Here is a 47,123-nt window from a genome sequence, read left to right on the forward strand (position 1 = left end):
GATGGACTGGTACTTCAACGTGGACCTGGACTACGACCCCGTCTATCACCTGATGAGCCCCGAGAAGGGCGAAGTAGTATATGCATTCCCCTTCACGTTCGACTGGGAGGACCAACAGATACCCAACCTGGAATCCTACACCCTCTGGTGGGGGACAGACCCGGACTTCATCACCTATAACGAAATTACGGACATTGACAAGTCGGAGTATACGATATCCGGCGGCATCGAGGACGGGGCGCGCGTCTACTGGCGGGTGAAATCGCTCGACGACGGGGGCGGGGAGTATTGGGCCGAGGAGCTGGACTGGTACTTCGACATTGACCTGGGCGGCGGGGTGGACCTCGCCGACTTCGGCGCGGGCGCGACCGACGAGGGCGTTCTCGTAAACTGGCGCCTCTCGGGCGAGGAACCGGCAGGTCTGCGCGTCCTGCGGGGCGCCGGCGAGCCGGAGATGATTTCCGGCAATCTGCCCGGCGATTCATCCAGATACCTCGACCGGGGCGTGGAACCCGGCGGGAGTTACGCCTACTGGCTGGAGGTCATTGACGCGGAAGGCGTGGTCAGCCGCTTCGGCCCCACGGAGGCGGTCTCGGTTCCCGGGGAGACGTTTACTCTCGTCCTCTACGCCGCCTATCCGAGCCCGTCGCGGGATGCCGTCAACTTCGTCTACTCCCTGCCCGACGACGGCCACGCAGTGCTGTCGGTTTACGATTTATCGGGTCGGAGGATTGCGACGCCGGTTGACTCGGAGCTGACCGCCGGGCGTCACGAAGTTTCCTGGTCCTGCGCGGAAATTCCCTCCGGCGTCTACCTCTACCGCCTGGAAACGAGCGCGGGGTCGCTGACGCAGCGGCTGGTCGTCAGCCGGTAGCGGCCTCCCGTCTCGAATCCCACCCGCGCCCTCCGGTACGAGGAGAGCGTAAAAAGACCTTAAATCGAAGACGGGGTTGTTCCCCGCTTTTTTTCTGGGAAGCACAGACCCTTATTTTCCAACGGTTCACCGAATATCTTCTTTTCGGCGTTTTTAAAGGTGACCAGGCGGGTTGACACGGTTACGATTTGGGGTTACATTGACGGCGGATGACATAAGTGATTTGGGGGTGGCGGGATGAAAGCGCTTCACTTTGGCTCGATTCTACTCTTCCTGGTGTCGGCTGCTCCGGCCGGTCTGTGGCATATCGAAGAGGTGGATTACAGCGGCGCGTTAGGTTTCGGAACGTCCCTCGAGCTGGACGCGGACGACCAGCCGCTTATCGCGTACTACATGGATAATCAATTGATGCTCGCCCGGTGGGAGGCGGGGGGATGGAACATCGAGGCGGTTGTAGCAGGTGATTTTGGTGGTGAATCCATTTCCCTGACCCTGGACAGCCTGGACCTACCCCACATAGCTTATGTCGCGAATTGGCCGGCGGTGGACCTTAAATACGCCCACTGGACCGGAACCGAATGGCTGACTGAGACGGTTGACGGTGACGGATCCAGCGGCCCTTACTGTTCCATTGCAGTGGATTCGTCCGATAATCCACACATAGCCTATATGGATGTACAAGCCAACGGTCTGAAATACGCCCGTTGGGACGGCGACGAGTGGCTGCTCGAGATCATAGACACCGATGGCGCTTGTACGGACGTCTCGCTCGCGCTGGATTCGAACGACCGCCCCAACATATCATATACGAACAGGGACGCCGCTGAACTTAAATATGCGCGTTGGGACGGCTCCCAATGGTTGATCGAGACCGTGGACGGCGACGGTCCTTTCCGTACGTTTACTTCGATAGCCCTGGATTCGTCCGAACATCCCCATATCGCCTACGCTTACAACAGCAAAGGCGTCATCTACCAGAAATACGCCTACTGGGACGGGTCGGAGTGGCAGATAGAGAGAGCTGATGGGGGGATTTCGAGTTTGGTTGGTGGTTATTGTTCAATCGCTCTTGATTCCACCGACCAACCCTACATCTCCTATTACAGACAACTTGATACCGTACTCAAATGCGCCCACAATGACGGCTCAGACTGGATTCCCGAGGTTGTGGACCCGGATTCTGGTTCCGGCAGGTATACCTCCATCGAGATTGATTCCCTCGACCAGCCCCATATCAGCTACGAAGGCTCACCTCCCGATTCCAAAGGTCTCCGGTACGCCTGGTACGAGGTCTCCTTTCATCTTTTAAGCCCCGGGAATGGCGATACAGTATACGCATTTCCCATTACGTTTGACTGGGAAGACCACGATCTTGACGGTCTCGAGAGCTACACCCTCTGGTGGGGGACCGATCCGGACTTCATCACCTATAACGAAGTTACGGATATTGACGAGTCGGAGTATACGTTAGTTGGCGGCATCGAGGACGGGGACCGCATCTACTGGCGTGTGAAATCGCTGGACGACGGGGACGGCGAGTACTGGGCCGAGGAGATGAATTGGTACTTCGACGTGGAATTGATCCAATTTCATCTCCTGGATCCAACGAAGGGCGAGGTCGTTGATACTCTTTCGCCACTCCTGGATTGGGAGGATTCCCCCGACTCCGACCACGAATCCTACACCCTCTGGTGGGGAACCGACCCGGACTTCGTTACCTACAATGAGGTTACCGGTATAAACGAATCTAAGTATACGATTCCGAGCGGAATCGGTGATGGGGACCGCGTCTACTGGCGGGTGAAATCACTGGACGACGAGGGCGGCGACTACTGGGCCGAGGAGCTGGACTGGTACTTCGATGTTGACCTGCCCGGCGGGATTGATCTTGCCGATTTCGGCGCGGGCGCGACCGACGAGGGCGTTCTCGTAAACTGGCGCTTCTCTGGCGAAGAGCCCACCGGGGTGCGCGTCCTGCGGGGCGTGGGCGAGCCGGAAGTTATATCAGGAAATTTAACCGGCGATTCATCCAGATACCTCGACCGGGATGTAGAACCCGGCGAGAGTTACGCCTACTGGCTGGAGGTCGTCGAGGCCGACGGGACTGTCGAGCGCTTCGGGCCGACAGAGGCTGTCTCGGTCCCCGAGATAACGTTTGAGCTCGTCCTCTACGCCGCCTACCCGAGCCCGTCGCGGGACACCGTCAACTTCGCCTACTCCCTGCCCGCCGACGGCCGCGTCGTGCTATCGGTTTACGATTTATCGGGTCGGAGGATTGCGACGCTGGTCAACGACGAGCTGACCGCCGGTCGTCACGAGGCGTCCTGGAACTGCGCGGAAATCACCTCCGGCGTGTACCTCTACCGCCTGGAAACGAACGCGGGGTCGCTGACGAAGCGGCTGGTAGTCAGCCGGTAGCGGCTCTCCTCACCCCCGTTTGCGATGACGTAGGGGCCGACCTTTAGGTCGGCCCTTTTTATTAAGACAGCCCTCACCCCCATCCCCGTGCCTCGCAGGCCTCCCACGGGGAGAGGGGGGCCGCGTATATGCCTCTACCCTCACCCTAACCCGTAGGCGAGCCTCTCCCTTAAAGGGAGAGGGGACCGCTACACCCCTCACCCTAGCCCGTCGGCGAGCCGCTCCCTAAAAGGGGGAGGGGACATGCGGCAGCCCTCACCCCTGCCCGTGAGGCTGAGCCTCCTCCCACAGGAAGAGGGTGGGACACCTGCCCCGCGCCTCGCTAGTGGCGATACGTGGGGTGGGGATTCCTAACCCACCACTGTAATTCTCCAATCGCCGACCGGCGGGACCTCGCCGACGCCGGCGATTTTTGCTATAATCTTTTCGTCACGTGTAAGCGAGGTTCCCCATGCCCACCCCGGACCAGATACGCGACGTCATGCTCTTCGCCGGTCTAGACGATTCCGAGCTCGAGGAGGTCGCCTCCCGCATGAAGGAGGAGACCTTCGCCAAGGACGACTTCATCTTCTACGAGGGCGACACCGGGGACAAGTTCTACATCGTGGATTCCGGCATGGTCTCCATCACCCTCGCCATCGAGGGGGTGGGGACCGAGGAGCTTCTGTACCTGGAGCGCCCGGCTTTCTTCGGCGAGATGGCGCTCATAGATGCCGCGCCCCGCTCGGCCTCCGCCGTCTGCCGCAAGGACACCAAGCTCCTCTCCCTGGGCAAGGCGGATTTCGAGAAGCTCATCGTCGAGGACATCGAAATCGGCAATAAAATCATGATCGCCTTCATCCGCACCTTCTGCACCCGCATCCGCAAGTCCAACGAGAAGCTGCGTAACTACTACAAGATTCACAAGGCCTTCGAGGGCTCGTCGTAACCCCGGTCCGGTCCGATTCCCCACGTCCATCCACAGGCGGGTATCTGCACCCGAAGGGAAATCTCGGGCCCGGCCCAGACCGACGTAGAAAACGCGCCCACATCCCCCCAGAGGCGGGAATCCCCGCCTTTTAAAAAAATTTCCATGACCGACCCCGCCCCATTCCCAGGCTCGATTACCGGTGACGAGCTCGCCCGTCTCCTCTCGGGCAGCCCGCCCCTGGTGGAGGGGATGCCCGACCCCCGGACCCAGGTGACCCCGAACGGAGTGGACCTCACCGCGGCCGAGGTGGCCTGGTTTTGCGACGACACTCCCGGCCGCCTGGATTTCGATAACTCCGACCGCCGGCTGCCGGAGACGGAGGTCATCCCCTGGCGGGATGGGCGGCTCATCCTGCCGCCCGGGGTCTACCTCGTCCGTTACTCCGAGAAGGTCAACCTGCCGCGGGACGTTCTGGCGCTGGGGAAGCCGCGCTCGAGCCTGTTGCGCTGCGGGGCGCACCTGGGCAGCGCGGTGTGGGACGCGGGTTACTCGGGGCGCGGACAGGGGCTCCTCGCCGTTTTCAACCCCGCCGGTCTGGAACTCGCCGAGCGGGCCCGGGTTTTACAACTTCTGTTTTTCCGCCTGAATGGGGAGACCGCAGGCTATCGGGGCGGCTACCAGGGCGAGGGCGGGTAGAAGATGGGCGACGAACCGAAGAACGCTGGACGCCTGGGGCCGGTGGCCCGGGGGTTTCTCATCGCCGCCGGCTCGCTCTGTCTGGGTCTTGGCGTTCTGGGCATCTTCCTCCCGGTCCTCCCCACCACGCCGTTCCTTTTACTGACCGCCGTCTGCTACGCCCACGGCTCCAAGAGGCTCCACGACTGGCTCATGGGCACCCGCCTCGGGGCCTACATCAGCGCCTGGCGCGAGAAGAAAGCCATCCCCCTCCGCTTGAAAATTTGGACCCTAACCCTGATGGCGACGTTCATAACCGTCTCCGCCGTCTTCTTCGTCGAGGCGCTCTGGCTGCGCATTCTTTTGGGCGTCGTCCTGGTCGCCGTCGGCATCCACATCCTTTCCATCCCCACGGCCCGTTAACCCCCGCCTCCCGTTGTCAGACCCTGCCGTGGCGTGATATGCTAGGGTCCGCAAATTCCCCCCGCGCATTCAAGGAGTGACCATGGCCATCGAAGTCCTGCAATCCCTCGACAACACGGGCGACGTCCTCGTCGAGCGCGTCCCGCGCGACGGCTCCGGCGACATCGCCTACGGCGCCCAGGTCGTCGTCCACGAGAGCCAGGAGGCCATCTTCTTCCGCGACGGCCAGGCGCTGGACCGCTTCGCCCCCGGACGCCACACCGTCACCTCGGCCAACATCCCGCTCCTGCGGGCGTTGATCAAGCTCCCCTTCGGCGGCCAGACCCCCTTCAAGGTCGAGGTCTACTTCGTCAACCGGAAGGTGTTCACCGACCTCAAGTGGGGGACGCCGCAGCCGGTGGCCTTCCGCGACGCCGAGTTCGGCATCGTCCGCCTCCGCGCTCACGGCATCTACTCCCTGCGCATCACCGACTCCGGCCTATTCGTCAACAAGTACGTGGGCACCGGCAATTTAAAAATGGTCGGCGAGCTCGAGGACTTCCTCCGCGGGATAATCGTCAGCCAGACCTTCGACTTCCTGGGCGAGCAGGTCAAGAGCCTCCTCGATCTCCCCCCGCTCTACGACGAGTTCGCCATTGCGCTCAAGGCCAAGCTCACCGAGGAGGTCGCCACCTACGGGATCGAGCTGGTGGACTTCACCGTGGGGGCGATAACCGCCCCGCCCGAGGTCGAGAAGGCCATGGACGAGCGCGCCAAGATGGGCGCCATCGGCGACATGGACCGCTACACCCGCTACAAGACCGCCGAGGCCATCGGCGACGCGGCCAAGCAGCCCGGCGGCGGGGGGATGGCCGGCATGGGCGCCGGACTCGGCGCGGGCATGGCAATCGGGGGACAGATGGCCGACGCCATGAAGGACAAGGGTGGGTCCAAGGCCGCCCCGGAGAAGGTAATCGTCTGCGGCAAGTGCGGCTTCGAGAACGCGGCGGGGAACAAGTTCTGCGGCAAGTGCGGCGCGCTGCTGCACCCCGTCTGCCCCCACTGCGGCGCCGAGCTCGTCCCCGGCGACAAGTTCTGCGGCAAATGCGGCAAGGAGATTGAACCTTCCTGACGTCGCGGGGTATCCTCAAACGCCGGGCCGGAGGTGGGACCGAATGGCCGAGGCGAAGATAGAGCTAAAGAGAGGCGTGAACTTCACCGCGGCGCACCTGCGGGGATGGGAGAGCCTGGAGGAGTTCAGCTTTCAGCTTCCGGGGATGAAGGACCGCTATCCGGGGAAGCTGTTCATGAAAGAGCCGCTGGGGCTTACGGGGGTGGAGATGTCGCTCAACCGCCTCCCGCCGGGCGGCGAGATTCCCTTCCTCCACCGTCACCGGAACAACGAGGAGCTGTACATCTTCATCAAGGGGCGGGGGCGATTCCAGGTGGACGGCGAGGTCCTGGAGGTCGGCGAGGGGTCGGTGATACGGGTCGCCCAGGACGGCGTCCGCGCCTGGCGCAACGACTCAGACGAGGACCTGTACTTCATCGTCATTCAGGCCAGGGCCGGCAGCATGCCCGACGCGTGCATCTCCGATGGCGTCGGCGTCAAGGGAAAGGCTGAGTGGGATTAGCCCCTTGCTCGGCCACCATCTCCAACCCGCCTGCCCGACCGCGGCGCCTTTCTCACCCCCGGCGACAAATTCCGCGGCAAGTGCGGCAAGGAGCTGAAAGAGTAAAAAGAAGCTCACAAAGAACAGCGAGATAGACGGTTCATGTTTCCGCGAAACATTTTCGAGGTATGGTGTTGGCATGTGCAAGAAGGCAGATGATATAGTCGTTTATGCCTGTGATGTAGGCTCAACAAGAGGAGAAAACTTCGGATGGGCCAAATGCGAGAATGGAGAGATAAAATTAGGTACAAACAAAATAGATGAATTGGTAAATGAACTTTCCAAGTCACTTTATAAGAAACCCGTGGCACTAGGTTTCGAATGTCCCTGTTTCCTGCCTATCCCTGGAAAATCCGCCCAATTGAGTAAGGGGCGAGTTAATGAACACGACAGGTCATGCTTCGCTCCCGCAGGCGGCTATGTAGCTACACTCGGTATACACCAAATGGCATTTATATTCGATAATATAAAACAAAATGTTTTAAAAGTATCAGTTAATTATAGTGAATGGGATAAAGAACCTAAGTCACTTTTTATTTGGGAGGCATTTGTATCTGGAGCTGCTCACAGCGATGACAACAACCATATGCAAGACGCAGCCACAGCGGTTGATGAGTTTATAAAGAGGTATAACAATGGTTCACTGGGAAATAGCGATGTAACAATCCCAGTTGGCTCAGAGTGCATTTCACTAGCTGGTCTGGCTTGTAGATGGTCCAATCTGCCATACACTAATGACGTGTTACGCGAAGAACTGATGGTTATTAAACCTACCGAGCAATATAAGAACGAAATTGAAAATAGCTAACTAACCTGCTAAGTTTCCCAGCGAAGGAATACGCACCACCGGAGCCACCATGTGCCTCTCCGTGCCGATGAGAATCATAGAGGTCGAGGGGGATAAGGCCGTCGTCGAGCTGGGCGGCGCCACCCAGGAAATCTCCGTCGTCCTCGTGGACCCACCGCCCGTCCCCGGCCAGTACGCCATCGTCCACGCCGGTTTCGCCCTCAACGTGATAGACGAGGACGAGGCGCGGGAGAACCTGGCCCTTTTGGAAGAGCTGGCCGAGCACCACCAGCGCGAGCTCGACGCCCGGGGGGAGGGGTAGTTGCGCCACCTGGATGAGTACCGGCGGAAGGGGCTGGTGCGGGGTTTGGCGGCGGCGATTACGGTCGAGGCCGACCCCGAAAAAATCTACACCCTGATGGAGGTCTGCGGGACGCACACCATGAGCGTGGCCCGCACCGGCCTGCGGAAGCTCCTGCCGAAGAATATCAAGCTCCTCTCCGGACCGGGCTGCCCGGTGTGCGTGACCGGCGTGGGCTTCGTGGACGCCGCGGTCGCCTACGCCCGGCGGCCGGAAACCATCGTCTGCACCTTCGGCGATATGGTGAAGGTGCCGGGGTCTTCGGGCTCCCTGGCGACGGAGCGTGCCCGGGGCGCCGACGTCCGCGTCCTCTACTCCCCCGCCGAGGCACTTGCAATCGCGGGGGAAAACCCGGATAAGCTCGTCCTCTTCCTCGGTGTGGGCTTCGAGACGACCACGCCCACCGTGGCCGCCCTGGTGGACGCGGCGGTCAAGGGGAGCGTTAAAAATTTCGCCCTCCTCTCGGCGCACAAGACCATGCCGCAGGCGCTGCGGGCGCTCTGCACCGGCGGGGTGAAGCTGGACGGATTTCTGCTGCCCGGCCACGTGAGCGTCGTCACCGGCCTGGGCATCTACCGCTTCGTCCCGGAGGAGTTCGGCCTGGCGTGCGCGGTGACCGGCTTCGAGGCGGCGGACATTTTGAGCGGAATCCTGGCCCTGGTGCGACAGGTGAACGCCGGCGAACCGAAGGTGGAGAACGCCTACCCCCGGGCGGTGACCGAGGGGGGCAACCCCAAGGCCCGGGCGCTGGTGGCGAAATATTTCCAGGCGTGCGACGCCGACTGGCGCGGCCTGGGCGTCATCCCCGGCTCCGGCCTCGAGCTGCGGGAGGAATATGTGAATTACGACGCGCTCAAGGCGTATCCCGTGGAGGTCGGGGAGCCGATGGAACCGGCGGGCTGCCGCTGCGGCGACGTCCTGCGCGGGCTGATCCACCCCACCGAATGCCCGCTATTCGAGAATCCCTGCAACCCCGGGGAGCCGATGGGCGCCTGCATGGTCTCCAGCGAGGGCGCCTGCGCCGCGGCCTACCGATACGGAGCGCGGACATGAACGTCGCGGAGCTCGCCGAGGCGCTGTGGGTCATCGGCCTCTCCCTGGCGGCCAACGGCCTGTTGTGGTATTTCATCGGCGGCTGGAACGTGAAGAACGAAAAAGGTAAGACCATCGGCCCGCCGGGGTCTAATTTCAAGAAAATCGAGGTCGAGGGGGCCGACGCGGTGAAGCTCGGTCAGCGGCGGCGGAAGTGGAGCCAGGTGATGTTCATGGCCGGTATCGCGGCGCTGGTGTCCTGGGCCATAACGTGGATGGGTGGTTAGCGCCGCCCTTGACGGAAACCCCGAGACGTACTATATTGGTCCATGGAGAAATACATCCAGGGATGTTTTTTATATGACCAGAGCCCGGTGGATTGGTCTGTTCGCGGTCCTGTTGGCCCTCGCGGGCTGCACGGAACCGGCGGAGCTGGATACAAGCGCGCCCGAGCTTCTCTACGAGGGACCGGTCGGCTGGTCGCCCGAATTATCCCCGGACGGCACGTATCTGGCTATCCCTGAAGGCGTCAGTTACGGTGACGATGAAGCCGTGGACATGCTGCTCCTGGACATGGAATCCGGCGAGATAACGAACTTGACGCAGTACAACCCCCTGGATGGAATAACCCAAGACGCTCGTTATCCCTGTTGGTCGCCCGATGGGGAATACGTCTACTTCATCCAGGTCGAGGGATGGGATCCCATCTATAGCGTCTGTCGCATCCCCTCCGCCGGCGGCGATATAGAGACCATCCTCACCCTGCCCGAAGCACGCCTCCTCGGCGTCAACGGCGCCGGCACCGAACTGGCCTTCTACTACCGGGACGATAACTATTCGTACCACATTGGCAGGTACGACCTCACTTCCGGTGGGCTGACCGACGTCCCCGGCGGGGACGACCTGGGGTGAAGAGCCTGAGGTACACGCCCGACGGGGAGTCCCTCATGGCGACAATCGAGCGGAGCCCGGACATCCCCTACCGCTCGGACGTGGTCCTCTTTCCCCTTGTAGACGGCGAACCGGTGGAGCTGGACTTAGATTTCGACTGGTCGCCCAGCCGTCTCTCCTTCTCGCCGGAGGGCGACCGTTGCCTTTTCCAGTGTTTCCAGTACCACTGTATCGTCCCGATTACCGGAGGCGAAGGCGCGTACTATCTCCCCGACGTGTGGGGGGAAATCACACGGGGGGCTTGGTTCTCATACGGTTACATCTACTTCGTCCTCGACGGGTACGAGGTCTGGCGGTACAAGCCTGAATAGCGGCGGTGGTGCGGTGCATAAAAAGAGCGGGCCGCGGCCCGCCTCTTTTTTACGACATCCCGAGGATTAACCCGGTGGCGCCACCACCACGAAGTAAATCCCCTTCTCGATGATTTCGTGCGGGCGCAGGCGCGTCCTTTGCAAAATTTCCCGCACCTCGGGGATGGTGAAGGAAATTTTCAGGATGGGGACGAGGTGCCCCAGCCAGGAGCGTTTGATCGAGCCGAGGTACAGCCGGCCACCGGGCGCCAGTACACGCTCCAGCTCGTTCACCAGCGCCACCGGGTCGGGCACTATCTGCAGCACGTCGGTACAGATGACCACGTCGAAATGCCCGTCGGGGTGGGGCGTGGCCGCGGCGTCGCCCACCTCGAAGCGCAGGTTCGGGAGGGGGCCGGACTTCGCGGCCTTCTCCCGGGCCATTTCTACAAGCTCGGGCGAGAGGTCGAGGCCGACCGCCTCCGCGTCGGGAAAGACCTTGGCCAGCTCGATTGAGCACTCCCCGCTGCCGCAGCCGGCATCCAGGATGGGTCCCCCGGTGTAGCCGACGCGCGCGAGCTCTTTGGCGTAGGTGCGCCCCATCCGGCGGTTGCGTGCCGCCGAGCGACGCCCGTAGGCCCGCGCCTTCTCAGGGTCGGCGAACATTCCCTCGACCAGCTCCGGCTGCCGCTCCACGGCTCACCCTCGCAGAATATTCACATACCTATTTTCCATAAAACCTAGTTTTTATTGAATAGGGAAATGCCTTTGATTGAAATGACATTAGCTAAGTCAAGTACCAAGATAACAATATAAATAAAATATAAAACAATGAAGCACCACGGCAATAATTTCTCAATTTTGGGTAATCTTTTGTAATGAGCACAAAACTTTCCTTTACCAAGTGCCAACCACTCTGCTTTGAACAGCGATAAAGGCAATCTACTCTCAATCTCCTGGATCAGCGAAAACTTCACTTCAGTAAGCTTTGCGAAATTCCTCGACAGCCTAACCCAATAAGCACAGATTAAAACACCAACAGAAGGGAATATCAGGCCCCAATAAATATCAAATTTAAAAGCAATTGCTGCAATCAGAGCTGCGTTTATGGCAACAAGATAGTTGTTATGCGTGTCTCTTCTTCGACCGACCTGATCCATTACATTTACATAGCATTTATATTGTTCAATCAATAACTTATCTTTATCAAGTTTATTATTTTCGTTGAAGAGGACTTTCTTCGCTCTTTCTTGAAGAACGTGCGAACAAAAATCGATAAGTCTTTCTTTGTCTTTCTTACAATTACTCATCTTTTGCTCCTTTAGTGGCAGTTGACACTTATTAATTTTGCTGGCGCGTGAGGGATATGAAATAGTAGCGACGCCTTAAATCACTTCTCCCGCGCGAAGCGGGGCTCGTACGTCTCGAACAGCCGCCCCCAGGGCGATTCGTCCAGCCACCTCTTGTAGATGCGCTGACCCTTCCAGTTCCACCAGAACTTGTCGTGGTAGAGGTCCGAGGCGGCGACGAATACCGAGACCAACGGCGTGTGGAAGAAGAGCTTCTGGATGGGGCGGAAAGGCCCGAACCAGAGGAGGTCCCCCACCAGGGAGGCGAAGTTGTCCCCCACGGTGAAGCCCCAGCTTTCCTTCGAGACGTCCACGTCGCCGGCGATTTCGATTTCCTCGATTCGCCCCGTGCCCAGGCCGCGCTCGTGGGCCAGCCGGATGTACTCGATCTGGAGGGGGTCGAAGCCCATCATCTTGGCCGCCACGGCGTCAATGGCCACCTGGTCCGCCGAGGCCAGCATGAGGTCTTTTTGTACCGGGATGAGGGTCCGCGGCCCGGGGCCGTTGCCCGCCGAGGTGCCGTCCATCACGGCGAAGATTCCCGGGTGTATCTCCCGCTGAATCGCCAGGAGGTCCACCAGGGTCTGGTGAATCCAGGAGTGGGTGTAGTGGCGCCTGGTGGCTAAAAGCCCCCCGAAGGCGTTCTTCATCGCCCCGGTGGTGGTGGTGTAAATGTGGCACTTGACCGTGGGCAGATGGACGATGTTCTTGCCCAAAAAGTAGTCGGGGAGGTGGATACCCTCGGGGAAAATTCGATTCAGGACCAGCATCTCGGCCTTCGGTTCGTAGCGGCGCCACACCATGTGGTCCGAGCGGAAGTTGAAGAGGACCGGGACGCCGTACCTCTCGTAAACGGGTCGGTACTTGTTCAGAAAATCGCCGCGCTCGGCCTCGGTGACCACGGTCTTGTTCTCCACGGCCACCAGGTCGCCCCGGCCCTCGCTCGCACGCAGGGCCTTTATGACCCCCTCGAGCTGCCAGGGGGTGGTGTTGGCCGAGGGCATGGGCAGGTGCCAGGAGATGTTGTCCTTGAGGATGGTGGTCTTCCTGGCGGGCAGGGCGCCCTCGAAGCCGGCGAGCTCCATCGCCCGGGCGGTGTCTTCCAGGACGGACTCGGGTCGCGTTTTTACGACGGCCACCTTGGCGCGGGCCATTGACTCTCCTTGGGGTCTCGATTAGAATATTCCGAATCTTGTACAGGCTCGGAGCCGTCCCACTTCGGGCTTAGGCTAGCATAATTAACCTAATAGTTCCAAGGGGCGGCGGGATGTTACATTTTACCCCATCGAACCGGAGCGGGGGATACAGGTGCCGGCGACAGCGGGAAGCTCAATTTTTATAATTGATTAAGAAAACCGCGTTTAGCTACCTGGGCACCTTTGGACTGTACGTGGCATGGAGTTTGCTTTACAATGGGTCGCAAGTCCGTCCGGGAACGAATCTTGAAGCCCAAGAACCTCATCATCTTAGCCGCTTTCGCCGTCCTGGTGCTCACCGCAGGGGTCCTGCACTTCGGTCAGCAGCAGACCCAAGCCGCGGCGCAACAGCACGTCTCGATAGTCTCGAGCGAAAAAAACGACTCCCTCGAACAGGCGGGTGACGGCATCAACGTCTGGCTGATCAAGGGCACGGTTCCCGCGGACGGCTTCGTCTCCTGCCAGGTCAGCTTCACCGACGGCCGGGTCGAGACCGTCCCCCTCGACGGGAGTTACGTGCTCGACGACCGGTGCTATTTCCTGGTTTCCCTCTTCCCCGCAGTGGGCGATTGGGGCGCCACCGTGCGCATTTCCTACAATCGTCTGGACCAGACCGAGGCCGACTTCAGGGCCGACCGTATAGTGATGTTGGAAAAGGTCGCCCCTCAGCTGCCCGCGGACAGGCCCGAGGAAGGCTTCATCTGGCGTGGGGAGGAGCTACCGGGGTGTAACGTGTGGCGTTGGGAGATTAATTTGTAGCCTGCGTTCCCGGTAGAAAAGGGGCCCCCCCTAGGGGGCCTTTTTACAGGTGGAAATTGGTGCCGTATCCTGACCCTCCCCCCTGGGTGAGTCTGTATGGTGCGGGCCGGGGTGGGTGGTGCGATAGCGGGCGGGTAACCCTCGTCATCGCTACCGGTATGGCGCAGACCGTAGAGAGGGGGGCGGCGCAACGGATCACGGACGGCGCGGTAAAAAAATACCCCGCACGGGTACGGGATTGACTTACGGCATTTCCCCTGGTAAAATGTTACGGACGATTGAAATCCACCGTCCTCCCAGGGCGGACGGATGGTAGCGCGGCAGGCGGATACGCAAAATTAAGGTTACGAATTAATCCATTCCCCGTTTCCCGGCCTCAAAACAAGCTGAAAAAATCACTACTCAACCCACCCCCCCCAAAAAAGGAGACTCCCATGCGTAAGCTCATTGTGCTCTTGTCCTTGGTTCTACTCTGTACGGCGTTCGCCGGTACGCCCTTCCTGAGCGTCGGCGGCTCCAACGACGCCCAAACCGCCCACTGGCAGGCCTACGACGACGGCACCGACGACGTGGCCGCCTGCGTCGTGGACGACACCGACGAGTACGGCCTGGGCGACAAGACCTGGATGTACAACACCGACGGTATAGACTTCTCCGACGCGGAGACCGCTTACCTCACCTTCTCCTACATGCTGGACACGGACAGCTCCGACGACTACCTGGCCGTCTACGCCGTGGACTACGAGCCCGTCGGCGGCGACTTCGACCCCGATTCCGAGACGCCCCTGGAGGTCTACGACACCAACGCGGACGACTGGACCGACGAGACCCTGTTCCTGTCCGACCATCTCGGCGAGGACGACGTCTACATCGTCTTCTACTGGGAGTCCGACGCGACCGACGTCGCCGCCGGCCCGCGCCTCAACGAGGCCTGCGTCTACTCCTGGGACGGCGAGTCCATGGATTGGAACCAGATACTCTACTGGAACGAAAACCACTACGGTGAGGCGGTCAACCTCGACCTATCCGACGGCGCCGGCGGCACCATCGGCGTGGACTTCCACTACAACGACGCCAGCTGGGACTGGTACTGCGAGGTGGACAACGCCGTCATCTCCGACGACTCGCGCGGCGAGCTCCTCAACGAGCAGTTCGAGTCTTGGCCGCCCTCGGGTTGGGACATATACACCGGGGAAACCTACACTTGGGTGAGTAACACCACGTGCTACCGCTCGAACCAAACCGGAGGCAGCGGTAACTGCGCCGACGCCGACTCCGATTACTGGTACATGGGGGTCGACGCCCACATGGTTACCCCGCCCATCGACTGCTCCGGCAGCACCACCGTCGACCTGGACTTCCTCGCCTACTATTGGGACATCGGCGGCGGCGACTACTTCGAGGTCCTGCTGGGCACCGCCGGCATGTCGGCCGACATCGAGGACATGTTCGACGACCTCGGCGGCTGGACCACCGTGGACGAGGGCGAGTACCTCGACGTGGTGACCACTAGCTGGGGCGACATCAAGGCCACCTTCTAGTCCCGTACCCGCAACGCTGAAAAAGGGGTCGGTCGTCCGGCCCCTTCTGTATTGCTTAAACAGACGTAGGGGCCGACCTTCAGGTCGGCCCGCGGTTTCCCTTGTAAACGGCGATGTGGGGCGGCCCCGTGGGACGAGTCCCCTGCGGGCCGCCGCGATATTTTGATGCTCGACGGTGGTTAAACCCGCGGGCGGGTGTGGACACCCGCCCCTACGTCAAAACCGCAATCCCACCGTTGACCGCCCCGCGGGCCGGTTGCTATCATCACCCCGAAGCTCAACCCACCCCCTTTCAGCCCCAAAGCGAGGAACAATGCCCGAGCCGAAGCACTTCAAGAACTACATCGGCGGCGCGTGGGTCGAGGCCGCCTCCGGCGAACGCTACGAAAACCGCAACCCGGCCGATACAGACGACCTGGTCGCCACCCACCCGAGATCCGATGGGCGGGACGTGGACGCCGCCGTGGCCGCGGCCAGGGAGGCCTTCGAATCCTGGCGCCTGGTCCCCGCCCCCGAGCGCGGCCTGGCGATAATGAAGGCCGCGGAAATCCTGAAAGCGCGCAAAGAGGAAATTTCCCGGATGATGACCCGGGAGATGGGCAAGGTCATCGCCGAGACCCGGGGTGACACCCAGGAGGCCATAGACTGCGGGATGTACGCCGCGGGGGAGGGCCGCCGCCTCTTCGGCCGCCACACACCCGTCGAGATGCGCAACAAATTCGGCATGGCCATCCGCCGGCCCGTGGGCGTCTGCGGCATGATAACCCCCTGGAATTTCCCCATCGCCATCCCCTCGTGGAAGATGTTCCCCGCGCTCATCTGCGGCAACACCTGCGTCATCAAGCCCGCGACCCTCACCCCGGCGAGCGTGGGCAACTTCATGGAGGTCTTCGAGGAGGCCGGCTTCCCGCCCGGCGTGGTGAACATGGTCACCGGCGGCGGCTCAACCGTGGGCAAGGCCATCGTCGAGCACCCCGATGTCAACCGCGTCTCGTTCACCGGCTCGGTGGAGATAGGCAACATGCTGGCCGGGCAGTGCGGGGCGCTGGGCAAGCCGTTTTCCGCCGAGCTGGGCGGCAAAAACGCCCAGATCGTCATGGACGACGCCAACCTTCCCCTGGCGCTCGACGGCGTCCTGTGGGGCGCCTTCGGCACCACCGGCCAGCGCTGCACCGCCACCAGCCGCCTCATCCTCCACGAAAAAATCCACGACGGGTTCATGGAAAAGCTCATCGAGCGGGCCAAAAAGCTCAAGGTCGGCAACGGCCTCGACGAGTCCGTGGACATGGGCCCCGCCGTGTCCGAGGACCAACTCAAGACCGACCTCTACTACATCGAGGTGGGCAAGAACGAGGACAAGGCCGCGCTCGTCCTGGGCGGGAAGCGGCTCACCGGCGGCGCCTACGACAAGGGCTTCTTCATCGAGCCGACGATTTTTTCAGGGGTCAAGGCGGGGATGCGCCTGGAGCAGGAGGAGATTTTCGGCCCGATCCTTTCCGTGATAAAGGTCGGGAGCTTCGAGGAGGCCATCCGCGTCCAGAACGACACCGCCTACGGCCTCTCCAGCTCCATCTACACCGAGAACGTGAACCTGGCCTTCAAGGCGATTCAGGACATCGAGGCGGGGATAACGTACATCAACGGGCCGACCATCGGCGCCGAGGTGCACCTGCCCTTCGGCGGGGTGAAGGGCACCGGCAACGGGCACCGCGAGGCGTCCTGGACGGTGCTGGATTTCTACACCGAGTGGAAGAGCGTTTACGTGGAGTACTCCGGCAGGCTCCAGCGCGCGCAGATCGACAACCAGTAGCACCTTTCATGTCCCCTCTCCCCTCTGGGGAGCGGCTCACCGACGGGCTAGGGAGGGGGGTTCATATCTCCTCGCCCCTTTGGGGAAAGGGATAGGGTGAGGGGTGAGATGTAGGGCGGCAGCTCTGTATGCCGCCCTCCTCAACGTTTTTCGGGCGGGGTACAGAGCCCCCGCCCTACAGGTTGGTTTGCGTTTAACCGTTGGTAGGCTTACAACAAACATTGACGTAACGATAGTGGTAACTGTAGTTGTAGCGTGGACACTTAATGTGCCGGTCACAGCCGGGCTTCCTGCTATCTGCTACAATGCCTCCTTCTTATTTGGTGGCAGGATACCATACTTCTACTACAAACATGCCCACATTATAAGAAGTCCAACACCAACAATTATAAGAAGCCATGGCACACTTAATAGCTCTTCCCTTTCTTGTGCCTGCCTTGCAAGTCTTTCCCTCTCTTGTTGTGCAAGCCTTTCCTCTTCTAGTCGTACGTCTCGTACGTCTGAACTACTTGTTGGGCAGTTAATTGTAAATGTTTTTCCAACATCAACATCGGCGTATTTGACATCAATCGTCTTCTGGTATCCATAAGTCCCTGAATATACAAATTTTATCTTGTGTGAACCTGTTGTAACGTCGTATTCAACAGGGCATACGCCTATGTATTGTCCATTAACATAAGCTTCAACACCGTCATCATTTGCCCTAATTCGTAAATGAATAACACTTGCTTTACTTGCCATTTCCTTTGCTAAATCATTACATATGCTGGGTATTTGGTCCTCTCCTTCTGCCGTAAACGTGTCGGCTAATGTAATCTCTGCTGTCTCCACTTTAACAAAGCGGGTGGATACCGTATATGTGTTGCCAAATTTAGTAATACTGCCAACACCAACATAATCAGCCCCAAGTATTTGTCCTATCTGTACCGCTGTTGACGGGTCAACAAGCCCTGAAGTCTGAAATGCTTGTTCTTCTAAAACGCGGATTATCTGACCGCGCTCAATCAACCTAAAAGCGCCGGTATCGGACAGTCTTGAAGACAGAATCTCTGTTACCCCTCGTGCATAATCCTGGGAGCAGTTAATTCCCTCAAAGTCAACGACGGCCACGGTTGGGGTCGTCGCAAGAACGGCATTAACGGCGAAGAGGTAAGCGAGGAAACCAGCGATCTTCCGCATGACTACAACCTTTTGTTGAGTTCTACTCCTCCTCAATCCTTTTTAAGTCTAGTAAAAGTGTGGGGGGTGCTGTCAAGGTTTTTTTCAGCGGGGACTAAAGTCCCCGCCCTACATTTCGACGGATTGAGGATAGAATCCCCGCCCTACATTACGTGAATCGAGGTCTGCTTCCCCCCTTGCGCGGGGGGATTTTTTTCGCTATTTTATGAACGAAGGGGTTTCGCGGGAGGGCGGAAATGGAAGAATACTACCATGTTGACGTGCGGATGAAGGACGGGGAGGTGGTCCGGGCCACGGCGCTCGGGCGCTTCGCCGCCTGGGTCTGCCCCTACTGCCGGCACCAGATGCTGGCGGAACTGGACTTCGACCCCGGCGCCCGGCCCACCCGGGCGAGCCACTGTTGCGAGAAGAGTTACCTCCTCCACGGCGATAGCGGCAGTCCCGAGAAAATCGGGTACATCGAGGAGCAGTAGGGGCGGGAATCTAAGCCCGCCCGACGTTTTCGCTCTTCCACCCCGACTCATGCCTGCGCCGATGTAGGGGCCGACCGACGGCGCGCCGTTTAGGTCGGCCCGCATCTTTTCTAAGGTAGCCCTCACCCCGGCCCTCTCCCTAGAAGGGAGAGGGTGCTGCTACACCCCCCTCCCTAGCCCGTAGGCGCGCCTCCCCCCAAAGGGGGGAGGGGATGTGTTATCCTCTTTTCGGACGATTAACCGAGGAGGCCGGTTGAAGCGGACCGTCGTTTTATTACTCCTCGCGGCGCTGGCCGCCGGGGCGCTCGAGGTGGGCGTGACCCTCTCCGCCCGGGGCTTATTCGCCCTGGACTCGCCCTACTCCTTCGACGCCTTCTGGGACCAGGACATAGACGCGGGCGTACAGTACGGCTTCGGCTTCATGCTCAATCTTTTCCTGGGCGGCGGATTCGCCCTGGGACCCTGCGTCTCCGGCACCTTCTTCACCGATGAAATCGCCCTGGACGACCCCTACTCGGACTACGACACAGCCTACACCTACGACTGGACCGAGCTTTTCTTCGGGCTGGGGGCGCGCTACGACTTCGTCACCCGCGGCAGCTACCGCCCCTGGGTCCGCATCGCCGGCGGCTACCTCTCCACCGACCTCACCGTCACCGAGAAGGGCGTGGGGACGACGGACTCCTCCGGGGGGAACTGGGGGGCGGAGGCCGGGCTGGGACTCGACCTCTACATGGCCGACTACTTCAGCGTGGGCGTTTCCTGCGAGTACCGCCTGACGGGCGTTGGGATGGATTCCGAGGTTTTAGCCGACACCGCGTCGGCGCTCGGCGCCGGGGTGAACCTGGGCTTCGTTTTCTAAGAGATGGAGCATGAGACGCTGGATTTGGTTTATCCTAGTATTCTTATACGCGACCGCCGCGCAGGGGCTCGGTTTCGGCTTCAACGCCGGGATCAACCTGTAATTTACCATTGTATGAGTGACCGGCCGACGCGCCCTTGAACCGGCGCGCCACTCTATGTTAATCTGGCCGCGGGACCGGCTAACGCGTTGAAACGGAAAAGGCAGAATGCCCTCCTTCGATGACGTCCCCATCAAAAAGGGTGGCGAGGTGGTGGCCCAGGCCATGGGAATGGGCCCGCGGGTCGTCTTCCGCTGCGTCAACAGCAACTGTTACGCCCAGCTCCTGTTCAACGCCGCCGAGGAGGAGGCCGGGGTCGGGATATGCCAGGGCTGCGGGGCGCAGTACCGGCTGACCCTGTCCCCCGACGACGGACGGATCGTCGGTCTGGAGATGCTCTGATCCCGCTCGAATCGAAACGTACACTGGTCGGCGATGGCCGGCCCTTTTTTATGTAATCTCGACTTCCCGGATTGAATAATGTCCGGGCCCCGGCGCATAATCCGATGCGGTTCCCCATGGATGGGAGAATTTTGGGCTGATGGAGGAAGAATGAACGCGAAGGCCGAGTTCCCGGCGATCGGCAAGATGTCGGAAAAATTCTTCGACGCGGTGATTTACACCTTTCTGGGTGCGGTCCGTCCCGAGGTGCTCGTCGGCCCGCGGCACGGGGTGGACACCGCCGTCGTCCGCACCGGTCACGTTCGGGTCCGCGACCCTCGTCCCTTTTATTTTACCCGGTCCTTGTCCTAAACTTGGGTGTACCGTCGTCCCGAGGTGAGGCATGCCCGCCGAAGACTTGAGCCCGATCGAGCGCCCGGCGTCCACGGACCACCCGGTCCACGGGCTCATAGCCGCCCGCTGGAGCCCCCGGGCCCTGGACCCCGACCGCCCCGTGGAACGGGAGAAGCTCGAGAGCATTTTTGAAGCCGCCCGCTGGGCGCCCTCCTGCTTCAACGACCAGCCCTGGAATTTTTTAGTATTCACCACCGAGAACCCCGAGACTCTCGAAAAGGCGCGTGAGAGCCTCTCCGAGGGCAACGACTGGGCGCGGAAGGCTCCGGTGCTCATCTTCTCCGTCGCCCGTAAAAATTTCACCCACAACGGCAAGCCCAACCGTTTCGCGGAGCACGACCAGGGCATGGCCTCGGTCCTGGCCGCGCTGGAGGCGGTGAACCGGGGGCTCTGCTTCCACCAGATGGCCGGCTTCTCGCGAGCCAAGCTCGCCGAGAGCTTCGGTGTCCCCGAGGACCACGAGGTAATGGCGGCCATCGCGGTGGGTTATCCGGGAAAAATCGCCGACCTGCCCCCCGAGAAACGTGAGGCCGAGACCGCTCCGCGGGAGCGTAGACCCCAGACCGCCTTCGTCCACTACAACGGCTGGCAGCCCCGATAAAAAGATGACAGCCCCGGGTTGCGTGTGCTAACTTTACGGGCGCCGCAGAGGAGTACCATGGCCGACATCCAACTCCAGGTGCAGCTTTCGCGACCCCCGACCGACGTCTGGAAAGCCCTTTTCAACCCGGCCGCCCGGCGCATCTGGTGGGCGTACGGCATCCAGCTCCAGCCGGAGTCCGGCTCCCCCTTCTTCGAATACTGGCGCGACGGTGACGGACACGAGCGCGTCAGCCGGGGCAAGGTCCTCTCCGCCAAGAAGAACCGGCTCCTGCGCCTGAGCTGGCAGGACGACGACTGGCCCGCCGCCACGCAGGTGGAGTTCAGGCTGGCCTCCAAGCGGGGCGCGACGAACCTGACCCTGGTCCACTCCGGCTTCGAGGCCCTGGGGCCCAAGCTCCAGTACAACGTCGAGGAGTACACCGGCGGCTGGGAGGCGCTCCTCGAGGACCTGCGGGTCTACCTCGAGGGGCCGGCCGAGGAGCTCGCCGAAACGCCGGAAGACGACGAAACGTAACCCCGGGGGACGTGACATGGACGAGAAAAAGTTCCGAGCCGTGCTGGAGGAGATAGCCGCCGAGATGGGCCGGGGCTCCCGCGTGGCCAAGGACAAGCTGGACGAGTGGACGCTCAAGGTGAAGGACGCCTGGCCCGAGGTGGAGGGTAGCTTCGAGCGATTCGGCCGGGCCTTCGCCGCCAGCATCGGCGCCTTCGCCAAGGCCTTCCGCGACTCCTACCACGGGGAGGACGAGGATGGAGAGGATGAAAAGGAATAATAACAACCGCCCGGCACGAAGGGGCGTGATTGCAGCCGCTTTCACCCTGGCGTCCCTTTTACTTCTTGTCGGCTGCGCCTCTCCGACCGGCGTGGAGGGCAGCGACATGTGGTGGCCCCAGGCCGTCGGCTGGAGCTGGCTCTACGTCGCGACCGACCAGGATGACCTCGAGATAAATGTGAATATCGAGGACACCGCCGAGTACGGGGACCACGAGTGTTTCATCAACGAGTTCGGAGACTACGATTCCCACGAGGGGATGCTCGTCGCGGTCCGCCCCACCTCGGACGAGGCCTTCGAGATTTGGGACCAGCGATTCTGGGTGGACCTGGGCGACGGCTGGTGGGTCGAGACGGAGCTGCGCTACACCGACCCGATCACCGTTTACATCTCGGGCACGCTCGACGACCCCGTCTCGGACTCGGGCGAGGGTGTCGTTTACGTGAGCGGAATCCCCGTCGGCGACGGGTTCACGGCCACACTGACCTCGGAGACCCTGGAGACCGGCGTCGAGCTCGAGGTCCAGGACACGACATACACCGACATGCGCCGGTTGGAATTCACCCTCGAGAGCGACGTGCAGGACCCGGTGGTCTCCCACGGCTACTTCAAGCGTGGCGTGGGGCTGGTCCGCAGTGAGGGCCTCTGGGGCTACGGCGTGCTGGAACTCGTGAGCTACGAGACGCCGTAGGATTCGATGGGGCGCGAGGTGTGTTTTTCCCCGTGTCCGTTCCTCACCGTTCAACCACAGGGCGGGGGCTTGAGTGCCCCGCCCGTTTTCACCCCTCACCCCAAGCCACGATGCCGTAGGGCGGGGAATCATTTCCCCGCCGCTTCAACGCATATACCCCGACCCTCGCCCTAGCCCGTCGGCGTGCCGCTCCCTAAAAGGGAAAGGGGATGGAAGGCAGGTTTCCCACGGGGACGGGGATATCTCGGCGCCCCCCTGTGCTATAATCGCCTTCGACTGAAACGACCCAAGGAGAGCGGATGGACCTGTTGAGACTCTTCGCCGCACTGGGCTACGTGGCCCTGGTCGTCCTGTTGGGGTGCGCCGGTGGGGAGGGTGAATCCGCCGACAACGCCGCGCAGAACGCCGTGGTCGCCCTGCCGGACGTCTCGCCCGGCGAGGTGTACATGGCCTACGTGCGCTCGGTCCGCCGCGGGGAGTTCGACCGCCTCACCTCCTACTACTCGAAGGAAGCCCTGGCGGAGCTGGACCAGCTCGCCGGTGAGATGAACCGGGAGGCTCCGGAGCTGAAGCTGTCCGCGGAGAAGATGATCGTGGACGCCGCCCGCCAGGCGGAGCCCGGTTTCGCCGACGAGGTGGATATCCTGAGCGAGGTCGTGGACGCCGAGCGCGGCACGGCCGAGGTCTCCTGGCGCACCGCCGACACGCCCGCCGGCGGGGAGGGGTTCGTCTTCTTCGTCCTCGAGGACGGGGCGTGGAAAATCGGGCTGGAGAGCCCCGCGCCCCCCGAGGATGAAAGAACGGCTCCGGTGCTGCCCTCGGGTTCCGGCGCGACCGGGACGGTGCAGTGACATGGCGACCGGCGAGATACGCTTCGCCTGGATGGTGGCCCCGTGGAGCGCCTACGGCTGGGGGAACATCGCCGTGGAGGTCGCGGGCGACGCCCTGACGCGGATCGGGCTCCTGAACGGCTGGTACAATCCCCCGCCCGGGGTGAAACCGCGCCCCGACGACCCGCTCCTGAGCGCGGCCATCGAGCAGATCTACGCCTACCTGAACGGGACCCGGCGGAGCTTCGATCTACCGTTGAATCCCGGCGGGACCGCGTTCGAGAACAAGGTTTGGCGGGAGCTTTCCGCGATTCCCTACGGCGGGACGCGGACCTACGGCGAGATTGCGGTCGCTGTGGGGAGCCCCCGAGGGGCGCGCGCCGTGGGCGGGGCGGTGGGAGCCAACCCGCTCCCCATAATCATCCCCTGCCACCGGGTGCTGCGCGCCGGGGGGAAGCTCGGTGGATACGGCGGCCACACCGAGCGGGATTTCAAGCTGAAGTGCTTCTTCCTGGCGCTCGAAGGGGCCGAGCGGCCGCCCGACTGCGACCGGTACTCCATCCGCTGAATTGCCTCTTTTTCGGGCGGGTCGGCTCCGGCGGTGACGCGGTTCCGGAGCCCCCGCCTTTTCTATGGGACCGATGATGGGCAACTTGTCGCCAGCTCTGAGTGAGGTCGTGGCGCGAATCCGCGGGGCCGGCGGTCGCGTCTGGCTCGTGGGCGGGGCACTGCGCGACGAGCTCCTCGGGCGTCCGACCGGTGAGCTAGACCTGGCCACCGACCTCCTCCCGGATCGCGTGCTGGCGCTCTTCCCCGGCAGTCTTGACGTGGGGGCCCGCTTCGGCACGGTGATGGTGCGGCTCGGCGGCGAGACCTTCGAGGTGACGACGCTGCGCGGCGAGGGGACGTATTCCGACGGCCGCCGCCCGGACGAGGTGCGCTTCGGGCTGGATATAAAAGAAGACCTGGCCCGCCGGGACTTCACCGTGAACGCCCTGGCTCGCGAGCTGCCCGACGGCGACCTCGTGGACCCCTTCGGCGGACGTGCCGATTTGAAAAGGGGGCTTCTGCGGACGGTGGGCAATCCTGACGAGCGGCTGGCCGAGGACGGCCTGCGGGCCTATCGCGCCTGCCGCTTCGCCGCGACGTTGGAGTTCGAGGTCGAGCCGAGGCTCCTGCGGGCCGTCCGGCGCAACGCCGCCGTCGCCCGGGGGGTGGCCTGGGAGCGTATCGGCGGCGAGCTCGCCAAGACGATGACGGCCCCGAGGCCCGGCGTCACCTTCGAGCTCCTGCGCGGGACCGGCCTCCTGGACCACTGCCTGCCCGAACTGGCCGCCTGTTACGGCGTGACCCAGAACCGCTACCACGACTTCGATGTCTTCGATCACAGCCTGCGCTCCTGCGACCTGGCGCCGTCGGAGAAGCCGGTGGTGCGGTGGGCGGCGCTCCTGCACGACGTCGCCAAGCCGCCGACCAAGCAGCCCAAGGACCGCGACTTCGTCTTCTACGGCCACGACGAGCGGTCGGCGGAGATGGCCGACCGGGCCATGCGGCGGCTGACCCTGTCCCGGGAGCTGCGCGAGCGGGTGTGCCTCTTGATAAAAAACCACATGCTCCTCTACTCGCCGGAGTGGACCGACGCGGCGGTGCGGCGCTTCGTGCGGCGGGTGGGGCCGGAGAACGTCGCCGACCTCTTCGACCTGGTCATCGCCGACCGCCAGGCCCACCGGCGGACCGAGGTGTTCCAGCTTCCCGCGGACATCTCCGAGCTGATGGGACGAATCGAGTCCCTGGGCGCGGCGGGGGCGCCGCTGACCGTGGCCGACCTGGCCGTGTCGGGCGATGACCTCCTCGAAATGTCGGGTCGTGGGCCGGGCCGATGGGTGGGCGAAATTTTGGACCGCCTGGTGGATGAGGTGCTGGAGCGCCCGGACCTGAACGAGCGGGAGGCGCTCTTGGAGCGGGCGCGGGAGATGCTGGCCGATGAGCGGTGACCGCCTCCACCGCCTGCGGGTCGTGGACGTCGCCGGCCGCGACGGCGTGGCCCGGCTCGAAGGTCGGGTCGTTTTCGTTCCCGGCACCGTCCCCGGCGACACGGCCCTCGTGGAAATAACACGCCAGACGCGGGACTACTCCCACGGCCGGGTCGTGGAGCTACTGGAGGGCGGCGAGGGACGCGTCGAGCCTGCTTGTGAAATTTTCGGCCGCTGCGGCGGCTGCGACTGGCTGCACATCGCCCATCCCGTCCAGCTCCGGCTCAAGGGGAAACTGACGGCCGACCTGGCGCGTAAGAACGCCCGGCTGGACATCGAGCCCCCGCCCGTGGAGCCCTCGGAGCCCTTCTGTCACCGCGCCGTCGCCCGACTCCAGGTCGCCCGTCATTCCGGGGAGCCGGAGCTCGGGTACTACGTCCGGGGCAGCCACGAGCTGGTCGCCTGGGACGCCTGCCCCCTGTTGATGGAGCCGCTCAACACCGCGGTGGGGGCGGTCCGCAAGGTTTTACGAACCGGAATCGGTGGGGATTGGTCGGGTCTTTTCGAGGTGACCGTCGAGAGGGCCGCCGGAGGTTGGGCGCTCACCCTGGGATTCGACCGGAGCGCGCCGCCCGGTACCGATTGGTCGGCCCCGGCCGGGGAGCTTCCCGGCCTCGTCGCCCTCCGGGTGAAGGGGAAAAACTTCTCGACGGCGGCGTGGGGCGGGGAGCGATTCGAGACCGGCTCCCTCGCTTCGCCGCTTGTAAAAACGCCGGGTGTCTTCCGCCAGCCCAACGACGCGGGTGCGCGGTGGTTGCACGCGCGGATGACCATGCTCTGCGGGGAGTTGAAACCCGAGGTTGTGTGGGACCTCTACGGCGGGGGAGGCCCGCTGGGCTCGACGGCCCTCGCGGGCGGGGCGCGGCTCTGGCTCGTCGAGGCGGATCCCCTCGGCGCGGCCGACGCGGAGGAGAACCTGTCCCGGTCGGGGTGGGATTTTCGGGTCGCGGCGGGAACGGTGGAGCGGGCCCTGGTCGAGGGACCGGACGCTCCGTTCGAGAGGCCCGACCTGGTCATCCTGGACCCGCCCCGGACGGGGCTTTCCCGGGAAGTCACCGATGCGCTGAACACGCTTAAGCCGCCGCTCATCGCCTACGTGTCCTGCAACCCGGCGCGTTTCTGGCGCGACGCCGCGCTTTTCATCCGGGGGGGATACGAGCTGGAAGGATTAGCGGCGTTCGACATGCTCCCCCAGACGCCGGGCCTGGAGCTCGTCGGCATTTTCCGATAAATAAGGGGGCCGGTCTGGGGGGGCAGACCGACCCCTTCTCTGGGCGGGAGGCTTTGGCTCGCCTCCCCCCGTGGGACCGGTTGGGGGAGGAATGGCCGGTCCCCGTTTTTTCGAAGGTCGGGGAGGGGATTTCCGACCTCCACGGCGGATATTCCCGTCCGCCTCAGGGGATACGCGGGTTAATTCCGATGGGTTCCGAATAAATTTTGGGTTTGACCAGCCGCCGCGAAGTCGTATTTGCGTGCGCATTATTACGCTGTGTCGGGCGGTGATTTGTCGTTCCAACGTTCGCCGCGCGCGGCACCGGGGCGGACGGCTGGAGGAGAATCAGTTGATTGGGGTTATAGCGACCCACCCCCCGAGTAAGACAAAGGGGGATTTTTATCCCCCTCAAACGCAAGACGAGGGGCTTCAGCCCCTTGCTCGCATCATGAGGGGTTACCACCCCCTTTTTCGTACCGCCGGCTTCAAGTCGCGAACGGCGGCGCTCCCGTGATAAATGGAAAGATACCACCGGACCTTCACCGCCCCCGGACCCGTCCCTCGATGAACCGAATGACGGCCCCGGCCACGTCCGCGCCGGTGATCTCCTCCGCTCCCCGGAAGCCCGGCACCGAGTTGACCTCCAGGACCTTCGGTCCGTCGTCCGTGGGCAGGAGGTCCACCCCGGCGAAGTCCAGCCCCAACGCCTCCGCGGCGGCCAGCGCCAGCTCCCGTTCCTCGTCCGTGGGCTCATGCGGGACGCCGCTCCCGCCCCGGTGCAGGTTCGAGCGGAAATCGTCCGCGGGCGCCCGCCGCTCGTAGCACGCGATCACGCTCCCGCCCAGGACCAGGACGCGCAGGTCGCTCCCCCCGGCCTCGGGGTGGTGGCGCTCCAGGAAGACGTTCTGCTCCAGGACCGCTGAGAGTTGCCACTGGCCGCGCAGCGCCTTCATAGACTCCACCAGTGCCGTCCCCACCCCCCGCGTCCCCCGCACCCATTTGAGCACCAGGGGGAAGCCGCCCACCGCCTCGGCCGCGCGCTTCAGTTGAGATTCGTCGGTGACCAGCGCCGCGTCCACCGTCGGAACGCCCGCCGCCCGCAGGAGCTGGTGCGTGTGGAACTTGTCCGAGCAGCGGAGCACGGCCCGGGTGGAGTTGAGGGTGGGCACGCCCATCGCCTCGAGGTGCCGCCAGAGCGCCAGGTCCCAGCCGAAATCCAGCCTTCGGTACCCGGAGCGGAAAACGGCGAAGTCCGGCGGGTCCAGCGCCTCGCCGTCCGATAGCAGCCGGAGACCGTCCCCGGTGACCAGGGCGGTCAGGCGCGTCGTGTCGAGCTCCCGCAGCTCGTGCCCGCGCGCCCGGGCGGTCTCGGCTAGGCGCCGGGACGAGTGGAGCTCGAAGTTTCGCGACAGGCTCCAGATGAGCATGGGGGTCAATCCCGGTGGATCAGGGGTAGGGAGGACGACATTTAACGCTTAGTTTAAAGAGTCGAGAACCTTATCCATTGACGAACGGAGTCTGCGTTAACCCCATCGGGTTAGAAGAGTGAGCGCGGGCGGACCGTATATTGGCCTGCCAACGGTATGCGGTGACGTAACCCGTATTATCAGTGCCGGGACCGACGACGTATCGGGTTCGTTCCGAGGATGTCCGCCACTGGAGACGCGGGTATTGAGCCGCTTCTACGGTGTTTTGCTCCACCTAAAGGCCCCGGTGGCCGAGACCAGGGCGTACGCGACGAGCCCGGCCATCAGCCCGACCGAGTAGCCCAGGCTGACCGCGATGATCGTTGCCAGCACCGAAGCCATGACGCTCATGACGCTGTTGATTCCCCAGACGTAGGGGATCATGCCGCTGCTGCCCGCTTCGTCCAGACGCGAAATACCCAGGGGGAAGGCCATCCCCATGACGAACCCCAGGGGCGCCAGCAGGAGAGCCGCGATGATGAGGCGCCAGACGAGGAAGGCCGGCATGGCCAGGTTCAAGACCCAGGGCACCACGAAAGCCTGGACGAGGATCAGGCCCCCGATCGCGGCGAAGATCGTCATGTTCAAACCGCGCAGCGGGAAGCGTTTCTTGAGGCGGTTCGTCGTCGCGCTGCCCAGTCCCGCGAACAGGAGCAGGGAGAAGATAACGATGGAGGTCGCATACGCCGGGTGCCCAAGGAAGAGCACGTAGCGCTGGATGAGTGAGAGCTCGACCAGCATGAAACCCAGACCGATGCCCGCGAAATACAGCCACTTCTGCGGGCGGGCCAGCACGTTTTTTAAGCCGTACCCGTCTTTTTTTCTCAGGGCCAGCGGCAGGACGATGAAGAGAAGGGAGGCGGCGACGAGTGCATAGAACAGGTACCGCAGTACCGTGGTCGCGTCGGCCGCGACCGCTGTGTCACCGGAAGCCTCCGGGTTCTCCAGCACCGAGCTGTGGAATAGAAAGAAGAATGGCCAGTCGTCTACGGGGGGACGGATATCTATAGGGAGGGAAGCCGTATAGGAGTCCCTCTCCCTGGAGAAAAGCGTGTTGATGCCTGCGTCCGATCCGCCCTGCCCGGGAATCCAAACGGTGTCGAACTGCAGACGCTCGACGGCATCCCGCAACCTGCTCAGCTCTTCCTCGGTGAAGGGGATCTTAGACATCAGCACCGTGGCGATGCGGTCCCCTCCGATGACAACGATATGGCGGGCTGGTTCTCGAATTCCCCGCCTTTCGAGGGTCTCGATGCAGAGGTTGACCAGGCGCAGTGTCTCGTCGCTGCGACCTCCCCCCTTGTACCAGCGTGAGATGGTCAGGATGCCGTCCCGCCTCAGGTGATCAAGGTAGAGCTGAAAGGCTTCCACCGTGTAGAGGTTGTTCTCGGACAGGGCGAAGGCCCCCGCCATGGAGGCGGCCCAGGAGTCTATTAGCGAGATCATGATAAGGTCGTATTTGGCGTCATCGCGCGCTATGTAACTGCGCGCCTCGTCCACGACCGCCCTGACCCCGGGCATCTCGTAGGGGCGGCCCGAAAAATCGCCGTACACGTTCTCGACCACCTCTATCATGTCTGGGTTGATCTCTACGGCGGTGACCCGTTTCGCCCCGAAGTACTTGGCCGCCAGAACGTCCCGACCCCCGCCCGACCCGATGACTAAAACGTCGTCGAAGTCCCTGTACTGGTACGCGACGTTGGTGACGTCGTAGCCGAGGAAATCGAGCTTTTCGAGGTTGCCGTCGAAGTTGGTGATCGGTGTGCCGGCGCAGTCGTCCTGGTCTATCCAGTACTGCTCGATGCCGCTTCCCGAAAATGTGGGGCTCATCCCCCAACCGAAGGGCGTGTCCGGTTTCTGGAAGAAGATGTTATCGTAGACGGTCAGGCTGGCGAGGGCGTTCCATGACGTGTAGACGGGCTTTTCGTCGGCGTGGGCGACCTTCGTGTAGCGCACCGCGTAGGGGTTGGAGGAGAGGAAGAGTGACAATGCCAGGGCTACGATTATGAGACCCGTTGCCGCGGCCGGGATGGTGAACCTCCACTTCGCCTTTCGAACGGCGGGCGTCGCATTTTCATTCTGCATGCCCCGGTTCAAGAGAAAGGCGGCCGCGACGGGAAGCACCCCGGCCCAGGCCAGGAGGTTGGGTGCCGGGATGATGTTCAGGAGCGGGATGACGACCAGGCACCCCAGGCTCGCCCCGGAGAGGTCCGCCCAGTACAGGGTGCCGATGCGCTCCGAGTACGAGGAAAACACGCCCGCAATGACGACCCCGGCGAAAAAGAAGGGCAGGAAAAAGAGGACGAGTGTCAGCGCCAAGTTGAAGAGTCCAGAGGAATCAAACACGAACTTCAGATTCAGGTTCAGGTAAATTAATGGGCTGACTGCGGCAAAAAGACCACAGAGGACCGCGGCCAGTGGGATGATGCTTTTCGCGTGGCGGCGGAACCAGCCGCCGAAAACTAAGATGAGGGCCGACGCGGCTCCGTAACCCAGAAGGGCCAGTGAGATGACGAAGAAGGCGAAGTAGTACCAGACCGTCACCGAAAAGACCCGCATCAGCGACAGCTCGTAGATGAGGGTCGTGACGGATACCAGGGCGATTGCCACGAGGAGGCTGTAACGTTTCATCGGATCACTTCGCTTTCGTTACAGATTGAGAGGCTCATCGGATGGCGTTCTCCAGCAACTGGCGCAGGTCCGCCCGCGCCTCTTTTTCGAAGGACCTTTCCAGGACGCCGAAGGCCGTTTCCAGGCGCGCCGTACCCCGGAGCGTGTAGCAGAGGTTCTCCACGTTACCGGCGAGGATGATGTTGAGGAGTGCGCGGTGGTCCAGCGCGAAGGGAAGTAAAACCCGCACGGTGTCCGCCGGGGGTATGGCGTACGTCGAATCCAGGCTCCCGGAGCCCACCGCGACGCCGTTTATCTCGAGTTCGTAGTCGGCCCCGACCAGGTTCCCGCCGAAGGCGTTCGGGTTGGTTACCTCGGCGGCGAAGACGAGGGTGGATTTCTCGTCACCGAACACCCAACTTTTGAGACCCGCAATCGCGACGGTGGGCTGGATGACCTTCGGGCCGCACGAAAGGAGGGGCGCGGCCGCGCAGAGGGTCGCGATTAATACTGCGCTGAACTTCCGCGAAGGCGGCGGTTTCGGCGGACCCATCGCGGCGGCCTCCGGCTCGGGGTTCGAGTATCATACCAGCGGGCGGTTCCGCAAAGCAAGGATGCGCTTGACCGTCCGCCCCGCTCGCTGTAATATTGCAAGGATGTCTTGGCTTCTTAGAGATTTCAGGGGTGACCCGCTCCCCATCGTCCTGGAAGCCCTGCGGCGTCCGGGGGCTGTGGCCGTGCTGTTGACCGACACGGTCTACGGCCTCGTGGCGCGGGCCTCCGACGCCGAGGCGGTGGAGCGTGTCTACCGCCTGAAGAAGCGCGACCCCGACAAGCCGCTCCCCTACCTCTTCGGCGCGTCCTACTGGGTGGAGCGATACTGCCGGGTGGCCGATCCGCGCGCCCGGGCCTACGTGAAAATCGCCTGGCCGGGGCCGCTCGCCGCCAACGCCTGGGAGGACGACTACACCCCCGGCGTGGAAACGCGCTGGCTGCCGCTGGCCAATCACTTCTGGCCCGGTCCCCTGACCCTCGTTCTGCCCGCGGGGGAAACGTTGCCCAGGGCCGGTCTTGGGGGAGGAGAAACCGTGGCCTGCCGTGTGCCGGGAAACGATTTACTCCTCCGCGTCTTCACCGTCATCAACGAGCCGCTGGTCGCGCCGAGCGCCAACCTCACCGGCGAGATGACTCTCGCCACGGCCGACGAGGTCATCGAGGTGTTCGAGAAGGACGTGGACCTGATAGTGGACTCGGGGACGGTGAAGAACCCCCTGGCCTCGACCGTTCTGGACCTGACGGGGCCCAAGCCGCGGATTCTGCGCGAGGGGCGCGTTCCCATCGCGAAAATTTCCGCCGTCATCGGCCCCGTGGATAGATAATCCGGGAGGAAGAGTGAAGGTAGCCCTCGGCTGCGACCACGGCGGAATCGCCGTCAAGAACGCCGTCCGCGACTGGTGCCGCGCGAGGGGCTACGAGGTCAGCGACTTCGGCACGGACACCGAGGAGTCGGTGGACTACCCCGATTACGCGAGGCTCGTCGGCGGGGCGGTGGCCGCTGGAGATGCGGACCGAGGCGTGCTGGTCTGCACCAACGGAATAGGCATGTGCATGGCGGCGAACAAGGTGCACGGCGTCCGGGCGGCCCTGGTGCGCATCCCGGAAAATGCTATTCGCTCGCGCGCCCACAACGACGCCAACGTCCTGTGCCTGGCGGGGCAGATAGACGCGCCGCCGGATTTGCCCGCGCTTTTGGCCGCCTGGTTCGACACGCCCTTCGAGGGCGGCCGCCACGCGCGCCGGGTGGCCAAAATCATGGCCCTGGAAAAGTAGCGGTCCCCCTCTCCCCGTGGGAGAGGGGATGGGGGTGAGGGCTACCTTATATCCCCTCCCCCCATTGGGGGGGAAGCGCGCTTACCGGTTAGGGTGAGGGGTGCAGCGTCCCCTCCCCCCTTTGGGGGGAGGGCAGGGAGGGGGGTTCATAATCACCGACACCAACCTCCGCTTCATCTACATCACCTGCGCCGACGCGGCCCAGGCGGAAAAAATCGCCCGCGCCCTCGTCGAAGAACGCCTCGCCGCCTGTGCCAACATACTCCCCGGCGTCCGCTCCATCTACCGCTGGAAGGGGAACATCGAGGAGGCGGAGGAGGTCGCGCTAATCGCCAAGACGCGGGCGGGGCTGGTGGATGCGCTCACCGAACGGGTCAAGGCCCTGCACTCCTACGAGGTCCCCTGCATCGTCGCCCTGCCCATCACGGGGGGGAATCGGGAGTTCCTGGCGTGGATTGAAGAGGAAACAGGTTAATGACATCTTCCGCCCCATCTGTAAAACCGATTTCGATACCTAGGGCCCGTTTGTAAAAATCTACGAGCATTTCTTTTCAGGTCTTGACTGGGCTGGGGTAGAAGTAGCATAGTTGTAGTTGTTTTATAGCTAAGAACTTTTTAACTTAAGGGGGTAAAGTGGATATTTCATATGAAGATCATAAGGGGTCCATTGTAAACGAGGTTCTAAGAATTGTTGATGCGGATGACTTTGATGTAGAGGATGAATTTACAGCATTTAACTATCTTGTTGCTGAACTTTTTTCGAATGCTAGTCTAGATGATCAAATTATGGTAACTGATAAATCTAATGATCATGGTATAGATTTTTACTCTGTTATTGATGGTTCATACGAAATATTTCAGTGTAAATTTGCAGATTCGGAAAAAATTGTTTCATCTCCATCACCACTGCATTTTAACAAAGAAGGAGTAGAAGATATTGAAAGGGCGTATAAATATATTTTGAGGATATCAGATATAAAGAACGTTTCTCCCAAGGTTAAGCATTTGAGAGCTCAATTAACAGAAAACTACAACGACATTACGTTTAATCTATGTATTTTTGGCGATCTCACTAAAAGTGCTCTTGATATGTTTAACTCTATTAAAAAAGAGTATGAAGATGATCGCATTAAATTTAATCTATATACTTGGAAAGAAGTTATTTATGAGATAGTTAAGAGAGTATATATTAGTGATAAAGATATTAATTACACATTCAATATTTTTGATACACAAGTACTTAAGAAGCATAATTATTGTTATTTTCTAGCATATGTAAAGGAATTTTATGATCTCTTTGAGCGTTATGGTTGGGCATTATTTGATCTGAATGTTAGATACGAACAAAAAAATTCTCCAGTAAACAAGGAAATTATTAATTCACTAACACACAATAAAAGTATGAAAATATTTCACCACCTTAACAATGGAATATTAATACTTTGTGATAACTATACTAAATCAAATGATGATAGTAAGGTTACTATAAATGGATTACATATAATAAACGGCTGTCAGACAGTTAGATCAATTGGCAGGGCTTATGATAAAATTGTGGGTGATGATAGCAAACGTAGCACATTTGTTGAAAGTTGCTTTGTACAGGTTAAAGTAATTAGAAAAGATAGCAGCATTTCTGACATGTTGGATGATATTATAATATCTACAAACTATCAAAATGAAATGTCAACAAGAAATTTAAAATCTAATACAAATGAGCAACTTCAAATTAAATCGATGTTTGATTCTTTAAAGCATAAGTGGTTTTATCAAAGAAAAGATGGCGAATTCGATAGCCTAAGAAATGATCCAAGAATTGGTAGCAGAAGTTTCAAGGTTTCAAATTATTTAAGCCGGAAAGGAAATGCTTATCGTATGGTTGATAATAATGATTTAGCTAAAGCTTGGGCATCTCACATAGGATTATCACACATGATAAGCATGAATAAAAAAATATTTGACGATAGAATATATACGAATATCTTCAAGGCAAAGCCAACAGAAAAATTATGGCTTACTATTCAAGATCCGCAAGGAATTGTAGAGCTTGATGATGATGAGTTGTTTGATTATAGTGGATTGCCAAAAGCTGAGGAATATCTGCTTTCTTATTTAGTGTTACAATTTATAAATAAATATACACCTTCTTCGTCTAAAAACAGAGAAAATGCCCTGGCGCGTGCAAGTAAAAAAACTATTTCAAAAGAGGAAAGGGATGCATATTTAGTTACAGATGATGAATATATGGTAACAAACATGATATTGAATAGTAAAGAGATTTTTGCGCAAATGTATTCAGCTATACTTGGCCAGAAGTATGGACGAACGTTTAGCACATATCGTAAATTGTGCTCATATAAAACAAATAAGCAATTGTTTGAAAATCCGGATTTTAAAAAATACGTACAGACCTTAGAACCTAATTTAGAAAATATATTGTGGATGATCTATGAGTTTGTCAAATATGTGTATAAACAAATTTACATTGAAGTGAAGGCCGATTACTTAGGTGCTCCGAGAAGGAAGGCATATTTGGGGAGCAAAAAATTTATTCTAAGAATTAAGGGGAAGATTGACGATCTTAATAATGAAAATAATTTTAAGGAATTGCTCCGTGGTTGGAAGAAAAATGATTCTTCGTTCATTGATAGTCTTCCAACCATATAGTTACATACTGTAAAAGTAGGGGTTTAAGTATGACATCGCTCCGTTCCTTCGACCCTGAGATTGCCGATGCCATAGCCGGCGAGATTAAGCGCCAGGCGGAAGGCATCGAGCTCATCGCAAGTGAAAACTTCGTCAGCATCCCCGTCCTCGAAGCGATGGGCTCCGTGATGACCAACAAGTACGCCGAGGGCTACCCCGGCAAGCGGTACTACGGCGGCTGCGAGTTCGTGGACGAGGCGGAGCGCCTGGCGCGCGACCGGGCCAAGGAGCTTTTCGGGTCCGAGCGCGCCAACGTCCAGCCGCATTCGGGCACCCAGGCCAACATGGCGGTCTTCTTCGCCTGCTGCGACCCCGGCGACACGGTGATGGGCCAGTCGCTCACCCACGGCGGGCACCTGTCGCACGGCCACCCGGTGAACTTCTCCGGCCGCTTCTATCACGTGGTCCAGTACGAGGTACACCCGGAAACCCACCGGCTGGACTACGACATGATCCGCGACGTGGCGAAGCAGTGCAAGCCGAAGATGATAATGTCGGGCGCCAGCGCCTACCCGCGGTTCATCGACTTCGCGGCCTTCCGCTCGATTGCCGACGAGGTGGGGGCGAAGCTGGTGGCGGACATCGCGCACATCGCGGGGATGGTGGCGACCAAGCTGCACCCGGACTCGATTCCCTACGCGCACTACACGACGACGACGACGCATAAGACGCTTCGCGGCCCGCGCGGGGGGCTCATCCTCACCGACAAGGACAACTACAGCGCGCTGCAGAAGAACGTCTTCCCGGGCATCCAGGGCGGCCCGCTGATGCACGTCATCGCGGCCAAGGCCGTGGCGCTCAAAGAGGCGCTCCAGCCCGAGTTCAAGGTCTACCAGCAGCGGATATTGGACAACGCCAAGGCCCTCGCAAATTACCTGATGGAGGAGGGTTTCACGCTGGTCACCGGCGGGACAGACAACCACCTGATGCTCCTGGACATGCGCTCGAAGGGGCTGACGGGGAAGGACTTCGAGGAGGCGCTGGAGCGGGCGGGCATCACCGTCAACAAGAACACCATCCCCTTCGACCCGGAGAGCCCCTTCGTGACCTCGGGGGTGCGGGTGGGGACGCCGGCGGTGACGACGCGGGGCTTCGGCGACGCGGAGATGAAGCGCATCGCGGGGTGGTTCGGTCGCGTGGCCGCCGACCACACGAACGAGGATTTGGCTGCCAAAATCAAGGGCGAGGTCCGGGAGCTGTGCAAGGGTTTCCCGCTCTACGCCGAGCTGAAGGTCTAGCCGTTTTGTGGCATAAAAAAAGGCCGCCTTCGGGCGGCTTTTCCGTTTCTGCGCGGAGGGGGGACGGCTTCCCGGTTTACAAAAAAGGGCCGCCCGCGAGCGGCTTTTTTAATAGAGGTCGAATGAGACTAATGTTCCGTCTATCATGTTTATCTCGACCCGCGCTAATTTGTCGAACGTCGGGTTGAAGAGGGTAATCCGCGCATCCGAACTGTACTCGCCGCAGAAGGCCTCGAATCCGTAACAAACGTCGTCCTCACGTCCAGTGATGTAGCGGTAGCAGTACCGCCCCAGCTCGAGCCAGTCCGCGAGATCGGCGGAGGTGTAGGTGAACGATATATCGTAGCTGTGATAATTTTCGTCCTCCATAACGGTGGTGCTTCCGTCGGGGTGGACGACGATGCGGACCAGGATGTCGGGGTCGTTGTACCAGAAGCGCCAGTAGGGGTGCTGGACACCGCCGTAGAGGAAGCCCTGGATGTCGAGGTATGTGGCCTCGACCCTGAACATGACAAGGCTCTGGTCGTAGAAGTCCGCAATGACTCCGTCGGCAATGGTCCGCGCCCAGTCCAGGTCGCCCCCCTCAGTCGGGGTGACCTCGGTAAACGTGCTGCACCCAGCGAGGGCGAAGCCGACGATCAATGGGGGCAGCAACTTCTTGATGAAGGGTTTCACTAGTAGAAGTTGAATCCCGTTATTTCGCCGGTTTGGGCAAGGAGATACGCCACGGCCAACCTTTCAAGATCAACATCATAAAGGCCGACCGCTACTAAATCGCAATTATCCATTTCCTCTTCACACCAGCAGTTCATTACATAGCAGACGTCGTCCGTCAGGCCGGTTAACTCCCGATACACGCGAGAGGCGGTCCGCAGCCACGAGGCGACGGCCTCGGAGCTGTACGTTGAATTTAGCGGAGATGCACCGTAGCCGTCAAACTCGAAGATGGAATACCGGCCGTCGGGGTGGATGATGACCCACAGCAACGTGTACGAGCCGTCGGAGTAGTACACGTCCCACTCGGGGAAGGGTATATCCTCGTACAGGTCGCCTGAAATATCCAGGTATTCGGCGCCAAAGGACGACACGTACCAGTGCTCGCCGTAGGCCAGGTCCACGGCGTCGCGGGCGATGGCACTGGCCCAGTCCCAGCCGGTGAGCCCGCCGTCCGCGCCGACGCCCAGGTCACACGCCAGCGCCATGAGCCCCACGAGCACGATGAGCCGGGTGATGCGCATCGAATCCCCCAGAAGATTTCAACAGGTATTATAATCAACCTCCGGGTGCTACGCAACGGATAACTCATCTGATGCACGTACCAACTGAAAGCTACATCGCCCTGGACGTGGAGACCACGGGGCTGGACGCGGGGCTGCACCGGGTGGTGGAGATAGCCCTGGTGCGCTTCGAGTCCGGCGTCGAGACGGACGCCTGGAGCAGCCTGGTCAACCCGGGGTGCAACATCCCGCCGGATGCGACGGCGATTCACGGGATAAGCGACCGCGACGCGGCCGGTGCGCCGACCTTCGCCGCGCTCGCCCCCGTCGTCGCCGGGCGGATGGCCGGGTTTCCGCTCCTGGCCTACAACGCCCCCTTCGATTTCGGTTTTTTGCAAATCGAGATGGCCCGCGCGGGGAGGACGATTCCGCCGCTGGCCGCCTGGTTGGATCCCCTGCCGTTGGCGCGGGCCAGGCTCTCCTACGGCCGGGCGACGCTGGAGATCGCCTGCCGCGAGTTCGGCATCCCCCTGCCTCGGGCGCACCGGGCAGCCGCCGACGCGCGGGCGGCGGGGCTCCTGTGGCTCAAGCTCACCGGGGCTAATTGAGACTCTGTCGGGATGAAATTCCGTACTCGACCGTCTATACTGCGTTGACCGGTGGGTATGGGAACCTCCCCACCGACCGTCGGCCCCGGGGCTCCCCCTCACGTGAGACAAGGAGACTGCGATGGACGGCCTCTTCGGGATTCTCGGCATCGAGCACGAGCGCCGGCCCTTCCGGTCGGGACGAGTTGGGGCCCGGTAAGCCTGAGCGGTTGGCTCGAGGGTGGTCCGCGGACCGCCCTTTTTTTAGCCCGCCGGTCGCGGTTGACACACCGCATTTCGGTGCATAGACTTGGACCGCCTCCGCCGAAGGAGTTTTACTGGATCATCTGCCCCTGACACTCTTGAAGCTGCGCGACGGTCGCCTGGTTCCCTACGACAAGGAACGGGTCTCGGCCCAGGTGATGGCCGCCGCCCAGGCCGTCGGCATGGAGGACCCCCTCTGGCCCGCCGAGGTGGCCGAGGCGGTCACGCTCTACCTGCGGCGCAAGACCGCCACCGGCGTCCCCACCGAGGAGCAGCTCGAGGACGCCGTGGTGAAAATCCTGCTGCGCACGGGCCATGTGGACATGGCGAAGGCCTACGTCCTCTACCGCAGCCAGCGGCGGCTGGAGGAGGCCCAGGTCTTCGATCATCGCCTGACGACCCACCAGCTCGACCTGTTGGAGACCAACGAGGGGTCCATCCTGGTGCGGGACCTCTCGGGGGAGCTCTTCCCCTGGTCGCGCCAGGGGCGTATCTCGGCCATCGTCATCAACTCCGGCCTCGACCCGTCCATCGCCGAGCAGCTCGTCCTGGAGGTCGAAAAGATGCTCCGCGAGGCCAAGCTGTTTCCCGTTCCACTTCCCGTCATCCTCTCCCTCCACGCCCTGAAGCTCATCGAGCTTGGCGCCGGCTCCTACGCGGACATTGATCCGGTGGCGGTGCCGGCCCAGCTCGTCCGGAGTGCGCTCACCCAGGGGCGTATCGAGGACCGGACGCCCCGGGAGGCCGTCGAGACCTCCGGCGGCTACATCGTCGGGCAGTACGCCGTCTCCAACGTGTATCCCAAGTCGGTCCGCTACGACCACTACCACGGCAGCCTGCAGATTCGGTCCCCCCAGATGGTCAACCGCTTCCTCTCGGCCGGGTGGAGCCCGGAGGTGGGCCCGGAAATCGGTCTGGGGAGCTACACCACGGAGAGATGGCTGGAGCTGATGAGCCTGCCGGACCGCCTGGCACCCTATTTTTCCCGGATGGAGCTCCCGCGGTTCGACGTCCTCCTGGCGCGGCTGGGAGCCGGTTCCGGGATGGTGGACCTCGACGTCGCCGCCATGCTGGGGTTGCGTTTCTGGCCGTCCTCTACGGAGCGCCTGGTCATCGGCCTCGGCGCCGGGCTGGACACCTCGTCCGACCTCGCCGCTTACTCCCTGACCGTCGCCGGGCTGGTGGACCGTATGGACCGGCGGGTCGAGCTGGTAGTCGAGGTGGGGGAATCCTCCGACGAGGGATTCGTCGCAAAACTGGTGGAGGCCTCCGGGCGGGCGTGCCTGCGCTTCACCCGCCCCCGCGAGGTGCAACCTACGCCGAAGGCCGGGGCGGGGGACGTGCTCCGCAGCCCCGTGGCGAGCCGGGTGGCGGTCAACCTCCGGCGCGTCTCCACCTCCGGCGCGGGCAAGGCGGACCAGTTGGGAATCGAGGTCATCGGCCACGCCCTGGAGGCGGCCCGGGTGAAGGCCGATTTCCTGCGGTCGGTGGCCGGACGGCGCTCGTCCGGGGTGCTCGGAGGGCTGGTGGACGGCCTGGGTCTCGACTGGGTGAGCGCGGCGGCGGGAGTGGCGGAGCTCGAGCTCTTCGGCCTGGACACGGCCGTCTTCGAGCTGACCGGCGACTGGCCCTCCGGGAACCCGGAGTCGGCAAAACTCCTCGGGCGACTGGCGAGGAAGCTGGTCCGGGCGGCCCGTGATTTTTCCGAGAAGCTGGGGCTGACCCTCGTCGTCCGCGCCGGTGTGGACCCCGCTCTCGAGGGCTTCTTCGGGATGCTGGATCAGGTGGTGCTCGGCCTCCCGGCGCCGCCGCCATCGCTTTTCACCCTCTCGCCTGACGCGGCGCACCTCTTCCGCGGGCCCTACGCCCCGGCCTGGCCCGACGACGTGTCCGTGGAGCTCTGGACCGTCCTGGACCCGGAGTCGGCCCTGGCTTGCATTCGGACCGCCCTCGACGCCGGGGCGTCGTCGGTTTTCGTTCAGAAGGGCAACCCATGTATCTCTTGACCGTTACGGGAAGCTTTTCCTCGGCCCACGCGCTGCGGGGCTACGGCGGTCCCTGCGAGCGACTCCACGGCCACAACTGGCGGGTCGAGGTGACCGTTTCCGCACCTCAGCTCGATGGGCAGGGGCTAGCCATTGACTTCAGGGTGCTCCGGGAGCACCTGGGGAAAATTTGCGACCGGCTCGATCACCGATTCCTGAACGAGCTGGAGCCCTTCGACCGGCTCAACCCCACCAGCGAGATTTTGGCGAAATACCTGGCCGGGGAGCTTGAGTCGAGCTTGAAGGGCGCCGACGCGCCGGTCCGGGTACACGAGGTCCGCGTTTGGGAATCCGAGGGTGCCTCGGCCGCGTGGCGGAACGAGGAATCGTAATGAACGCGAAGACCCTCGTCCTCCTCTCGGGTGGGCTGGACTCGTACGGCGCGGCGGCCGAGCTGCGGGCCGGCGGTCAATTGGGCGCGACCCTGTGGGTGGATTACGGCCAGCTCGCCGCGGAAGGGGAGCGCGCGGCGGCGGAGTCGCAGGCGGGGGTACTGGGCGTTCCCCTGCGCGAGACGGAAACGGACCTCTACCGCGACCTCCCCCGCACCGGCGCCCTGATCGAGGGCGGGCTGGAGGACGACGCGGACGTCGGGCGGTTGTGGGTTCCGGCGCGTAACGCCGTCCTCTTCAGCCTGGGGGCCGCCGTGGCCGAGTCCCTGGGGATGGCCGCCGTCGCGATGGGGTTGAACGCCGACGAGGCGGTGGATTTCCCCGACAACAGCCCCTCCTTCCTCGCCGCCGCCGACCGCTTCCTCTTCCTCGCCACCGCCGGCCGGGTACAGGCCGTGTCGCCCACGGTGCACCGGACGAAGCGGGAGATCGTCGCCCGCCTGCTGGACCTCGGCCTCCCCCTGGACCGTATCTACTCCTGCTACCGTCCCCCCGACGCCCGCGGCCGGATGTGCGGGCGGTGCCCCAGTTGCCGGAGGCTCAAGGACGCGCTGTCGGCGAACTCAGGCGCCCGAGGGGTGGACCTCCTCGGCCGCTTCGCCCCTGCCCCCGGAACCTCCGCCGCCGGCGGGCGTACAGGATAGTGCCATGCTGGAGCTCGGACAGGTTCTGGCGCGGGTGCGAAACCGGCTGAGGGCGGTGCGGTGGGCGCGGTGGGCGCTCCTCTTCCTGGTCGCCCTGGTCGCGCCGTTGCCTTTAGTTCTCTTCGCCGTCGCCGCCGGGCTGCCCTGGTTGCTGGGCTGGCTGGGCTGGCTGGTCGCGGCCTTTCTTCTATTTTACCGGCCCCTCCTCTCGCCGAGGGCGGTTTCGGCGAGCCGAGCGGACATCCCGCTGGCCGCGCGCACCCTCGAAGGTTCCGATACATTTCTGGGCGACGAGCTCTCCTCGGCCGCCGAGCTCCTGGATTCACCGAACCCTTTCGCCCGGCTCCAGGTGCGGCGTGCCGAGAGGCTGCTGGCCGCGGCGAAACCCGACCTGGGAGACGTCTGGCGGAGCGAGCTCAGGCGCCCCCTGACCGGGGCCTTGGGGGCGCTCCTCGTTTTCGGTCTCGGGGTCCTCATCGGTCCGGGGAGCTACGACCTGGGTTGGCGCGGGATGTTGGGCGCGGACACCTCGCCGCCCGTCCCCCGGCTCATCGAGGTCGAACCGGGTAACCTCGAAATCGCTCCCGGGTCTCGTGTGACCGTCCGGGCCCTCTTCGATCACCCCCCCCGGGCGCCGGTCCTCCGGCACCGGCCCCTCAGCGGCGGACCCTGGCGGGAGACCGCGCTCGAGCCGGTGGACGACCCGCTCGTCTTCGCCGCCGCGCTGCCGCCGCTGGAAGAACCCCTCGAGTACCAGGTGCTCCACGCCGCCGGCGCCGGCGAAAGGTACGCCCTCACCCTCCTGCCCTCCCCCCGGTTGAGCGGTCTGCGCCTGAAAATTACACCTCCGGCGTACACCGGCCTGCCCCCCCGCGAGCTGCCTCCGGGCGAGGGGAACGTCATCGCCCCCGTGGGCAGCCGCATCGGGCTCGAGGCGCTGGCGACGCCGGAGCTCTCCGCCGCCGGGCTCGAGTTCGAGGAATCACCGGCCGTCCCGGTGGAGCCGCTCCCGCTGGCCGCCGGTTCCCGTCTGGCGACCTCCTTCACCCTCCGTCGGAGCGAGGGCTGGAATCTCCGCCTCACCGCGGCGAACGGCCTCGAGTCCGCCACGCCGCGTTACCGCCTGGTGGCCCTCCCCGACGAGCCGCCTACCATCGTCCTCGACGAGCCCGGGGGCGCCGTGGACCTGGACATCACCATGACCGTCCCCCTCTCGGCGCGGGTGGCCGACGACTACGGTGTTTCCTCTCTCTCGCTGGTTTACTCCCGGCGGGGTGAGGGGGGCGGCGTCGGAGAGCCGGAGCGCCTGGTCATCGCCCGGAACCTCGGCCTCGTGGCCCGGGTGGATTACCGCTGGAATCTGACCGGGGTGGACCTCCTCCCCGGTGAGGAGCTCCTGTGCCGCCTGGAGGTAACCGACAACGACGCCTTCGCCGGTCCGAAGACCGTCCCGTCGGCGGGCTTCGTGGTCCGCTACCCCGGCATCGAGGAGATAGTGGAGGGGGAGACCTTCGCCGGGCCGCTGGACTCCCTCGAGGAGCTGGGGGAGCGGGAGGAGCGACTGGCCCAGCGGATGGAGGAGCTGGCCCGCGAGCACCGCGGCGAGGAACGGGTGGGCTCCGAGGAACAGAGGCAGCTCCGCCGGCTGATGGACGAGCAGGCGGAGGCGGTGGCCCGGGCCGAGGAGGTCGTCCGCCGGCTCGAGGACACCCTGAACACCCTCTACGAGAAGAACCTCATCACCCCCGAGAGCTTCGCCAAACTCTCCGAGGTGCAGGGGCTCCTGGAAAAGGTCCTGGACGAGCGGCTGAAGGAGCAGCTCGCCTCGCTGCAGCGGGCGGTTGAGAATCTGGACCGGGCCGAGATCGAGCGGCTGGCGGCCCAGTTCAATCAAACCCGGCAGGAGTTCGAGCGCAGTCTGGACCGGATGCTGGAACTCCTCCGGCGGGCCGAGGCGGAACAGCGGCTGACGGAGCTGGTCGAGCGGGCGGCCGAGGCCTCCGAGCGATCGGGGGAAATTCTCGAAGAGCCGAATCCCGAGGACGCCTCCGACCAGGCCGGTGAAATCGAGTCGCTCTCCGAGGAAGCCGAGACGGTCCGGGAGGCGCTCTCCGAGTTGGCGACCGTGGACGAGGACCTGGGCCGGGCGGCGGAGGAGGTGGGTGAGGCGGCGGCGGAGCTGGCCGAGTCCGGCGCGGCGGAGCTCTCCTCGCAGGCGGCGGAATCCCTGCAGGCCGGCGAATCCCGGTCGGCGCGGGGGATGCTGGGGCAGACCTCCCAATCTCTGGGCCAGTTCCACCAGAGCCTCGCCGGGACCCTCGCCGAGCTGAGGTCCAGCCAACACCGCAAGCTCCTCGAGATGATAGCCGCTCAGGTCAACGCCTTGATTCTCCTCTCCCGGTACCAGGAGCAGGTCGTCGGCCTTATCGCGGGCCCCGGGTCCGCGGAGCGGAGCGGAGAAATCGGGCGGCGCCTGGCCTCCATCTCCGCCGGGGTGCGCCGGGTGGCGGTGAACCTGGAGGACGTCTACCGCCAGACCGTTTACCTGGACTCGGATCTCCTGGACCAGTTGGAGCAGCTCGCGGTCAGCCTGGATTCCAGCGCGGCCGAAATCGCCGCCGGGGAGAGGCCCAACGCCTCCCTCACCGGGCGCCAGCTCGCCACCCTCACGGCCGTCGGGCTCAAGCTCCTGGAGATACAGGGGCAGGCCATGAGCGCCGCTAGCTCCACGGGAATGAGTGAGCTGATGGCCGCCCTGGGGGAGCTGGCGGCCCGGCAGCAGGGGGTGAACCAGCAGACGATGCAGGGCGCGGGCGGGATGCCGATGCCCATGCCCGGCGGGTTCAACCTGGCGCAGCTCGCGGCCCGGCAGGCGGCGATTCAGCAGGGTCTCGGGGAGCTCGCGCAGAAGTACGGCGAGATGGAGGGCATGCTGGGTGATATTGGCGAGATGGCGTCCCAGGCGGGGGGAATCGAGGAGCTCCTGCGCGAGGGACGCCTCGGCGAGCCCACGCAACAGGAGCAGCAGCAACTCCTGCGGCGGATGCTCGACGCGCAGCGGTCGCTGAACGAGGAGGAGCTCTCCCGGCGAAGGGAGTCGCAGCAGGCGAGGCCCTACACCGTCCAGCCGCCGCCCCCGCTCGAGGTGGAGCGGCCGGAGGATTTTGGCGAGCTGCGGCCCGCCGATTCCCGGCTCGAGATAGGGATGTTCCCGCCCGAGTACCGCCAGGCCATCGAGGAGTACCTGCGCCGGTTGGGGGAGTGAGGGGAGCGCGATTCATGATGTAGGGCGGGGACTTTTGTCCCCGCCACTTTTTTACCCCTCACCCTTAGTTGCGATGGCGTAGGGCGGGGATTCCTATCCCCGCCGTTTTAACATTTCCTACCCCGACCCTCACCCTAACCCTCTCCCTAAAAGGGAGAGGGGACATGCGGGCGACCGTGGAGGACTCGTCCTACCGGTCGCCCCTACGGCGAGATTCGCGGGGCATAGACGTAGGGGCGGGTTTTTTAATTTACCGGATGTCCCCGGGCCAGGACCACCAGGCGCCCGTCCCGGCCCGCGACGTACACGGCGAGCCGGGCGCGTTCCTCGTCGGTGAGCTTCAGGTCCGCCGGGGGCGCGAAAAGGGTGGCTCCACCGCGCAGGCCCGGTTCGCGGATGAAGAGCCAATCGAGCGCGACCCGTCCCGACCCAGGCCCTTCGGGATCGAAGGGGGTGCCCGCGAGGTCCAGGGCCGCCAGCCGGTTCCAGCCGAGGGGGATGATCAGCTCCCGGCCGCGCAGGACCGCCCCCGGCCGGGGGATCCACCCCAGGTCCACCTCCCCCGCCGGAGTGCCGTCTTGGAAGAAAAGGAGCCTCCCCTCCACCGTCCCCACGGCCAGCCCCTCCCCGGGCAGGGCGTAGAGGGCGGAAGGCGGCGCGCCCAGCTCGTGGTACTCCACCAGCGGCGCGGCGGGGTTGTCCGGCGAAAAGCCGTACAACCGGTTGTCCCCGCAGGCGAAATAAATCATCCCCCCCAGGACGGCCGGTGCGGCGGTCAGGCTCCCGCCGGTCCCGTAGCGCCAGAGCTCACCGCCCTCCGGGTCAATGGCGATCACGGTGTCGCCGGCGCCGTAGAGGAGCGTACCCCCGACCACCGCCGGCGGCGAGGTCGCGGGCAGCGGAAATTTCCGCGGGGCGGAATCGGCCGGGTCTGCCGGGTCGAGGGCCGCCCAGCTCTCCCGCCCCAGGCAGTAGAGGGTCGTCTCAGGTTTCTCGCCCCCGGTCGGCGCGGTCTCGGCGAGGGCGAATCGGACCGGTCCGCCGCCGGGAAGTCTTCCGGCGAAGACGACCGTCCCGTCGCCCTTAATCAGATACACGCCGCCGCCCGAGTCGCCCGCCGCCGCCAGATTGGGTCCCGCCGCCGCGAGGTCGGTGGGCTCGGCCGCCAGGGGCAGGACCCAGGCCAGGCTCCTCGCCCCACCCAGCGCCGCCAGACGCGGCTCCGCCCCCCCGAAGGCGACGAACACGCGCCCGGGCGTGGGGCATACGATTGATAAATCCGCGCCCGGCGCCAGGGTGTGGCCCTCGTCGGGCGCCGGCAGCGGCTCCAGCTCCACCGGGACCCCCGGGAGGAGGCCGGAAAGGACGAGCGGCAGCCAGGCCAGGGTGAAAATCAAGGCCATCATCGCCCCTCCGCGTCGCGGCCCCGCAGCATGTACCAAAGCTCGCGCTTCGGGACCAGCTCCTCCCCGGTGAGCCTCTCCACCACCGCTTCCCGGGAGTGCGGGCGTCCCAGCCGGTCGCGCCAGACCAGGCGCGGGAGCACCGGCCCGAGCTCCTCGGAGCACAGCCCGCAGACCGAAAAGGAGTCGTCGAAGGGGCCCGAGGAGCGGCAGGGGTCGCACCACTCCCAGGAATAAATTTCGAGGCTGCCCGGGTCGTATCGGGCGTCGAAGCCCACCCAGCCCGCGTGAACCCCGGGAATGACCCGGAGGCCGGGGAGCTCCCGGGCGAGGGCCTCCCGCCGGTCGGCTAGACCGGGATCGGTCACGACCAGGACCGCCGGTCCGTCGCCCAGGGCTTTTACCCGCTCCACGAGGGCGCCCGGCTCCACCTCACCAAAGGCGACGTCCGGGGCGTGGGGCGGGGGGAGGCGGTTGGGCAGGCCCCGCCGGATTTCAGCCCGATAGACCTGCCGCAGCACCGTTTCGCTCTCCTCGATCCCGCCCGCCGCGACGTAGAACGGGGGGCGGAAGAGCGGGTCCGGGGGCAGGTCGGGGCGCAGGAAGAAGGCGACGATTCCGGGGGTGCCGGACGGGGCGATGCAGAGTGTCAGCCCCCCGTCGTCGGCCGCCGCGGGCCCGAGGGCGGGGAACAGGAAGACGAGGGGGAGGATTTTTTTGAGCATGGCGGACCCCGCGGCGTTTGCGGTTCCATATTAAACCAAACTCGGTCGCCGAGGCCACCGGGTCGGGAAAAAACGACGGGCGACCGTGGACGGTCGCCCCTGCGGAAGGGATTTACGATTTATAGACGTATGGCCGGGTATCCGCACCCGCACGCCCCTCTCCCTAGCCCTCTCCCCAATGGGGAGAGGGGGCCGCGACACCCCCCCCCCC

At 62.7% G+C, this 47,123-nt stretch carries 49 protein-coding genes; 38 read left to right on the forward strand and 11 right to left on the reverse strand.

The window, feature by feature from the left end; genetic code table 11:
* From VM054_01610 to VM054_01670, 13 genes are all read left to right on the forward strand, one after another.
* The coding region (locus VM054_01610) for a T9SS type A sorting domain-containing protein (protein HUT97755.1) at window positions 1–874 on the forward strand (874 nt) is incomplete at its 5' end.
* Between the two features lie 237 nt (window positions 875–1,111).
* Window positions 1,112–3,292, forward strand: a complete 2,181-nt coding sequence (locus tag VM054_01615) for a T9SS type A sorting domain-containing protein (protein HUT97756.1) — start codon at window positions 1,112–1,114, stop codon at window positions 3,290–3,292.
* Between the two features lie 451 nt (window positions 3,293–3,743).
* Entirely contained in the window at window positions 3,744–4,220 is a 477-nt protein-coding gene (locus VM054_01620) for a cyclic nucleotide-binding domain-containing protein (protein ID HUT97757.1), read from the forward strand.
* A gap of 144 nt (window positions 4,221–4,364) precedes the next feature.
* The gene (locus VM054_01625) at window positions 4,365–4,898 is read left to right on the forward strand and encodes a deoxyuridine 5'-triphosphate nucleotidohydrolase (protein ID HUT97758.1); all 534 of its coding nucleotides are present in this window, start codon (window positions 4,365–4,367) and stop codon (window positions 4,896–4,898) included.
* Window positions 4,899–4,901: 3 nt separating this feature from the next.
* The gene (locus VM054_01630) at window positions 4,902–5,300 is read left to right on the forward strand and encodes a YbaN family protein (GenBank protein ID HUT97759.1); all 399 of its coding nucleotides are present in this window, start codon (window positions 4,902–4,904) and stop codon (window positions 5,298–5,300) included.
* Between the two features lie 82 nt (window positions 5,301–5,382).
* Complete coding sequence (locus tag VM054_01635; GenBank protein ID HUT97760.1) at window positions 5,383–6,411, forward strand: SPFH domain-containing protein; 1,029 nt, start codon at window positions 5,383–5,385, stop codon at window positions 6,409–6,411.
* A gap of 43 nt (window positions 6,412–6,454) precedes the next feature.
* Window positions 6,455–6,913, forward strand: coding sequence for a cupin domain-containing protein (locus VM054_01640; protein HUT97761.1), 459 nt, complete (start codon window positions 6,455–6,457; stop codon window positions 6,911–6,913).
* 178 nt (window positions 6,914–7,091) lie between these two features.
* Window positions 7,092–7,760, forward strand: coding sequence for a hypothetical protein (locus VM054_01645; GenBank protein HUT97762.1), 669 nt, complete (start codon window positions 7,092–7,094; stop codon window positions 7,758–7,760).
* Between the two features lie 49 nt (window positions 7,761–7,809).
* On the forward strand, window positions 7,810–8,061 hold the full coding sequence (locus tag VM054_01650) for a HypC/HybG/HupF family hydrogenase formation chaperone (GenBank protein HUT97763.1): 252 nt from the start codon (window positions 7,810–7,812) through the stop codon (window positions 8,059–8,061).
* Window positions 8,062–9,153, forward strand: coding sequence for a hydrogenase formation protein HypD (gene hypD / locus VM054_01655; protein HUT97764.1), 1,092 nt, complete (start codon window positions 8,062–8,064; stop codon window positions 9,151–9,153).
* Window positions 9,150–9,419: a hypothetical protein gene (locus VM054_01660; protein HUT97765.1), complete on the forward strand. Its 270-nt coding sequence runs from the start codon at window positions 9,150–9,152 to the stop codon at window positions 9,417–9,419. Before hypD ends, VM054_01660 begins: the two co-directional genes overlap by 4 nt.
* Window positions 9,420–9,492: 73 nt before the next feature.
* Complete coding sequence (locus tag VM054_01665; GenBank protein ID HUT97766.1) at window positions 9,493–10,044, forward strand: hypothetical protein; 552 nt, start codon at window positions 9,493–9,495, stop codon at window positions 10,042–10,044.
* Window positions 10,041–10,394 carry a hypothetical protein gene (locus tag VM054_01670; protein ID HUT97767.1) on the forward strand — a complete coding sequence of 118 codons (354 nt, stop codon included), beginning with the start codon at window positions 10,041–10,043 and terminating at the stop codon, window positions 10,392–10,394. Before VM054_01665 ends, VM054_01670 begins: the two co-directional genes overlap by 4 nt.
* A 66-nt stretch (window positions 10,395–10,460) precedes the next feature.
* On the opposite strand, the gene VM054_01675 is transcribed toward VM054_01670, so the two are convergent.
* The 3 genes from VM054_01675 to VM054_01685 form a co-directional block, all read right to left on the reverse strand.
* Entirely contained in the window at window positions 10,461–11,069 is a 609-nt protein-coding gene (locus tag VM054_01675; GenBank protein ID HUT97768.1) for a class I SAM-dependent methyltransferase, read from the reverse strand.
* 44 nt (window positions 11,070–11,113) lie between these two features.
* Entirely contained in the window at window positions 11,114–11,683 is a 570-nt protein-coding gene (locus VM054_01680) for a hypothetical protein (protein HUT97769.1), read from the reverse strand.
* An 80-nt stretch (window positions 11,684–11,763) separates the two neighbouring features.
* The gene (locus VM054_01685) at window positions 11,764–12,876 is read right to left on the reverse strand and encodes a DUF362 domain-containing protein (GenBank protein HUT97770.1); all 1,113 of its coding nucleotides are present in this window, start codon (window positions 12,874–12,876) and stop codon (window positions 11,764–11,766) included.
* A 288-nt stretch (window positions 12,877–13,164) separates the two neighbouring features.
* On the opposite strand from VM054_01685, the gene VM054_01690 reads away from it, so the two are divergent.
* From VM054_01690 to VM054_01700, 3 genes are all read left to right on the forward strand, one after another.
* On the forward strand, window positions 13,165–13,677 hold the full coding sequence (locus VM054_01690; GenBank protein HUT97771.1) for a hypothetical protein: 513 nt from the start codon (window positions 13,165–13,167) through the stop codon (window positions 13,675–13,677).
* 434 nt (window positions 13,678–14,111) lie between these two features.
* Window positions 14,112–15,218, forward strand: a complete 1,107-nt coding sequence (locus VM054_01695; protein ID HUT97772.1) for a hypothetical protein — start codon at window positions 14,112–14,114, stop codon at window positions 15,216–15,218.
* A 313-nt stretch (window positions 15,219–15,531) separates the two neighbouring features.
* Window positions 15,532–17,028 (forward strand): aldehyde dehydrogenase family protein, encoded by a 1,497-nt coding sequence (locus VM054_01700; GenBank protein HUT97773.1) that lies wholly within the window; start codon window positions 15,532–15,534, stop codon window positions 17,026–17,028.
* Window positions 17,029–17,373: 345 nt separating this feature from the next.
* On the opposite strand, the gene VM054_01705 is transcribed toward VM054_01700, so the two are convergent.
* Window positions 17,374–18,207 carry a CsgG/HfaB family protein gene (locus tag VM054_01705; GenBank protein HUT97774.1) on the reverse strand — a complete coding sequence of 278 codons (834 nt, stop codon included), beginning with the start codon at window positions 18,205–18,207 and terminating at the stop codon, window positions 17,374–17,376.
* A gap of 236 nt (window positions 18,208–18,443) precedes the next feature.
* On the opposite strand from VM054_01705, the gene VM054_01710 reads away from it, so the two are divergent.
* From VM054_01710 to VM054_01765, 12 genes are all read left to right on the forward strand, one after another.
* Complete coding sequence (locus VM054_01710) at window positions 18,444–18,680, forward strand: hypothetical protein (protein HUT97775.1); 237 nt, start codon at window positions 18,444–18,446, stop codon at window positions 18,678–18,680.
* 253 nt (window positions 18,681–18,933) lie between these two features.
* Window positions 18,934–19,542, forward strand: coding sequence for a hypothetical protein (locus VM054_01715; protein ID HUT97776.1), 609 nt, complete (start codon window positions 18,934–18,936; stop codon window positions 19,540–19,542).
* Between the two features lie 208 nt (window positions 19,543–19,750).
* Window positions 19,751–19,984: a hypothetical protein gene (locus tag VM054_01720; protein ID HUT97777.1), complete on the forward strand. Its 234-nt coding sequence runs from the start codon at window positions 19,751–19,753 to the stop codon at window positions 19,982–19,984.
* A 150-nt stretch (window positions 19,985–20,134) separates the two neighbouring features.
* A complete protein-coding gene (locus VM054_01725) occupies window positions 20,135–20,335 on the forward strand; it encodes a hypothetical protein (protein ID HUT97778.1) in 201 nt (66 codons plus the stop codon).
* Between the two features lie 31 nt (window positions 20,336–20,366).
* Entirely contained in the window at window positions 20,367–20,978 is a 612-nt protein-coding gene (locus tag VM054_01730) for a nitroreductase family protein (protein HUT97779.1), read from the forward strand.
* A 57-nt stretch (window positions 20,979–21,035) separates the two neighbouring features.
* Window positions 21,036–21,494, forward strand: a complete 459-nt coding sequence (locus VM054_01735; protein HUT97780.1) for an SRPBCC domain-containing protein — start codon at window positions 21,036–21,038, stop codon at window positions 21,492–21,494.
* Window positions 21,495–21,510: 16 nt separating this feature from the next.
* Window positions 21,511–21,753, forward strand: coding sequence for a hypothetical protein (locus VM054_01740; GenBank protein ID HUT97781.1), 243 nt, complete (start codon window positions 21,511–21,513; stop codon window positions 21,751–21,753).
* A 25-nt stretch (window positions 21,754–21,778) separates the two neighbouring features.
* Window positions 21,779–22,444, forward strand: coding sequence for a hypothetical protein (locus VM054_01745; GenBank protein HUT97782.1), 666 nt, complete (start codon window positions 21,779–21,781; stop codon window positions 22,442–22,444).
* A 299-nt stretch (window positions 22,445–22,743) separates the two neighbouring features.
* Entirely contained in the window at window positions 22,744–23,295 is a 552-nt protein-coding gene (locus VM054_01750; protein HUT97783.1) for a hypothetical protein, read from the forward strand.
* A 1-nt stretch (window position 23,296) separates the two neighbouring features.
* Window positions 23,297–23,842, forward strand: coding sequence for a methylated-DNA--[protein]-cysteine S-methyltransferase (locus tag VM054_01755; GenBank protein ID HUT97784.1), 546 nt, complete (start codon window positions 23,297–23,299; stop codon window positions 23,840–23,842).
* 109 nt (window positions 23,843–23,951) lie between these two features.
* The gene (locus tag VM054_01760; protein HUT97785.1) at window positions 23,952–25,268 is read left to right on the forward strand and encodes an HD domain-containing protein; all 1,317 of its coding nucleotides are present in this window, start codon (window positions 23,952–23,954) and stop codon (window positions 25,266–25,268) included.
* Complete coding sequence (locus VM054_01765; GenBank protein ID HUT97786.1) at window positions 25,258–26,538, forward strand: TRAM domain-containing protein; 1,281 nt, start codon at window positions 25,258–25,260, stop codon at window positions 26,536–26,538. The genes VM054_01760 and VM054_01765 overlap by 11 nt, the downstream gene beginning before the upstream one ends.
* Before the next feature lie 521 nt (window positions 26,539–27,059).
* Here VM054_01765 and VM054_01770 read toward each other — a convergent pair.
* The 3 genes from VM054_01770 to VM054_01780 all read right to left on the reverse strand — a co-directional run bounded on the left by VM054_01770 (window position 27,060) and on the right by VM054_01780 (window position 31,149).
* Window positions 27,060–27,947, reverse strand: coding sequence for a RimK family alpha-L-glutamate ligase (locus VM054_01770; GenBank protein HUT97787.1), 888 nt, complete (start codon window positions 27,945–27,947; stop codon window positions 27,060–27,062).
* A 255-nt stretch (window positions 27,948–28,202) separates the two neighbouring features.
* Window positions 28,203–30,617 (reverse strand): hypothetical protein, encoded by a 2,415-nt coding sequence (locus tag VM054_01775; GenBank protein ID HUT97788.1) that lies wholly within the window; start codon window positions 30,615–30,617, stop codon window positions 28,203–28,205.
* 34 nt (window positions 30,618–30,651) lie between these two features.
* The gene (locus VM054_01780) at window positions 30,652–31,149 is read right to left on the reverse strand and encodes an LEA type 2 family protein (protein HUT97789.1); all 498 of its coding nucleotides are present in this window, start codon (window positions 31,147–31,149) and stop codon (window positions 30,652–30,654) included.
* 103 nt (window positions 31,150–31,252) lie between these two features.
* Between VM054_01780 and VM054_01785 the strand changes: the two genes are divergently transcribed.
* From VM054_01785 to glyA, 5 genes are all read left to right on the forward strand, one after another.
* Window positions 31,253–31,975: an L-threonylcarbamoyladenylate synthase gene (locus VM054_01785; protein ID HUT97790.1), complete on the forward strand. Its 723-nt coding sequence runs from the start codon at window positions 31,253–31,255 to the stop codon at window positions 31,973–31,975.
* Between the two features lie 13 nt (window positions 31,976–31,988).
* Complete coding sequence (rpiB, locus tag VM054_01790; GenBank protein ID HUT97791.1) at window positions 31,989–32,426, forward strand: ribose 5-phosphate isomerase B; 438 nt, start codon at window positions 31,989–31,991, stop codon at window positions 32,424–32,426.
* 151 nt (window positions 32,427–32,577) lie between these two features.
* On the forward strand, window positions 32,578–32,901 hold the full coding sequence (cutA, locus tag VM054_01795; protein HUT97792.1) for a divalent-cation tolerance protein CutA: 324 nt from the start codon (window positions 32,578–32,580) through the stop codon (window positions 32,899–32,901).
* A gap of 158 nt (window positions 32,902–33,059) precedes the next feature.
* The gene (locus VM054_01800; protein ID HUT97793.1) at window positions 33,060–35,093 is read left to right on the forward strand and encodes an AIPR family protein; all 2,034 of its coding nucleotides are present in this window, start codon (window positions 33,060–33,062) and stop codon (window positions 35,091–35,093) included.
* Between the two features lie 29 nt (window positions 35,094–35,122).
* A complete protein-coding gene (gene glyA / locus VM054_01805; GenBank protein ID HUT97794.1) occupies window positions 35,123–36,370 on the forward strand; it encodes a serine hydroxymethyltransferase in 1,248 nt (415 codons plus the stop codon).
* 108 nt (window positions 36,371–36,478) lie between these two features.
* Here the strand turns inward: glyA and VM054_01810 are convergent, their stop codons facing one another.
* Complete coding sequence (locus tag VM054_01810) at window positions 36,479–37,045, reverse strand: hypothetical protein (protein HUT97795.1); 567 nt, start codon at window positions 37,043–37,045, stop codon at window positions 36,479–36,481.
* The gene (locus VM054_01815; protein HUT97796.1) at window positions 37,045–37,608 is read right to left on the reverse strand and encodes a hypothetical protein; all 564 of its coding nucleotides are present in this window, start codon (window positions 37,606–37,608) and stop codon (window positions 37,045–37,047) included. The genes VM054_01810 and VM054_01815 overlap by 1 nt, the downstream gene beginning before the upstream one ends.
* A gap of 71 nt (window positions 37,609–37,679) precedes the next feature.
* On the opposite strand from VM054_01815, the gene VM054_01820 reads away from it, so the two are divergent.
* The 5 genes from VM054_01820 (at window position 37,680) to VM054_01840 (ending at window position 44,784) form a co-directional block, all read left to right on the forward strand.
* Window positions 37,680–38,195, forward strand: coding sequence for a 3'-5' exonuclease (locus VM054_01820; protein ID HUT97797.1), 516 nt, complete (start codon window positions 37,680–37,682; stop codon window positions 38,193–38,195).
* Window positions 38,196–38,536: 341 nt separating this feature from the next.
* A complete protein-coding gene (locus VM054_01825) occupies window positions 38,537–40,444 on the forward strand; it encodes an ATP cone domain-containing protein (protein HUT97798.1) in 1,908 nt (635 codons plus the stop codon).
* Window positions 40,432–40,815, forward strand: coding sequence for a 6-carboxytetrahydropterin synthase QueD (gene queD / locus VM054_01830; GenBank protein ID HUT97799.1), 384 nt, complete (start codon window positions 40,432–40,434; stop codon window positions 40,813–40,815). Before VM054_01825 ends, queD begins: the two co-directional genes overlap by 13 nt.
* On the forward strand, window positions 40,815–41,519 hold the full coding sequence (locus tag VM054_01835) for a 7-cyano-7-deazaguanine synthase (protein HUT97800.1): 705 nt from the start codon (window positions 40,815–40,817) through the stop codon (window positions 41,517–41,519). The genes queD and VM054_01835 overlap by 1 nt, the downstream gene beginning before the upstream one ends.
* A 4-nt stretch (window positions 41,520–41,523) precedes the next feature.
* Entirely contained in the window at window positions 41,524–44,784 is a 3,261-nt protein-coding gene (locus VM054_01840) for a hypothetical protein (protein HUT97801.1), read from the forward strand.
* Between the two features lie 245 nt (window positions 44,785–45,029).
* On the opposite strand, the gene VM054_01845 is transcribed toward VM054_01840, so the two are convergent.
* Both VM054_01845 and VM054_01850 read right to left on the reverse strand, forming a co-directional pair.
* Complete coding sequence (locus VM054_01845; protein ID HUT97802.1) at window positions 45,030–46,190, reverse strand: PQQ-binding-like beta-propeller repeat protein; 1,161 nt, start codon at window positions 46,188–46,190, stop codon at window positions 45,030–45,032.
* Window positions 46,187–46,912, reverse strand: a complete 726-nt coding sequence (locus tag VM054_01850; protein HUT97803.1) for a hypothetical protein — start codon at window positions 46,910–46,912, stop codon at window positions 46,187–46,189. Before VM054_01850 ends, VM054_01845 begins: the two co-directional genes overlap by 4 nt.
* Between the last annotated feature and the right edge of the window lie 211 nt (window positions 46,913–47,123).

It is taken from the genome of bacterium, from assembly GCA_035528375.1.
In the GTDB taxonomy this organism is placed as follows: domain Bacteria; phylum RBG-13-66-14; class RBG-13-66-14; order RBG-13-66-14; family RBG-13-66-14; genus RBG-13-66-14.

Excerpts from the sequence above, each read along its gene's own strand:
- VM054_01615 (HUT97756.1), top strand. The coding sequence starts at position 1,112 with ATGAAAGCGCTTCACTTTGGCTCGATTCTACTCTTCCTGGTGTCGGCT.
- VM054_01620 (HUT97757.1), top strand. The coding sequence starts at position 3,744 with ATGCCCACCCCGGACCAGATACGCGACGTCATGCTCTTCGCCGGTCTA.
- VM054_01625 (HUT97758.1), top strand. The coding sequence starts at position 4,365 with ATGACCGACCCCGCCCCATTCCCAGGCTCGATTACCGGTGACGAGCTC.
- VM054_01630 (HUT97759.1), top strand. The coding sequence starts at position 4,902 with ATGGGCGACGAACCGAAGAACGCTGGACGCCTGGGGCCGGTGGCCCGG.
- VM054_01635 (HUT97760.1), top strand. The coding sequence starts at position 5,383 with ATGGCCATCGAAGTCCTGCAATCCCTCGACAACACGGGCGACGTCCTC.
- VM054_01640 (HUT97761.1), top strand. The coding sequence starts at position 6,455 with ATGGCCGAGGCGAAGATAGAGCTAAAGAGAGGCGTGAACTTCACCGCG.
- VM054_01645 (HUT97762.1), top strand. The coding sequence starts at position 7,092 with ATGTGCAAGAAGGCAGATGATATAGTCGTTTATGCCTGTGATGTAGGC.
- VM054_01650 (HUT97763.1), top strand. The coding sequence starts at position 7,810 with ATGTGCCTCTCCGTGCCGATGAGAATCATAGAGGTCGAGGGGGATAAG.
- VM054_01660 (HUT97765.1), top strand. The coding sequence starts at position 9,150 with ATGAACGTCGCGGAGCTCGCCGAGGCGCTGTGGGTCATCGGCCTCTCC.
- VM054_01665 (HUT97766.1), top strand. The coding sequence starts at position 9,493 with ATGACCAGAGCCCGGTGGATTGGTCTGTTCGCGGTCCTGTTGGCCCTC.
- VM054_01680 (HUT97769.1), bottom strand. The coding sequence starts at position 11,683 with ATGAGTAATTGTAAGAAAGACAAAGAAAGACTTATCGATTTTTGTTCG.
- VM054_01685 (HUT97770.1), bottom strand. The coding sequence starts at position 12,876 with ATGGCCCGCGCCAAGGTGGCCGTCGTAAAAACGCGACCCGAGTCCGTC.
- VM054_01695 (HUT97772.1), top strand. The coding sequence starts at position 14,112 with ATGCGTAAGCTCATTGTGCTCTTGTCCTTGGTTCTACTCTGTACGGCG.
- VM054_01700 (HUT97773.1), top strand. The coding sequence starts at position 15,532 with ATGCCCGAGCCGAAGCACTTCAAGAACTACATCGGCGGCGCGTGGGTC.
- VM054_01705 (HUT97774.1), bottom strand. The coding sequence starts at position 18,207 with ATGCGGAAGATCGCTGGTTTCCTCGCTTACCTCTTCGCCGTTAATGCC.
- VM054_01710 (HUT97775.1), top strand. The coding sequence starts at position 18,444 with ATGGAAGAATACTACCATGTTGACGTGCGGATGAAGGACGGGGAGGTG.
- VM054_01720 (HUT97777.1), top strand. The coding sequence starts at position 19,751 with ATGCCCTCCTTCGATGACGTCCCCATCAAAAAGGGTGGCGAGGTGGTG.
- VM054_01725 (HUT97778.1), top strand. The coding sequence starts at position 20,135 with ATGAACGCGAAGGCCGAGTTCCCGGCGATCGGCAAGATGTCGGAAAAA.
- VM054_01730 (HUT97779.1), top strand. The coding sequence starts at position 20,367 with ATGCCCGCCGAAGACTTGAGCCCGATCGAGCGCCCGGCGTCCACGGAC.
- VM054_01735 (HUT97780.1), top strand. The coding sequence starts at position 21,036 with ATGGCCGACATCCAACTCCAGGTGCAGCTTTCGCGACCCCCGACCGAC.
- VM054_01740 (HUT97781.1), top strand. The coding sequence starts at position 21,511 with ATGGACGAGAAAAAGTTCCGAGCCGTGCTGGAGGAGATAGCCGCCGAG.
- VM054_01750 (HUT97783.1), top strand. The coding sequence starts at position 22,744 with ATGGACCTGTTGAGACTCTTCGCCGCACTGGGCTACGTGGCCCTGGTC.
- VM054_01755 (HUT97784.1), top strand. The coding sequence starts at position 23,297 with ATGGCGACCGGCGAGATACGCTTCGCCTGGATGGTGGCCCCGTGGAGC.
- VM054_01765 (HUT97786.1), top strand. The coding sequence starts at position 25,258 with ATGAGCGGTGACCGCCTCCACCGCCTGCGGGTCGTGGACGTCGCCGGC.
- VM054_01770 (HUT97787.1), bottom strand. The coding sequence starts at position 27,947 with ATGCTCATCTGGAGCCTGTCGCGAAACTTCGAGCTCCACTCGTCCCGG.
- VM054_01775 (HUT97788.1), bottom strand. The coding sequence starts at position 30,617 with ATGAAACGTTACAGCCTCCTCGTGGCAATCGCCCTGGTATCCGTCACG.
- VM054_01780 (HUT97789.1), bottom strand. The coding sequence starts at position 31,149 with ATGGGTCCGCCGAAACCGCCGCCTTCGCGGAAGTTCAGCGCAGTATTA.
- VM054_01785 (HUT97790.1), top strand. The coding sequence starts at position 31,253 with ATGTCTTGGCTTCTTAGAGATTTCAGGGGTGACCCGCTCCCCATCGTC.
- glyA (HUT97794.1), top strand. The coding sequence starts at position 35,123 with ATGACATCGCTCCGTTCCTTCGACCCTGAGATTGCCGATGCCATAGCC.
- VM054_01815 (HUT97796.1), bottom strand. The coding sequence starts at position 37,608 with ATGCGCATCACCCGGCTCATCGTGCTCGTGGGGCTCATGGCGCTGGCG.
- VM054_01820 (HUT97797.1), top strand. The coding sequence starts at position 37,680 with ATGCACGTACCAACTGAAAGCTACATCGCCCTGGACGTGGAGACCACG.
- queD (HUT97799.1), top strand. The coding sequence starts at position 40,432 with ATGTATCTCTTGACCGTTACGGGAAGCTTTTCCTCGGCCCACGCGCTG.
- VM054_01835 (HUT97800.1), top strand. The coding sequence starts at position 40,815 with ATGAACGCGAAGACCCTCGTCCTCCTCTCGGGTGGGCTGGACTCGTAC.
- VM054_01840 (HUT97801.1), top strand. The coding sequence starts at position 41,524 with ATGCTGGAGCTCGGACAGGTTCTGGCGCGGGTGCGAAACCGGCTGAGG.
- VM054_01845 (HUT97802.1), bottom strand. The coding sequence starts at position 46,190 with ATGATGGCCTTGATTTTCACCCTGGCCTGGCTGCCGCTCGTCCTTTCC.
- VM054_01850 (HUT97803.1), bottom strand. The coding sequence starts at position 46,912 with ATGCTCAAAAAAATCCTCCCCCTCGTCTTCCTGTTCCCCGCCCTCGGG.